Origin of the sequence: Paraburkholderia sp. MM6662-R1 (assembly GCF_050436245.1) — a bacterium.
GTDB classification, from domain to species: Bacteria; Pseudomonadota; Gammaproteobacteria; order Burkholderiales; family Burkholderiaceae; genus Paraburkholderia; species Paraburkholderia tuberum.
Window position 1 is genome coordinate 4,282,961 of the sequence record NZ_JBNDLV010000001.1, and the last position, 57,279, is coordinate 4,340,239.

A 57,279-nucleotide genomic window follows, 5' to 3' on the forward strand; every position below is an offset into this window, starting at 1 on the left:
GAGCGCGACGCGAACCGGCTTCTGTTGCGCTTTTTCAGGCGGCGGGGGAACGGCGGGCGTCGCGGTGATCGGCGCGCCATCGAGTTTGCCGGCGGTCGTGGTGCAGGCGGCAAGCACCGCGGATGCGGCCGCTAGCGAAAAGCTGCGGCGGCTCAAGTTCGGGGATGAGGGTTTCAACGAGTTCTCCAGCAACGGCGCGCGCGACGCGAGCGGCGTCGCGCGTACCGCGATCAGGCTGAGGTCAGACCGGGCGGATCGCCGACGGCGATTGCGCGCGCTTGCAGCGGTGTTCGCTCCGGATCGGATCGAGGTGCGGTAAGCCCGCATCGCAGCGCGCGCACATCTTAATGCAAACGATCGGCTCGCGCGGTCCGCTGTAATGAAACGTTGCAGAGGAAGTATTCGGAACTGACGCGGCGCTTTTTCAAGATGAGTTGGGCGAGCGCCGGGAAGGTGCGTACGCAGATGTCCGGACGCCGTTCGCCCATGCGCCATAGGCCGTTCGGACGAGGGCGGCAACCCGCGTGCGGAAGGTATAATTCGGCTCTTGCACTTATTCCCTCGTGGCCGTGCGCGACGTCGCGCGCAGCATGGGCACGCTTCGCTGCCGCGCTTCGCAGTCGTGTTCGCCTGAGCGCCGGCGCCTGTTTTCCGAGTAACCGCTAATGACCACCTCCGTTCGTACCCGTTTCGCACCGAGTCCCACCGGCTTCATCCACCTGGGCAACATCCGCTCCGCGCTGTATCCGTGGGCGTTCGCGCGCAAGATGAAAGGGACCTTCGTGCTGCGGGTCGAGGACACCGACCTCGAGCGCTCCACGACCGAATCCGTCGACGCGATTCTCGAAGGCATGGCGTGGCTCGGCCTCGATTTCGACGAAGGCCCGTTCTACCAGATGCAGCGCATGGACCGGTACGGCGAAGTGCTGAAGCAGATGCAGGAGGCGGGGCTCGTCTATCCGTGCTACATGTCGACCGAAGAGCTCGACGCGCTGCGCGAGCGCCAGCGCGAAGCAGGCGAAAAGCCGCGCTACGACGGCACGTGGCGCCCGGAGCCGGGCAAGGTGCTGCCGGAGCCGCCCGTGGGCGTGAAGCCGGTGCTAAGGTTTCGCAATCCGCTGACCGGCGTGGTCGCGTGGGACGACGCGGTGAAAGGCCGCATCGAAATCTCGAACGAAGAACTCGACGACCTCGTGATCGCGCGTCCGGACGGCACGCCGACGTATAACTTCTGCGTCGTCGTCGACGATCTCGACATGCGCATTACTCACGTGATTCGTGGCGACGACCACGTCAACAACACGCCGCGCCAGATCAACATACTGCGCGCGCTCGGTGGCGAGCCGCCGGTGTATGCACACCTGCCGACCGTGCTGAACGAGCAGGGCGAGAAGATGAGCAAGCGCCACGGCGCAATGAGCGTGATGGGTTATCGCGATGCGGGGTATCTGCCGGAAGCGGTCGTCAACTATCTGGCGCGCCTCGGCTGGTCGCATGGTGACGCGGAGATTTTCACGCGCGAGCAGTTCGTCGAGTGGTTCGATCTCGAGCACCTCGGCAAGTCGCCGGCGCAGTACGACCATGACAAGCTGAACTGGCTCAACGCGCACTACATCAAGGAAGCCGACAACGCACGCCTCGCCGAACTGGCGAAACCGTTCTTCGCGGAGCTCGGCATCGACGAAGCCACACTCGCCCAAGGTCCGGATCTGACGGGCGTGGTGGGCCTGATGAAGGATCGGGCGTCGACCGTGAAGGAGATCGCGCAGAACGCCGCGATGTTCTATCGCACCCCGGCACCCGACGCTGAGTCGCTTGCACAGCACGTCACCGACGCGGTTCGTCCGGCGCTCGCTGATCTGGCCGCTGCATTGAAGACGGTCGAATGGACCAAGGAGGCGATCGCTGCCGCGCTGAAAGCGACGCTCGGCACGCACAAGCTGAAGATGCCGCAGCTCGCGATGCCGGTGCGTCTGCTGGTGGCGGGTACGACGCATACACCGTCGATCGATAGCGTGCTGATGCTGTTCGGTCGCGACGTCGTCGTTAGCCGCATCGAAAAAGCGCTTGGCTAATCCGTTGGCGGCGTGCGTCAGAGGTTTCGCATGCCGCCGGAAAAATCCGCATGTAATCGCTCAAAGGGTATTTACAAAGCGCAGATCGCCCTCTAAAATCTCGTTTCTCTGATGTGCGCGGGGGTATAGCTCAGCTGGGAGAGCGCTTGCATGGCATGCAAGAGGTCAGCGGTTCGATCCCGCTTACCTCCACCAACAGAGCAAAGAGGTGAAAGTGGTTAAGAAGTCTGATAGTTGTAGAAAAAAGACTTCACAAATCGCTGAAATGTAGTAAAGTAGCGGTCTTCGCTGTTGACCTGAAAATAGCTTGGCGAATTAACTGAAAAGTTAGCGCGAGTTGATCAAGTCAAAAGCGAATTGAGACGGATCTGAAAAGATTTTGTCCCCTTCGTCTAGAGGCCTAGGACATCACCCTTTCACGGTGAGTACAGGGGTTCGAATCCCCTAGGGGACGCCAAACATCAGCGTCGCTTTAGTATTCGAGTAGTAGTAAAGCAGCGCAGCTTGCAGAGAATTAACCGACGCTCGCAAGCAGGGTGTAAAGACTGGAGTGGTAGTTCAGTCGGTTAGAATACCGGCCTGTCACGCCGGGGGTCGCGGGTTCGAGTCCCGTCCACTCCGCCAGACAAAGCCCGTTCACACATACTTGAACGGGCTTTTTCATTAAAGGTGTAAGCAGTACGTTGTCCCCTTCGTCTAGAGGCCTAGGACATCACCCTTTCACGGTGAGTACAGGGGTTCGAATCCCCTAGGGGACGCCAGAACATCGGCGTCGTTCGGTTGGAAGTTTGAACGGTGCAGCAAGCTGAGAGTATGGCTCGCAGGCTGCGATGCAAAATCTGGAGCGGTAGTTCAGTTGGTTAGAATACCGGCCTGTCACGCCGGGGGTCGCGGGTTCGAGTCCCGTCCGCTCCGCCAGATTTGAGAAAGCCCACTTCGCAAGAAGTGGGCTTTTTTTATTGTGCGCCCAGCATGGGCGCACTCCTGCGAGTGCAAGTCCCGCCATGAGCTGGTCACAGCGAATGAAGTGAAGCGCAACTGCATGACGGCGGCCGAATGTGGGAAGGAAGCGTGGAGCGTAAGTCGCGAGCCGATAAACAAGAACCGCATAGAAGGCGTTGCCAAGCAGGGCGGGCGGGTAATAATAGACCGCGAAGCTCTCGTGACCAGGACGAAGCGGCGTAAATGCGGCGGCTGTGCCATGAAGGAGTGCGCTCTTACCTGGGGAGATCTCGCCTCATGCCTGAAAGGGCGACGGCGTCGAGCCGGAGCGAGAAGTCAGCAGAGGCCGTAAGTAGTCACAGGACAGGTCGGTGACACTGGAGTTGGTGATGAAGGGCCGAACGGGAGGGAGTGTCCAGCGCCATGTCGATGCGACAGGAATTGCGTCAGATGCCCGCGCAAGCGGGGCGATCGGGAGGCACGCGCGGTGAAGCTGCGCCTATTTCCGTGAGCGACGAAGCCTGTTGTCCGCGCCATGATGATCCGCCGTTGCTGGCCAACGTGTTGCTCGACGTGGTGGACAAGGAACTGGAACGGCGCGGCCACTGCTTCGTGCGCTGTGCCGACGATGCGAACGTGTATATCCGCAGCCGTCGTGCTGGTGAGCGGGTGATGGCGCCTGCACATAGGACCGTAACCGCTCCGTTTCTACTGCCGTTGCCGGCCGCCTCCCGAAAGGCTCGGGACAAACAGCCATTGCCAGCGCGCGCGGCCTGTTTTACCGTTTATCCGACTCATCCTCGCGGTCCTGCCATGTTCGATCCCACCGAAGCTCCGTCACCGTTTCATCTGCGCTCGGCCAGCATGGACGATTTCGAGTTTGCCGAGGCGCTGACCCGCAACAACATGGGCGGCTACTATCGCCGGCATCATCTGGTGTGGCGCAGCGATCTGTTTCTCGGCAGTTGGCGCGAATCGGAGAATTTCATTCTCGAAGTGGATGGCGTGCCGATGGGCGTGCTGCGTATCACCGAAGAGGGTGATTCGCTGCATATCCGCGACGTGCAGATCGCCGAAGGATATCGTCGGCTTGGCGCCGGTACCTTCCTGCTCGACATCTCGCATCAATGGGCGCGCGAGCGCGGGCTGCGTGAGTTGCAGTTGCGCGTGTTCGTCGACAATCCGGCGGCGCGGCTCTATCTGCGCAAGGGCTATAAGCTCACCGGGCCGCGGCTCGCGCAGCTAGGCGCAATCCGTCATCTGGCGCGGCGGGTTTGAGGCGTGCCCCGCATCGATGGCCGACGCGCAGCGCTAGTTGTCGCCATTCACCGCTCGGCGACGTCCGTCGAACCGGCTTGATCCTGTGCCGTTTCATCATCCGCTTGCGCGTCATCATGCTCGCCGTTGCTCGCGCGATGCTCGGCGCCTCGTTCGATAAACGCGCGTGGACTCGCGCCGAACGCACGTCGGAACATCGCGGAGAAGGCGCTCTGGCTCTGATAGCCCAGTTCCTGCGCGACGTGCGACAGCGGCCGTCCCTGGCTCAACAATGGAATGGCGCGCGCGAGAATCGCCTGCTGACGCCACTGCGAAAAACTCACACCCAGCTCCTGGCGGAACAGCCGCGCGATCGTGCGCGTGCTCGCGCCCACCGTCGATGCCCACTGCTCGAGCGACTCGCCATGCATCGGGTCGGCGATCACGGCCTCGCACAGCGCGCGCAGGCGCTTTTCGCTGGGCATCGGCACGGACAGCGGCAACGGCTCGGAGCGCGTCAGTTCATCGAGCGCGAGCGCGCCGAGCAGATGCTCGCGCGCGGCGGACAGGCCAGGCGTATCGAGCGCGGCAATCACCTCGCGCAACAGGTTCGATACTTCGACGACGCGCGGCGTATCGAGCCCGGCCGGCGCCGTACTCTCGGTGATGTACAGCGTGCGCAGGAACGCATCCTCGACGGCGACCACTTCGTGCGTCACATGCGGCGGCAACCAGATTGCGCGCGATGGCGGCACCATCCATGTCGTGCCCGTCGTTGCGACCCGCAGCACGCCGCGCGACGCATACGCGACCTGCGCCCAGGCATGCGTATGACGCGCGATATGCCAGCCCGCCGGCATTGGCCGCGAGCGCACGCGGATCGGATGCATCTCGTTCGGCGCGAACTCGGGCGGTATGTCGGCGAAACGCACGCGGCTCAACAAGTCGGAGTCGGAGGACGAGGTCATGGCAAGGTCGGTTCGGATCACGGAGCTGGCAACGGCGAAGCGCGGTCGAGGCCATTCACCGCCGCGGGCATCAAGCATTGTAGGCCGTGCCCAGTTTCTGTTGCCGACGGGCCGCCGTTGCATAATGTCCCGATGGCCCCCGAGCCACCGACATCACCTCTGACCATGGAGACTCAACGACGATGCAGACCGTCTTTGTCTACGGCACGCTGCGTGCCGGTGAAACCAACGACATCAGCGAAGCCGCCGCGCGCAACGACATCCCCGCACCGAGCCTGCTCGGCAGTACCACCGTGCGCGGCCATCTGTTCGATTTTGGCGACTATCCGGGTCTCGTCGTCGACGAAGCGGGCATCGACGTGCTCGGCGACGTCTATGAAATCGACGATGCGCTCGTCGCGGTGCTCGACGAAATCGAAGCCATGTATCCGGGCGTCGAGTCCCGTTTTCTGGCACGTGAGGTGATGGTCAAAGTGGACGGCAACGTCGTGAATTGCCGCTTCTATCCGGTCGCGCCAAGCGCCGTAAAAGGGCTGCCCGAGATCCGTTCAGGAGATTGGGTCGAACATCGGCGCACGCGCTGAGCTGGTCCACGAAGGCGAGCAAAAAAAAACGGCGCGCCACGTATGTCCGCGGCGTGCCGTCGTTCAAGCCGATGGGGTCCCCTGGCTCGAGCAGGCCCAAGGCGCTCGAGCCCGCATCATCAACACCATCAAATCTCTTCGTAAAGCGGCAGCGTCAGAAAATCGGTGAACTGCTCCGCGGTCGACATCTGCTCGAAGAGCTGCGCGGCACGCTCATACGGCTTCGTATCTCCGCCCACCGTCTGTTTGACCTTGTCGAGCTCCTGCGCCGCGAGCTCGCGCACCAGTTCGACCGTCACCTTGCGACCGTCGTCGAGTTTGCCCTTCGGCGAGCGGATCCACTGCCACACCTGCGAGCGCGAAATCTCGGCGGTGGCCGCGTCTTCCATCAGGTTGTGAATCGGCACACAGCCATTGCCCGCGAGCCACGAACCGAGGTAGTGAATGCCGACGTTGATGTTGTTGCGCAAGCCCGCTTCGGTGATCGGCGTTTCCGGGCGGAAGTCGAGCAGGTCGGTCGCGCTCACGAGCACGTCGACGCGCTGCTTGCCGATCTGGTTCGGCCGATGGCCGAGCACCTTGACGAACTCTTCCATCGCGACCGGCACGAGGCCCGGATGCGCGACCCAGCCGCCGTCGTAGCCGTCGCCCGCGTCGCGCGCCTTGTCTGAACGCACGCCGGCCATCGCCTTGTCGTTCGCGGCCGCATCGTTCCTGATCGGAATGAGCGCGCTCATGCCGCCGATCGCCGGCGCGTTGCGGCGATGGCAGGTCTTCAGCAGCAGCAACGCGTACGCGCGCATGAACGGCGAGGTCATCGTGATCTGCGAGCGATCGGCGAGGCAGAAGTCGCGGTCGCTCTTGAACTTCTTGATCGCCGAGAAGATGTAGTCCCAGCGGCCCGCGTTCAGGCCCGAGCTATGTTCACGCAGCTCGTACAGGATCTCGTCCATTTCGAACGCGGCGACGACCGTCTCGATCAGCACCGTCGCGCGAATCGTGCCGCGCGGCACGCCGACCGCTTCCTGCGCGGCGACGAAGAGGTCGTTCCACAGCCGCGCTTCGAGATGGCTCTCCATCTTCGGCAGATAGAAGTACGGACCCGAGCCGCGCGCGATCAACTCCTTCGCGTTGTGCACCATGTACAGCGCGAAATCGAAGATGCCACCCGACACGCGCTGGCCGTCGACCTTCACGTGCTTCTCGTCGAGATGCCAGCCGCGTGGACGTACGATCAGCGTCGCGGTCCTGTCGTTGAGCCGGTACGACTTGCCGTTCTGTTCGAGCGAGATCGTGCGGCGCACCGCGTCCTTCAGATTGATATGACCGGTGATCTGATTGTCCCAGCTCGGCGCGTTCGAATCCTCGAAGTCGGTCATGTAGGAGTCGGCGCCCGAATTGAGCGCGTTGATGATCATCTTGCGCTCGACGGGGCCGGTGATCTCGACGCGCCGGCACTGCAGATCCTGCGGCAGCGGCGCGATCTTCCAGTCGCCCTCGCGCACGCTCTTCGTGGCGGCGAGGAAGTCGGGCCGCTCGCCAGCGTCGAGCCGCTTCGCGCGCTCGACGCGCGCCTGCAGCAACTGCTGACGGCGCGGCTCGAACGTACGGTGCAAGGCCGCGACGAGTTCCAGCGCTTCGCGGGTGAGGATCGCTTCAAAGCCGGGCTTGATGTCGCCGGTGATTTCCATGCCTTGCGGCAACGACAGCGGATTAGCCATGTTTTTTCCTTGGTCGGTCAGATTGCAAAAATGCGAAGGTTGAAAAGGGGAAGTGGATTGCCGAATGCGGGGGACGCCGTCATACGCGCGGGCCGGCGCGCTTGCGACTGCCACTGCCAGGAACATTCGTTCGACGGCCGCCGCTCGAGCGTGACGACGTCGCGAGTGTGCGCAGAAAGTCCAGCAGATCGTTCATGCCGCTACCGGTGCCATGCGGCGTCACGCCGAGCTCTTCGACGGGCAGGTTCTGCCGGTTCAGCCAGAATGTCATGAAGCCGAACCATGTCGCGCCCGCGACGTCCCAGCCGTTCGACGACACGAACACGATCTCGCGCGCGGCCACGCCGAACGCGTCGGGGCCGAGCGCATACGCGGCAGGCGAGGGTTTGTACGCGCGCACGGCGTCGACCGACAGCACGTGATCGAAGAGGGCATTCATGCCGGCGCTCTTGACCGCGATATCGAGCATTTGCGGATTGCCGTTTGACAGAATCGCGAGCCCCACGCGTGGCGCGGCGGCGGCCTCGCGCAACGCACGCAGCACGGGCACCGCGTCGGGAAATGCGGACAGGCACGCGTATTCGTCCATCAGCCGCTTTTCGGCCGCGGGGCCGAGTGTGAGCTGCAGTCTTTTCGCGGCGAAGCGCAGCGCGTCGAGCGTGATGTCCCAGAACGGGCGGTAGTGTTCGCCGGGGGCGTCGCTGCGCGCGGCGAGCGTGCGCAATTGCGTGTATTCGATCTGCTTCTGGCGCCAGAGCTGCGACAGCGCGTCGCCGTGGCCGGGGAACAGTTGCTCCGCGGCGGCGATCACCGAATGCACGTCGAACAACGTGCCGTAGGCGTCGAAAATCACTGCTCGCGGGGAAGGTGTCGTTGTGGCCGACATTGCCATGCGCTCCTGTCAGAGGTCGGGATCGATTGTATTGCTGACCTTAGGTGCTAAAAAATAGGCTAAAGATCACTTGATCTTTTACTTTTGCGTACCTAATCTGACGCGCACTGCTCACTTTTCCGCCTCGCCGCGGCGCGTATCGTTCATGGACCGTTTCAAGCAGATCGAGACCTTCGCCACTGTCGCGGCCAAAGGGAGCCTGTCCGCGGCGGCGCTCGCCGAGGGCGTCGCGCCCGCGATCATCGGCCGGCGCATCGACGCACTGGAGGAGCGCCTCGGCGTGAAGCTGCTCGTGCGCACGACGCGCAAGATCACGCTGACCTTCGAAGGCTCGGCCTTTCTCGAAGACTGCCAGCGCATTCTTCACGACATGCAGAACGCCGAGGCGAGCGTGTCGGCGGGCGGCGTGAAGGCGAGCGGCCATCTCCGGCTGTCGGCGCCGGCCGGCTTCGGGCGCCGGCACGTGGCGCCACTGGTGCCCGCGTTCACGGTCGCGCATCCGGACGTGTCGATCACGCTCGATCTGTCCGACCGCCTCGTCGACCTCGTCAACGAAGGCTTCGATTGCGCGGTGCGGCTCGGCGAGTTGCCCGATTCGTCGCTGGTGTCGCTGAAGCTCGCGGAGAACCGGCGCGTATGCGTCGCGTCGCCCGCGTATCTGAGCCGGCGCGGCGCGCCGCACAGCCTGGCCGATCTCGCGCGCCACAACTGCCTCGCGCTCGGCGCCAGCGCGAACCAGCAGCGCGGCTGGATGTTTCAGCACGACGGCAAGGTCGTGTCGATCAAGGTATCCGGCACGATGGAGTGCTCGGACGGCGCGGTGCTGCACGAATGGTGTCTCGCCGGACACGGGCTCGCGTGGCGCTCGTGGTGGGAGGTCGGCGCGGAGATCGCGGCGGGCCGCCTCGTCAGCGTGCTCGACGAATTCGCCGCGCCGCCGATCGGCATCCACGCGGTATTCCCGCAGCGCCGTCATCTGCCGCTGCGGGTGCGGCTGTTTCTGGACTTTCTCAAGCATACGTACGGCGAACCCGGTTACTGGGACTGATGCGCCAATCTCCAGACAGACGCGAATACCCGCATTCATACGCATTACAATCGTTTCGAGCTGCCTGCACCCTGGGCTTTGTTGGACGCTGACGCCGTGCTGCGGGCAGCCGGCGACGGAGGGGATCATGTTCAGGCACATCCTGGTTCCGACCGATGGTTCAGATCTGTCACGCAAGGCGATAGCGGGCGCGATCGACCTCGCGCAGGCCGTGGGCGCCCGCGTTACCGCATACGCCTGTCTGCCGCAATATCCGTACTCGCCGTTCTCCGATGTCGTGGTCGAACCGCCCGGCGAGTTCCTGCAACGCAGCGAGCGCGAGGCGCGCGTGCATCTGCGCGAAGTCGAGCATGCGGCGCACCGCGTCGGCGTCAGTGTCGAGAGCCGCACGAGCGTGCATCCGGCGCCGTATCTCGGCATCATCGAAGCGGCCGAGCAGGGGCGCTGCGACGTGATCTTCATGGCATCGCATGGGCGGCGCGGGCTCGGCAGCCTGCTGATCGGCAGTGAAACGCAGCGCGTGCTCACGCATACGAAAATTCCTGTGATCGTCTATCGCTGAATCGCTTGGCACTGCCGGCAGGGTGCCGGCATGCACCGCCTTCGAAAAAAAGCGCGCCGGCGGCGCTGCCGGCGCGTTCAGGTTCGCCGCACGCTTGCCGCGTGCTGGCTTCTTTGAGACTCTCCGGCCGTCGGCGTTCGCGCTGACGCTCCTGCCAATCCAGCACGGCACGGCCCTCCCTGCGTCGGCGGCACTCTGGTGGTGCCGCTCGACGTTTGCCGATCGTTCCTGCGGTCAGGCCACGGGACTGCATAACCCGACTGGCTGATCTCAGGCGACCTTCTTGTCGAAGAACTGCTCGTTTTCCGTCGAACCGTGCAGCGCGGTCGTCGATGCTTCGCGCTCGACCGTCTGCGTGACCGCGTCGAAGTAGCCGGTGCCGACTTCGCGCTGATGCTTGACCGCGGTGAAGCCCTTTTCGGCCGCCGCGAACTCCGCCTGCTGCATTTCGACGAACGCGGTCATCTGGTTGCGCGCATAGCCGTACGCGAGGTTGAACATCGAGTAGTTCAGCGCGTGGAAGCCGGCCAGCGTGATGAACTGGAACTTGTAGCCCATCGCGCCGAGTTCGCGCTGGAACTTCGCGATCGTCGCGTCGTCGAGGTTCTTCTTCCAGTTGAACGACGGCGAGCAGTTGTACGACAGCAGTTGGTCCGGGTACTCCTTGTGGATCGCGTCGGCGAATTTCTTGGCGAACTCGAGGTCCGGCTTGCCGGTTTCGCACCAGATCATGTCTGCGTAGGGCGCATAGGCGAGGCCGCGCGAGATTGCCTGCTCGAGACCGGGCTTCGTGCGGTAGAAGCCTTCGACGGTACGCTCGCCGGTCAGGAACGGGCGGTCGTTCTCGTCGATGTCCGAGGTCACGAGGTCGGCGGCTTCCGCGTCGGTGCGGGCGAGCAGCACGGTCGGCACGCCCGACACATCGGCGGCCAGACGCGCGGCTGTCAGCTTCGCGACGGCTTCGCGGGTCGGCACGAGCACCTTGCCACCCATGTGACCGCACTTCTTGACCGATGCGAGCTGGTCTTCGAAGTGCACGCCGGAGGCGCCCGCTTCGATCATCGCCTTCATCAGTTCGAACGCGTTCAGCACGCCGCCGAAACCGGCTTCCGCGTCGGCCACGATCGGCGCGAAGTAATCGACGTAGCCTTCATCGCCCGGGTTCTTGCCTTCCGACCATTGGATCTGGTCGGCGCGCGTCAGCGTGTTGTTGATGCGCTTGACGACGAGGGGCACCGAGTTGGCCGGATACAGCGACTGGTCCGGATACATTTCACCGGCGACGTTGGCATCGCCCGCGACCTGCCAGCCCGACAGATAGATTGCCTTCAGACCAGCCTTCACCTGCTGCATCGCCTGGTTGCCGGTCAGCGCGCCGAGCGAGTTGACGAACGGCTCGTTGTTGACGGCGGCCCACAGCTTTTCCGCGCCGCGCTTCGCGAGCGTGTGCTCAGGTTGCACCGAGCCGCGCAGACGCACCACGTCTTCGGCCGAGTAGGTGCGCTTGACACCTTTCCAACGCGGGTCCGATTCCCATTGCTGCTTGAGTTGCTGCACTTGCTGTTCGCGGGTCATGGTCATGATGTGCTCCTTCGATGCCAGTTATGGAGGATGGGTGACTCTGTCTTCTCGAAGCGTGGGGCCCGGAGAGGCGTTCTGTTTCGTGAAGTCTTATATAAGAGTCTAGGCAAATCGAAGGACGCGCAGTAGGTGCCGCAAAGCGTTTTCCCAATATTTATTTTTCTATAAAATCAATGACTTGATGCCTTCGTTTCGCGATAAGAAACGATATTTTCCCTGTTGCAATAGTCCTTCTTGTGCTTTGCAGCATGATTTTTTACGACGCAAAAAAATTTTTTACATCGTGAAATTTGGGGCGGGCAGTCGATAGACGAAAAAAAACCGGCGCCCGAGCGCCGGTTTTCTTCTGTGTCACGGACGGTGCGAAGCCATCCGGTCGGTCAGGTGGGTCGCTATTAGCTGCCGCGACGTGCCGAACGGGGACCGTCGTTGCGGCGCGCGCCGTAGCCGTCACGCGAGCCACCGCCGAAGCCTTCGCGCGAACCGCCGTGGCTTTCGCGCGAGCCGAAGCCTTCGCGCGAACCGCCGGCCGACTTGTTGCCCCAGCCGCCGCCGTTGCTGTTGCTGTTGCCAGTGCCGTTACCGTTGCGCGAGCCGCCGTAGCCGCCCGGCTTGCCCGAGCCGCTGCCGAAGCGACGGCCATTACCACCGCCAGGACGGCCGCGGCCGCCGAAGCCAGGACGGCCATTGCCCGAGGGCGCCGCCTTGCGCGGCTCGAAGCCTTCGACGACGTTGACCGGCAGCGGCGTGCGCACGAAGCGCTCGATGCGTTTCAACGCGCCCTGCTCGGCGTGATGCACGAGGCTCACGGCGATACCCGAGCGGCCCGCACGGCCGGTACGGCCGATACGGTGCACGTAGTCTTCGGCGAACTTCGGCAGGTCGTAGTTGAACACGTGCGTGATGCCCGGGATGTCGATACCGCGAGCGGCGACGTCGGTCGCAACCAGCACGCGCACGCGGCGCTCGCGCAGTGCGCGGATCGTGCGGTTACGCGCGCCTTGCGGCAGGTCGCCGTGCAGCGCGGCCGATTCGAAGCCGGCGTCGGCCAGACGGCCCGCCAACTGGTCGGCGTCCATCTTGGTGGCCGTGAAGACGATGGCCTGGTCGAGGCCGTCGTCACGCAGCAGATGGTCGAGCAGACGGTCCTTGTGATCGCGGTCGTCGACGTAGTGGACGGTTTGCGCGATGTTGGTGCGCTGTTCCAAGCGCTGGACGATCTCGATCCGCTCCGGGTCCTTCAACAGACGGCCGGTCAGCGAGCCGATTTTGCCGTCGAGCGTGGCGGAGAACAGCATGGTCTGACGCGTAGCCGGCGTTTGGGCGACGATCGTGTCGATGTCGTCGATGAAGCCCATGTCGAGCATGCGGTCGGCTTCGTCGAGCACGAGGATCTGCAGTTGCGACAGATCGATGCGGCCGCGCTCGAGGTGGTCGATCAGACGGCCCGGCGTCGCGACGAGGATTTCAGGGTTCTTCGCGAGCAGCATCAGCTGCTGGCCATAAGCGACGCCGCCGAGAATGCTGACGGTGCGCAGGCGCTTCAGGTGCTTGCCGTAGGTCGCGGCGGCGGTCGTGACCTGCATCGCCAGTTCGCGGGTCGGGGTCAGCACCAGCATGGTAGGACGCGCGACCGGCTGCGGACGGCGGCCGCGGCCACCGTCGGCCGGGCGCGGCTCGCGCGGCTGGCTCGCCTGCGTCTTTTGCAGCTGCGAGAAACGCTCGATGGCGGGCAGCATGAACGCGGCGGTCTTGCCCGAGCCGGTCGGGCTCGAAACCAGCAGATCGCGGCCGGCGATCGCTGCCGGCACCGCGCGTTGCTGCACCGGCGTCGGGTGCTCGTAGCCGGCGGCGGTCAGCGCGGAGACGACGTCCGCGGACAGGCCGAGCGACGCGAAGGTCGGCTTGGCGTCAGCCTGCGCGGCGGCTTCGGGAGCGGCGGGCGAAAGACCGAGTGTTTCGTCGGCGATGGCGTTCAACGGGCTGCTGAGGGTGTTGCTCAAAGTCATGTGAATCCTTGAAAACGATCCTGGGTGGTTCATCGGATGAAAACGTCAACGCCAATCGGCATACCCAAGTCGTCGGATTCAGCGAGCAAAACAGCAGCGAGCAAATCGAAAAACGGGGGCAACTCGCGACAATGAAGGCGAGTTTTTCGTTAGAAGCTGTATCGGATGCGACGTGCCAACATGGCGAGTCGCCAGCCTGGGACTTGAGCCCGGAGTGGGCTAGGCAGAAGGGGACAGGTTCTAAACTGGATTGGAGCAAACGCTATGGACGCTGCGCCGCGAGGACCGCTGGAAAAAACGGACAAAGCAGTGAAGCGCAGGCGGCATTGTAGCGACATTTGCTGCACTGCGCCACCATTCGGGCAATTCCGACAGAAGAAAGTGTCGGCATGAAGTAGGCGAGTGAGGGCGGCCGCCCGGAGCTTCGTGGCCGAAACCGCCGCGAGGCGGTCGCAGCGTTGCCAGACGGCCATTTCGGCAGATGATTGGCGCGCCGGAAACTCAGGCCGCGGTGCCGCTCTTCAGCGATTCGACGAGTTCGACGTATTGCTGCTTCGCGGCGTCCTGCGCGGTGCCCTTGAGCGCCGCCCACGCATCGTACTTGTATTTGCCGACGATGTCGGTGAAGCCCGGCTTGTCGCCGTGCACGTCGCCTTCGCTCGCCTGCTTGAAGAGCGCGTAGAGACGCAGCAGCGTCAGGTTGCCCGGACGCTCGGGCAGTTGCTTGACGTCTTGCTGGGCTTGCTCGAACTGGGAATTGATGTCGGTCATGGTCGTTTGGCCCGCGTGGCGGGATAGATGAGATCGGCCGAAAATCATAGCAATTGCCCGCCGCCCCGGGACCGAGGGCTTATTCCAAACGATGACGGCCGCGAAGCCGGGCGGCGCGGCCGCGCAAACCACCATTCACGCGCACCGCGCCGATTACAATACGGTCCATGACTCAAACAGTGCTCCTTGCCCTCGATACATCGACCGAGTTCTGCTCGGCGGCGCTCGTGTCCGCGTCCGTCGATGCCGCCGGTCAGCCCAGCGCCGAACCGCGCGTCTGGGTTCGTCATGAACAAACCGGCGCGGTGTCCAGTACCCGCCTGCTGCCGGCGATCCGCGAACTGTTCGACGAAGCCGGCCTCACGCTGGCGGATTGCGACGCGATCGCGTTCGGCTCGGGTCCGGGTTCGTTCACCGGACTGCGTACGGCGACCGGCGTCGCCCAAGGCCTCGCGTTCGGCCTGAACCTGCCGGTCGTACCGATCGGCACGCTGCTCGCGTGCGCGGAGAGCGCCCGCCTGCGCGATCCGTCGACGACGCGCGTGCTCGCCGCGCTCGACGCGCGCATGGACGAAATCTACTGGGCCGACTACGCGTGGGACGACACGCAACACGAATGGCGCACCGTGCAGGCGGCGACGCTCGATGCACCCGAGCGGCTCGTGCTGCCCGACGTGCCATTCACACTCGCCGGCAACGCGGCCGCCGCGTTCGGCGAGCGCTTGCCGGCGGTCGCGGCCGCGCGGAGCGTCGATGGCCAAGCGTTGCCGCATGCGTTGCCGCTCGCGTACGCGGCGCTGCGCGCGTTTCATGCGGGCCGCACGGTGCGCGCCGATCAGGCCGCACCCGAGTACGTGCGCGACAAGGTCGCGCAGACGACCGCAGAGCGCATGGCCGACAAAGCGGCGAAATCAGCCAAAGCGGCTCATAGCGCCGAGCAGTCCGCGCAGCACGCGCCCGATGGCGGCTCCGGCCAACCGTCCCACGACGAGGCGCGCCCATGAGCGGCGTGCTGCTCACGGACCGCTACATGTCGCCGATGACCGAAAGCGACCTGGACGAAGTCGCCGCGATCGAGAAACTTGCGTATGAGTTTCCGTGGAGCCGCGGCAACTTCGGCGACTCGCTGCGCAATGGCTATTTCGGCGTCTGTCTGCGTCACGTGACGGGGACGTTGATCGGCTACTGCGTGCTGATGCCAGTTGTCGATGAAATGCATCTGCTGAATCTGTGCGTCACGCCGCAAGCACAAGGCGCCGGCGCAGGCCTCGCGCTGCTGCGCGAGGCGGTGCGCATCACGCACGCGGAGAGGCTCGAGGGGCTGCTGCTCGAAGTGCGGCCGTCGAATCATCGGGCGATCCGGTTGTACGAGCGCTTCGGCTTCGCGTCGATCGGCCGGCGCAAAAATTATTATCCGGCGCGGCATCGCGGCCGGGAGGACGCGATCGTGATGCGTCTGTCGTTAGCCACGGAGGGCGCAGATGGCGCTGCATGAATCGGTGCTCGAAGAATTCGGACTCGCGCCGTTGTGGGTGCGTCGCGGACTCGCGGCGCGAGAGGAGGCCGGGCAGAGCGATGCGCTGCAGTCGCCGCGGGAACACGCGGCAGACTTGCGTCGCGCGGAGCCTGCGACGCAGACCTCGCGCGAACCGCTGCGCGCGTCCGCCGAGGTGCAGCCGCCGCAAGTGCAGCGCGAATCCACGCCGCGCTTCGACGAAACTGCAGCGCGGCGCGAAACATCAGAACCGCAAACTGACTTTTCAGCCCCGCCGACTTTCGACGCCCCTTCCGAGGACGACTTCGCGTGGTTCGACGATCCGACCGCATCGGCCGCCGCGCCCGCCGAAGCGCGCCGCGACGCGCCCGCGCTGCCGTCTATCCACACACTCGACTGGGACGCGCTCGCGGAGCGCGTCGCCGGATGCGAGGCGTGCCGGCTGTGCGAGAAGCGCGTGAACACGGTGTTCGGCGTCGGCGATCGCGAGGCCGACTGGATGCTGATCGGCGAAGCGCCCGGCGAGAACGAGGACCGTCAAGGCGAACCGTTCGTTGGCCAGGCCGGCAAGCTGCTCGACAACATGCTGCACTCGCTCGCGCTCGCGCGCGGCACCGACGTGTATATCGCGAACGTGATCAAGTGCCGGCCGCCTGGCAATCGCAATCCGCAGCCGGACGAAGTCGCGCGTTGTGAACCTTATCTACAGCGTCAGGTGTCGCTCGTGAAGCCGAAGCTGATCGTCGCGCTCGGCCGTTTCGCCGCGCAAAGTCTGCTCAAGACCGACGCGAGCATTTCGTCGTTGCGCGGCCGCGTCCACACGTACGAGGGCGTGCCGGTGATCGTCACCTATCACCCGGCCTATCTGCTGCGTAGCCTGCCCGACAAGGCCAAGGCCTGGGCGGATCTGTGCCTCGCGCGTGCCACGTGGCTCGCGAACGGCGGCGTGCCGTCGAACGAATCAAAGTGACGATGCCCGAGGGACCGGCGGCGCGCATGCCCGCCGCGTCTGTCAGCCGCGCGGCGCTTCTCGATACCTTGCTGGGTTTGCGTGGCGATGCTTCAGTCGATGCGCTGCGCGATCCCGCTGTCCGCGATCTCGCGTGGCTGCTGCTCAGTCCCGATCTGTTGCGCCCTCAGCTTCCCACAGGCGCGCTCGCCGATCCTTTCGGCACACCGCAGGAATTGCAGGCCACGCTCGACTGGCTGCGCGCGCTCGACGCCGCGCCGGCACTTCTGCGTCAGGATCTCGCGGCCACGCGTATCACGCGCCTTGGCCGCTACGCCGAACGCCTGCTGGGCTTTTTTCTTCGTCATGGACCGGCGACGCAACTGATCGCAGCGGGTGTGCCGCTACGACATGCGGGCCTCACGCTCGGTGAATGCGATTTCCTCGTGCGCACGCGCCAGGGCGCGCGACTGCATTGGGAACTCGCGGTGAAGTGCTATCTGCATGCGGGCGATACGAATGGGGCAGAGGCGGCGCGTCTCGCCGATTATGTCGGCCCCAATCTGAAAGACCGCCTCGATCTGAAGCTCGCGCATTTGCTCGACCATCAGTTACCGCTCAGCGCGCGCGAGGAATTTGCCTCGACGGGCTATGCGGGCGCGTGGACGCCGCAGATGTTCGTCAAAGGCTGGCTGTTTTACCGGCATGGCGAGATGCCCACCGATCCTGCCGAACTCGATCCCGCGCACGGTCGCGGCTGGTGGGTCACGCATCGCGACTGGCCGGCTTTCGCGTGCGCGCATGCGCACAGGTGGGGGGTGTTGCCGCGGCTCGAATGGCTCGCGCCGCAATATCGAACGCAAGCGGGTGCGGACGACACGTGGTACGTCGACGCAAACACGCTCGCCGCGCAGATCTCACCGCAACACGGCCCGACGATGCTCGCCGGATTCATCGCAGACAACACGGGGCGTGTACTTGAACGCTCGCGCGGTTTTATCGTGCCCGACGACTGGCCCGAGCACGCGCGGCGTTACGCGAAGCATGACGTCGCTCACCACCACCGATGAAAGTGATGCACCGGCCCCACGCCGTGGCCGACGTCGAGCCGCTCGCTCGCCTGCAACGCACCCGTCAGATAAACCTTCGCATCGGCGACCGCGCTAGCGAGATCGTCGCGCTGCGCAATCAAGGCCGCGATCGCCGACGACAACGTGCAGCCCGTTCCGTGCGTGTTCTTCACCGGCACGCGCGGACCGCCGAGACGCAGCGTGCCGCTTTCCTGCACGAGCCAGTCGGGGCTATCGGTCGCGCTCAGATGGCCGCCCTTCATCAGCACCGAGCGCGCGCCGAGCGCGCGCAACGCTTCGCCTTGCTCGACCATGCCGGCTTCGTCGGCGGCGGGTTGCATGCCCAGCAATGCGGCCGCTTCCGGCAGATTCGGCGTCAGCAGATCGGCGAGCGGCAGCAGTTCGTCGCGTACCACCGCGACCGCATCGGGTAGTAATAGCGCGTGATTGCTCTTCGAGATCATCACCGTATCGAGCACGATGTGTTTGGGCTGGTGACGGCGCAGCGCGTCGGCGACCGCACGCGCGATCGGCGCATTCGCGAGCATGCCGATCTTCACCGCGTCGATGCGGATGTCGTCGAACACCGCGTCGAGCTGCGCGGTGACGAAGCCCGGGTCCGGCGCGTGAATCGCGGTCACGCCGCGCGTGTTCTGCGCGGTCAGCGCGGTGATCACGCTCGCGCCATAGGCGCCGAGCGCGGAGAAGGTCTTCAGATCGGCCTGAATGCCGGCGCCGCCGCCGGAGTCGGAACCGGCGATCGTCAGCACATTGGGAATCGATTGAGTCATGGTCGAGCGAGGAAGAAGGGGGGCGCGCTCGTGTGTGCCGCGGCCGGCCCGGCGCAGCCGATCAGTGCTTGGCTTCGCCGATCAGCGCGACCGAATCGAAGGCGCGCTGGTTCGCCTGATGGCGTCGCATCACGAGCCACATCATCAGGCAGACGAAGGTGCCGAACAGAACGATCACGATGGTGACCGGCACGTCGAGCCACACGAGCACCGCGTACAGGCACAGCATCACGAGCACGGACAGATTCTCGTTGAAGTTCTGCACGGCGATCGAATGGCCCGCCGACAGCAGCACGTGCCCGCGATGCTGCAGCAGCGCATTCATCGGCACGACGAAAAAGCCCGACAGGCCGCCCACGAACATCAGGAAGATATACGCGAAAATCAGATAGCCCGACACGTGCATGCGGCCAAAATACACGCCCCAATGCGGGGGAAACAGATCGCGCGTGTAGAACGCCATCAGCATCACGGAGATACCCATCATGATGCCGACCGGCAAGACCGACAGCGACTTCTTCAACGGCACACGCGAAGCCGCGAAAATCGCGCCGAACGCGACGCCAACCGCGACCACCGCCTGCAGGATCGCCGCCTCGGACAGAGACATGCCCAGCGACACTTCGGCCCACTTCAGCACGATGAATTGCAGCGTCGCGCCCGCACCCCAGAACAGCGTCGTCACGGCGAGTGAAATCTGTCCGAGCTTGTCACGCCACAGCACGAGAAAGCAGTCGGCGAAATCGGTGATCAGGCGGATCGGCCCGTGCTCCTGTCGCGGATAGCGCGCGCCGGTGTCGGGAATGCGCAGATTGAACAGCGCGGCGATCACGTAAATGGCCATGATCACGACCATCGCGGCTTCCGCGGGCGTGTTCACGGTGGGGATGTGCCATTTGAGAATCGGCGCGGCGATATGCGGGCTGATCAGCGCGCCGCCGAGCACCGTGCCGAGAATGATCGAGCCGACCGTGGTGCCTTCGATCCAGCCGTTCGCGGCAACGAGCCGGTCAGGCGGCAACAGTTCGGTGAGAATGCCGTATTTGGCGGGCGAGTAGGCCGCCGCGCCGAAGCCGACGATGCCGTACGCAATCAGCGGATGCGCGCCGACCAGCATCGTTATGCAGCCAACCACCTTGATCGTATTGGTGATGAACATCACGCGTCCTTTCGGACGGGAGTCGGCGAATGCGCCCACGAAGGCGGCAAGAACGACGTACGACAGCACAAAAAACAGCTTGAGCAGCGGCGTCATCCAGTTCGGAGCGTGAAGATCTTTCAGCAGAGCGATAGCAGCGATCAGAAGCGCATTGTCGGCCAGCGACGAAAAAAACTGCGCGGCCATGATGGTGTAAAAACCTTTTTTCATCTGATGCGATGCTGTCCTCGCTGCGGTCTGTCCGCCCCGGCCGTTTGTCATGTGTCCGGGCTTATGCCGATCGAAATGGGTTGTGCGCACGGCTTTATATCATGAAAATAGCTGAATTCGGACTAGCAGAATTCTTGATCGCACCGCCCAGCGGGCCGCCGAGCGCTGAAAACGCCCTGTAAGCCGCTGATTCGCAAGTGTCTTTACGAAAAAATCCCATGCCGCGCCCCCTTTCCGCCACGATTCATACCGCTGCTCTCGCCAATAACCTCGCTGTCGCGCGGCGCTATGCGCCGAAATCGAAAATCTGGGCCGTCGTCAAGGCTAATGCCTACGGGCATGGCCTCGCGCGCGTGTTCCCCGGTTTGCGCGCTACGGACGGCTTTGGGCTGCTGGACCTCGAAGAAGCGGTGAAGTTGCGTGAATTGGGCTGGGCGGGTCCAATTCTTCTGCTGGAAGGCTTTTTTCGGCCGACCGACATCGACGTAATCGACCGCTACAGTTTGACCACGGCGCTGCATTCGGACGAGCAGCTGCGCATGCTCGAAATGGCGCGTCTGTCGAAACCGGTCAATATTCAGTTGAAGATGAACACCGGCATGAACCGGCTCGGCTACACGGTCGAAAAATTCCGTGCCGCGTGGGAACGTGCGCGCGCCTGTCAGGGCGTCGGCCAGATCACGTTGATGACGCATTTTTCCGATGCCGATGCCGAGCGCGGCATCGCGCATCAGATGGAGGCGTTCGAGCGCGGCGCGCAGGGCATCGCCGGTGCCCGCAGTCTGTCGAATTCGGCCGCGACGCTGTGGCATCCGGAAGCGCATTTCGACTGGGTGCGTCCGGGCATCATCCTGTACGGCGCGTCGCCGTCCGGCGTGACGGCCGCGATCGACGGCACGGGCCTGCAGCCCGCGATGACGCTCGCGTCGGAACTGATCGCCGTGCAGACGCTCGGCGAAGGCAGCTCGGTCGGCTATGGGTCGAGGTTCACTGCGCGCGGACCGATGCGTATCGGCGTGGTCGCGTGCGGTTACGCGGACGGCTATCCGCGCGTCGCGCCGGAAGGCACGCCGGTGATCGTCGATGGCGTGCGCACACGGGTCGTTGGACGTGTGTCGATGGACATGCTGACCGTCGACCTGACCCCGGTGCCGACCGCCAACGTCGGCTCGCGCGTGGAATTGTGGGGCACCGGGCTGCCCATCGACGACGTCGCGCAGGCCTGCGGCACGATCGGCTACGAGCTGATGTGCGCGGTCGCGCCGCGTGTGCCGGTTCGGGCGGAGTAACGCGTGGCGAAAGCGAAGACGTTGTACATCTGCGGGGAATGCGGCGGACAGTCGCCGAAGTGGTCCGGTCAATGCCCGTCCTGCCAGACGTGGAACACGCTCGTCGAATCGGTCGCGGAGGCGCCGTCCGGTCACCGTTTCCAGTCGTTCGCGAAGAGCACGCCGGTACGGCGCCTCGCCGACATCGACGCGTCGGACGTGCCGCGCTTTTCCACCGGCGTCAGCGAATTCGACCGCGTGCTCGGCGGCGGCCTCGTGCCGGGCGGCGTGGTGTTGATCGGCGGCGATCCGGGCATCGGTAAATCGACGCTGTTGTTGCAATCGCTCGCGGAAATCGCGGCGGACAAACGCGCGCTCTATATCAGCGGCGAAGAATCTGGCGCGCAGATCGCGTTGCGCGCGCAACGGCTGGCGTTGCTCGAACCTGGCTCGAAGGCAAGCGAGTTGCAATTGCTCGCGGAAATCCAGCTCGAAAAAATTCAGGCGACGATCACGGAGCAACGGCCTGAAGTCGCCGTGATCGATTCGATCCAGACCGTCTATTCGGATGCTTTGACATCGGCGCCGGGCTCGGTCGCGCAGGTGCGCGAGTGCGCGGCGCAACTCACGCGCATCGCCAAGCAGTCGGGCACGACGATCATCATGGTCGGGCACGTGACGAAAGAGGGCGCGCTCGCGGGTCCGCGCGTGCTCGAACATATCGTCGATACGGTGCTGTATTTCGAGGGGGATACGCACTCGTCGTACCGTCTCGTGCGCGCGATCAAGAACCGTTTCGGCGCGGTCAACGAACTCGGCGTGTTCGCGATGACCGAGCGTGGTTTGCGCGGCGTCGCGAATCCGTCGGCATTGTTTTTATCGCAGCACGAGCAGTCGGTGCCGGGCTCATGTGTGCTCGTCACGCAGGAAGGCACGCGGCCGTTGCTCGTCGAAGTGCAGGCGCTCGTCGATGCGGCCAACGCGCCAAATCCGCGACGCCTTGCGGTCGGCCTCGAACAGAACCGGCTCGCGATGCTGCTCGCGGTGCTGCATCGGCACGCGGGCATCGCCTGTTTCGATCAGGACGTGTTCCTGAACGCGGTGGGCGGGGTGAAGATCTCCGAGCCCGCCGCCGACCTCGCGGTATTGCTCGCGATCCATTCGTCGATGCGCAACAAGCCGCTGCCGAAGGGGCTCGTCGTATTCGGCGAAGTGGGCCTCGCCGGCGAAATCCGGCCGTCGCCGCGCGGTCAGGAGCGCCTGAAGGAAGCAGCCAAGCTCGGCTTCTCGGTGGCGGTGATTCCGAAGGCCAATGCGCCGAAACAGCCAATCGAAGGCTTACAGGTCGTTGCGGTCGAACGGATCGAACAGGCCATCGACCGCGTCCGCACGCTCGAATAGACGGGGGCCGGGACGGCTCGCCAGTACTTTGTACGCTTGCGGTACCGTAATGCCCGGTAAATATCTTCATATTGGCTGTAACCTGGTCGCCATACCTTTTTTCTAAGCTGTAAGGATATGCATCCCGTCTGATGCTCGAAAAAGGATCGCGCCTTGAAACAGTCTCGTGAAACCGCTGCCCACCATAACATCCAGGTGCGCGGCTGCCGGGTCTCCGCCCCGATTCATCAGCCGTGGGGCGGCGCTTGCCGGATCGTCGAGTGGATCGACACCGCGGGCCAGATCTCGCGGCGGGTGGTGGCCGAAGACGTAACGGCCGCCGAAGTGCGTGCCACGATCAGCCGCCATGTGGGAGGCCGCAAGCACCTGCTGTACGACGACGAAAAGTCGCCTCGGCAAACGCTGCCGAGGCAGACGCCGACGCGGCGTTGACGGCGGCGGGTTTTTCGATTGACCGGGCCTTGATCTTCATTGCGCCCGCGTCGCGGCTTCGCCACGCGCATTAGGCCTCGTCGTCGTGTGAGTCGGCGGCGCTCGCGGCCACCGCCGCATACGCGTGCGGATTGAACAGCGGATGCTGCGCCGCTTCAGCGGGCGTCAGCACCGGCGACACGCAGCAATCGAGCGATTCCAGCGATTCCACCCATTCGCCGAGCGTGCGCGTCGCAATCAGATTGGCGACTTCCTGAATGAGTGCCACGGCATCGGGACCGCCGATCGCCTGACCCAGGCTCCAGTGACGCGTCGCCCATTCCGGCCGATCGAGCGCCATGCACAGCGTTTCCCAGAACTTCAATTCGAGCGCGCCGACCGCGAGCCAGCGTTCATCGCTGGTGCGGTAGAGGTTGTAGCAGGGCACGCCGCCGTTCAACAGACCACTGCCCGCGGCGGGCGCCGCACCTTCGTTGACGAGCGACACCTGCGCGACGAAGTTGTGCGCATAGCTCGTGTGCGTCATCGATACATCGACGAAGCGGCCCGCGCCGCCTCGCGCGACATGCCAGAGCGCCGCGAGAATTTGCGTGACCGCGCTCAATGCGCCGCCGAGCAGATCGGCGATCTGGAAGTTCGGCAGGATCGGCGCACCGTCGCGGTTCGCCAGTTGATCGAGCACGCCTGCATAGCCGATGTAATTCAGATCGTGGCCGGCATGGTCCGCGAACGGACCGCTCGCGCCATATCCGCTGATCGCGCAAAAGACGAGCCGCGGATTGGCTGCGCTGAGCGTCGCGTAGCCGAGGCCGAGCCGCTCCATCACGCCGGGCCGGAAGCTCTCGATCAGCACGTCGGCTTCAGCCGCGAGTGCGCGCAGCACCTGGCGTCCTGCTTCGGACTTGAGGTCGAGGCGCGTCTCGCGCTTGCCGCGATTGACCATCCGGTAAAACGCGCCGGGTCGGCCCGCGACACGATCGCTCGACGACTGCATCATCGTGCGAGTCGGGTCGCCCGCGCCGGGCGCCTCGATCTTCAGCACATCGGCGCCGAGCTCGGCGAGGCGCAGCGCGGCCACCGGACCCGGCAGCAGACGCGTGAGGTCGAGCACGCGCAGTCCTTGCAACGGCGGCGCATCGGCTGCCGATGCAGCTACGGATTCTGGGGCCGATAAGCCGGACGATGAATTCGCAAATGACAAGGCCAAGCTCCCGTGGATGCCGGCGCGGTGCCGCTAGCCGATCTGTTCGAGTTCCTCGTGCGTCTCGAGCCATTCGGCTTCGAGCGTGTCGAGGCGCGCGTTCACGTCTGCCTGACGGCGGATCGCCTCCGTCAGCTTGCTCTTCTGCTCCGGTTCGTAACTCGCGGGATCGGCGACGAATGTATCGAGCGTCGCTTTCTCCGCGTTGAGTGCGTCCATTTCCCTTTCGATCTTCGCGATGCGGCTTTGCAGCGGCTTCTTCAGATGCGCGAGCTTCTGCCGCGTTTCCGCTTCGAGGCGGCGCTGTTCCTTGCGATTGACGTTGCTGTCGCCACTTGCCGCGCCGTTGGACGCTGCGTCCGACGCACCGGAAGCATTGGCCTTCAGCGCGGCGCGCTGCTCGGCCGCATGCTGCAGCAGCCAGTCGCGGTAGTCGTCGAGATCGCCGTCGAATTCCTGCAGACGATGCTTCGCGACCAGCATGAACTGATCGGTCGTCGCGCGCAGCAGATGCCGGTCGTGCGAGACCAGGATCAGCGTGCCTTCGAATTGCGCGAGCGCCATCGTTAGCGCGTGGCGCGTTTCGAGGTCGAGGTGGTTGGTCGGCTCGTCGAGCAGCAGCAGGTTCGGCTTTTGCCAGATGATCAGCGCGAGCGCGAGGCGTGCCTTCTCGCCGCCCGAGAACGGCGCGATCTTCGCGGTCGCCATGTCGCCGGAAAAGTTGAAGCTGCCGAGGAAGTCGCGCAGCTCCTGCTCGCGCGTATCGGGCGCGAGACGCGCGAGGTGCTGCAACGGGGTGTCGTCCGGACGCAGCGTTTCGAGCTGATGCTGCGCGAAGTAGCCGATGCGCAGACCCTTGCCTTCGCGTACGTGGCCGCTCAACGGTTCGAGCGTGCCCGCGAGCGTCTTGATCAGCGTCGACTTGCCCTGGCCGTTCGCGCCGAGCAGGCCGATGCGCTGACCATTCTGGATCGACAGCATCACGCGCTCGACGATCGGAATCTCGCTGCCGTCTTCGGCATGGTAGCCGCAGCGCACGTCTTCCATCACCATCATCGGATTCGGCGCGGAGTCGGGAGTGCGGAACTCGAACGTGAACGGCGACCCGACGTGCGCGGGCGCGATCAGCTCCATCTTCTCGAGCGCTTTCACCCGGCTTTGCGCTTGACGCGCCTTGGTGGCCTGCGCCTTGAAGCGGTTGATGTAGCTCTGCAGATGCGCGACCGTGCGCTGCTGCTTTTCGTACGCGCTCTGTTGCAGCGCGATCTGCTGCGCGCGCAGCACTTCGAATTGCGAGTAGTTGCCGCCGTAGCGTTTGATCTGCTGGTTCTCGAGATGCAGCGTGACGTTGCAGACGGAATCGAGAAACTCGCGGTCGTGCGAGATCACGATCAGCGTGCCCGCATAGCGATTCAGCCAATCTTCCAGCCAGACGATCGCGTCGAGGTCGAGGTGGTTGGTCGGTTCGTCGAGCAGCAGCAGATCGGAGCGGCACATCAGCGCCTGCGCCAGATTCAGGCGCATGCGCCAGCCGCCCGAGAAGCTGCTGACCGGCTCGCGGGTCTGGTCGAGCGTGAAGCCGAGGCCGAGCAGCAACGCTTCGGCGCGAGCCGGCGCGGTGTAGCCGTCGGCGTCGGCGAACGCGGCGTGCGCTTCGGCTTTCTGCCGCGCCGTCGTGCGCCGCGGAGGCCGAAGCGATGCGCGCTTCGATGTCGCGCAGCGCGGCGTCGCCGTCTAGCGTGTAGGCGAGGGCGGTTTTGTCGACCGCGGGCGTTTCCTGCGCGACGTGCGCGATGCGCCAGGTCGGCGGGATCGAGAAATCGCCGCCGTCCGCGTGCAGCTCGCCGAGCAGCACGGCGAACAGCGTCGACTTGCCCGCGCCGTTCGCTCCGACGAGGCCGGCTTTTTCACCGGGGTTCAAGGTGAATGTGGTGTTGTCGAAAAGCGGCTTGGTGCCGCGCGCGAGGCTGAACTGATTGAAGCGGATCACGACGTGGCCGGCTGAAGAAAACCGCTATTTTAGACTGCCCGGCGCGTTGCCGGGCGCGCGGCGCCGATTGCCGGTCTGTCACTTCGCGCGCAGCGCTCATCGGCCATCCGGCCGACTGTATCGGCAGCGCTTTTGGCATAGACTGACGGCTTTCACGGGAGGGCACATGACATCGATCTTTTCGTTTTCGGCACGCACGCTCGGCGGCGAGGAAGCGAGTCTCGCGCAGTACGAAGGCAAAGTGATGCTGATCGTCAATACCGCGAGCGAATGCGGGTTCACGCCGCAATACGCGGGCTTGCAGAAACTGTATGACGCGTACGCGGCGCGCGGGCTCGCGGTGCTCGGTTTTCCGTGCAACCAGTTCGGCAAGCAGGAGCCGGGCGACGCCGCGCAGATCGGCAGCTTCTGCGAGAAGAACTACGGCGTGACGTTTCCGATGTTCGACAAGATCGACGTGAACGGCCCGAACGCGCACCCGCTGTTCCGCTATCTGACGATCGAGGCGCCGGGACTGCTCGGTCTCGAGGCGATCAAGTGGAATTTCACGAAGTTTCTGATCGGCCGCGACGGCAACGTCGTCAAGCGCTATGCGCCGCTGACCAAGCCCGAGGCGATCACCGGGGATATCGAAGCGCTGCTGTAAGCGGGCACGCCTACAGGATCGGCGAAAAGAGCCGCGCGACGTGCATCAGCATGCGTCGCAGCGCGCTCGACTTGCGGTACTCGTCGCCGTCGATTTCGCGCGACTCGGCAAAGTCGTCGAGCAGCATCGTCTCGACTTCGAGCGCGAAGCCGCGGTCGACGGTCAGCACCATGATCTCGAAGTTCAGGCGAAACGAGCGGTTGTCGAGATTGGCGCTGCCGATCGCGGCCGCGCTGCTGTCGATCAGCACGACCTTCTGATGCAGGAAGCCCGGCTGATAGCGGAAGATGCGAATGCCCGCGCGCAGCGAGTCGTACGCATAGAGCTTCGACGCCGCGAACACCACGAGGTGATCGCGCCGGCTCGGAATCAGGATGCGCACGTCGACGCCGCGCAGCGCAGCGAGGCGCAACGCAGCGAATACGGCTTCGTCGGGGACGAGGTAGGGCGTCGTGATCCAGATGCGTTCACGTGCCGCGTTGATTGCTTCAACGAAAAACAGCGAGCAGGTCTCCTGCTTGTCGGCCGGGCCGCTCGGCAGCACGAGGCAGTGCATGTTATTCGCGGCGCGCTCGTTGGCGCCGTGGTCGCCGGGCTGGTCGAAGGATGGGGTCACGGAATCCGCGGCCGGCGCGTCGAACTTGGGCAACTGCTGCGTGGCCCAGTACCAGTCCTCGATGAAGACGAACTGGATGCTTGCGACCGCCGGACCACGCACTTCGATGTGCGTATCGCGCCACGGCGACAGCGGCGGCTTCGCGCCCAGATATTCGACCCCGACGTTATGACCGCCGACAAACGCGCGCTCGCCGTCGACCGCCACGATCTTGCGGTGATTGCGGAAATTCAGTTGCAGACGGTTGACGAAGAGGCGGTTCGTGGCGAACGGCTGCATCTCGATGCCGGCGGCGCGCAGCGCCGCGACGTAGCGGTGCGGCAGATCGAAGCTGCCGATACTGTCGTACAGGAAGTAGACCCGCACGCCCTGTTTGGCTTTGGCGATCAGCGCGTCCTTCAGCATGTCGCCGAGCGCGTCGTCGCGCACGATGAAGAATTGCACGATCACATAGCGGCGCGCGTTCTCGATCGCCTCGAAGATCGCCTCGAAAGTCGCCGTGCCGTTGACCAGCGTGCGCACGGTATTGCCGGGCAGGAACGGCATGCCGCCGAGGCGCGTCAGCGACTGCACGAGCCGCGAGCCGAGCTGCTGCGTCGGCACCCCGGCCGACGACGCCTGCGTGTCCCACACCTGCGGATGCGCGCGCGTGCGCAGCAGCTCGTTCTCGACGCGGCGCGCGTCCGCGTAGCCGGCGAACTTGCTGCGGCCAAGGAACAGGTAGGGTATGAGCGTCAGATAAGGCATCGCGACCAGCGACACGGCCCACGCGATCGCCCCTTGCGAGGTGCGGGTATGGAGAATCGCGTGAGCGGCCGCGATGATGCCGAGAATGTGGGCAACAGCAACCAGCGTGCCGACGTGAAGCAGGTCGAATGACATAAGCTCGCGAACAGTTGGCGAAGCGCCGTGGTTCAGGAAACGGAGGCGGGCACGGGCTCGCTCCGTGGTCTGCGGCGAACGCGTCGGGCAACGGGCTCAGGCTGCAGTGGCGGGCAAGGCCACGCGCTGCCGCGGCGATTGCTCGTGACCCTGCCTGAGAAACGCGCTTGAAACGACGATCAAACGGTCAGCATGCCGGACTCAGACCGGCAAGTCGCTGGCCTGGATCAGAAACACGTTGTCGTCGCCGGCGCTGGTCGACAGCCACACGAGGTCGAGACCGCCGAACGCGGCCTCGACGTGCTCGCGTTCGTTGCCGATCTCGATGACGAGCACGCCGTCTTCGGTCAGCCAGTTGCGCGCGTCGGCAATGATCCGGCGCACGATGTCCATGCCGTCGGCGCCACCGGCGAGCGCCATCTCCGGCTCGTGCTTGTATTCGGCCGGCAGCTCCCGCATCGACGTGGCGTTCACGTACGGCGGATTGCTGATGATCACATCGTAGCGGCGCTCGGCGAGCGGCGCATACAGATCGCCTTCGAACAGCGCGATGCGCTCGTCGAGGTGGTAGTCCAGCACATTGCGCGTCGCGACTTCGAGCGCGGGCGCGGACAGATCGACCGCGTCGACGTCGGCGTTCGGGAACGCGTGCGCGGCGAGGATCGCGAGGCACCCGGAGCCGGTGCACAGTTCGAGCACCGCGCCGACCTGCTCGGGGTCCTCGACGTACGGCTGCAGGCCGTCCTGCAGCAGCTCGCCGATGAACGAGCGCGGCACGATCACGCGCTCGTCGACGTAAAAGCGATAGCCGTGCATCCACGCTTCCTGCGTGATGTACGCGGCCGGCACGCGTTCGGCGGCGCGTCGCTCGATCACTTTCAGCACCGCCTCGATTTCGGCCGTGGTCAGGCGCGCGTCGAGAAACGGTTCGAGCAGGTCGAGCGGCAAATGCAGCGTGTGCAGGATCAGATAGGCGGCTTCGTCGTAGGCATTGGCCGAGCCGTGGCCGAACGACAGTTTGGCCTCGCTAAAACGCGACACTGCATAACGCAGCAGGTCGCGGACGGTGCAAAAAGGAAGCGTCATCGCAAAGTTCCAGGTTACGCGATCAGTTGTTCGAGCACGCGGCGATACACGTTCTTCAGCGGCTCGATATGGGCGACTTCGATATGTTCGTCGATCTTGTGGATGCTCGCGTTCAGCGGACCGAACTCGATCACCTGCTTGCAGATGCGCGCGATGAAGCGGCCGTCCGACGTGCCGCCGGTGGTCGACAGTTCGGTGTCCACGCCGGTTTCGTCCTTGATCGCCTGCGCGAGCGCGCTCGACAGCTCGCCGCTCGGGGTGAGAAATGGCAGGCCGCTCACGGTCCATTGCAGTTCGTATTCGAGGCCGTGTTTGTCGAGAATCGCATGCACGCGCTTTTGCAGTCCTTCGACGGTGCTCGCGGTCGAGAAGCGGAAGTTGAACATCACGTCCGCGTGGCCGGGGATCACGTTGGTCGCGCCGGCGCCGCTGTGGAGGTTCGACACCTGCCAGGTGGTCGGCGGGAAATATTCGTTGCCTTCGTCCCAGCGCTCGGCGACGAGTTCGGCGAGCGCTGGCGCCAGCAGGTGCACCGGATTCTTCGCCAGATGCGGGTAGGCGATATGGCCCTGCACGCCCTTGACGATCAGCTTGCCCGACATAGAGCCGCGCCGGCCGTTCTTGACCATGTCGCCGAAACGCTCGCTCGAGGTCGGCTCGCCGACGATGCAGTAGTCCATGCGCTCACCGCGCTGCTGCAATGCTTCGACGACCTTGACGGTGCCGTCGGTGGCGGGGCCTTCCTCGTCGCTCGTGATCAGGAATGCGATCGAGCCGCGGTGCGCGGGGTGCGCGGCGACGAACTCCTCGCTCGCGACGACGAAGCCGGCGATCGACGCCTTCATGTCCGCCGCGCCGCGGCCGTACAGCTTGCCGTCGCGGTGGGTCGGCTCGAACGGCGCCGAGCGCCACTGTTCGAGCGGGCCGGTCGGTACCACGTCGGTGTGGCCGGCGAACGCGAGGAGCTTGCCTTGCGTGCCGTCGACGCCGCGTTTGACGGCCCACAGGTTGGTCACGCCGTTGGATTCGATCGTCTCGTGCTCGAAGCCGAGCGCGGCGAGGCGCTCGATCAGGAGACGTTGGCAATGCTGATCGTCGGGCGTGACGGACGCGCGCGCGATCAGTTGTTCGGTAAGGGCGAGGGTGCCGGACATGGATTCAGTACAAGCCACTTTTGAAATGAAAAAATGCCGGCTCGCGGTGAGGCACCGCAGCCGGCAACAGCCTTTGAACGACGCGGCGCGAGGCCGCGCGTTCGACTACCTCGTGCTCGAGCCTGGCGCTTCAGCGCCGCGCTCAGACAAACAGCGCCGCGTACTCGTCCGCCGAAAAGCCGAGCGACTTCACCCGCCCGTTCACGACCAGCACCGGCCGCTTGATCACCGACGGCTTGTGGATCATCAGCGCGATCGCGCCCGGCTGCGTTTCCGCGGCCGCCTTCATGTTGTCGGACAGAGCGCGCCACGTCGTGCCGCGGCGGTTCAGCAGCGCCTCGAGCTTGACGTCCTTGAGCCAGTCCTGCACGAGCGGCTCGGTCACGCCGGCCTTCTTGAAGTCGTGGAACTCGAACTCGACGCCGTGCTCTTCGAGCCACACACGGGCCTTCTTCACGGTGTCGCAGTTCGGAATGCCGTAGACGACGGTTTTGGTGCCGCGCGCCATCAATCGCCTCGCAGCAACTCGTTCAGGCCGACCTTCGCGCGCGTCTTCGCGTCGACCTTCTTGACGATGACCGCGCAGTACAGGCTGTGCGTGCCGTCCTTCGACGGCAGGTTGCCCGCCACCACTACCGATCCCGCCGGAATGCGGCCGTACGTGACCGCGCCGGTTTCGCGGTCGTAAATCCTGGTGCTCTGGCCGAGGTACACGCCCATCGAGATCACCGAGTTTTCCTCGACGATCACGCCTTCGACGACTTCCGAGCGCGCGCCGATGAAGCAGTTGTCTTCGATGATGACCGGGTTGGCCTGCAGCGGCTCCAGCACGCCGCCGATGCCGACGCCGCCCGACAGGTGCACGTTCTTGCCGATCTGTGCGCACGAGCCGACGGTGGCCCACGTGTCGACCATCGTGCCTTCGTCGACGTACGCGCCGATGTTGGTGTACGACGGCATCAGCACGACGTTCTTCGCGATGAACGAGCCGCGGCGCGCGATCGCGGGCGGCACCACGCGGAAGCCGCCGGCGGCGAAGTCTTCAGCGGTGTAGTTCGCGAACTTCGACGGCACCTTGTCGTAGAACTGGCTGTAGCCGCCGGCCGGCATCGGCGCGTTGTCTTCCAGACGGAACGACAGCAGCACGGCCTTCTTCAGCCACTGGTTGACGACCCAGTCGCCGTCCTTCTTTTCGGCGACGCGCAGCGCGCCCTTATCGAGTTGCTCGATCGCGTGGGCGACGGCTTCGCGCACTTCTGCCGGCGCGGCCTTCGGCGACAGTTCGGCGCGGTTGTCCCAGGCGGTATCGATGATGCTCTGAAGTTGTTGCGACATATGCGTGATTATCTGAAGGGTTGAAGTCTGAAGAAGGGGATGCCGTGTAGCTCGAGCGAGGCTCAGGCTGCACTCAGTTGACACTGAGCGAGCGGCAGAATTCGACGATCCGCTGCGCGCCCGCCGTGCATTCGTCGACGTCGGCGACGAGCGCGAGGCGCACGAAATTGCGGCCGGGGTTCACGCCGTGCGCGGTGCGCGCGAGGAACGAGCCCGGCAGAACCGTCACATTATAGTCGGCGTAGAGGCGCTGGGCGAACTCGGTGTCCGTGAGGCCGGTGCGCTCGACGTTGGCCCACAGGTAGAACGCGGCGTCGGGCAGCCGCACGTCGAGCACGTCGGCGAGCATCGGCGTGACGGTCGTGAACTTCCGCAGGTACTTCGCGCGGTTCTCGCGCACGTGTGTCTCGTCGCTCCATGCGACGACGCTCGCGCTCTGGAATACCGTCGAGAGCGCCGTGCCGTGGTACGTGCGGTACAGCAGGAACGCCTTGAGAATCGCGGCGTCGCCGGCGACGAAGCCCGAGCGCATGCCCGGCACGTTCGAGCGCTTCGACAGGCTCGACAGCATCACGAGGCGCTCGAAACCGCGTCCGAGCTTGTGCGCCGCTTCCAGTCCGCCGAGCGGCGGCTTCGACTCGTCGAAATAGATTTCCGAGTAGCACTCGTCCGACGCGATCACGAAGCCGTAGCGGTCCGATAGCGCGAACAGCTCGCGCCAGTCGTCGAGCGTGAGCACGGCGCCGGTCGGGTTGCCCGGCGAGCAGACGTACAGCAGTTGCGTGCGGGCCCAGACGTCGGCGGGCACCCCCGAGTAGTCGCACGCGAAGTTGCGCGCCGGGTCGCTGTTGACGAAGTACGGCTGCGCGCCGCCGAGCAGCGCCGCGCCTTCGTAGATTTGGTAGAACGGGTTCGGACAGAGTACGATCGCAGGCTCGCCGTCAGCATCGCGGCGCGGATTGAGCACCGTCTGCGCGAGCGCGAACAGCGCCTCGCGCGAGCCCGCCACCGGCAGCACCTCGGTCAGCGGATCGAGCGGCGGCAGGTCGTAGCGTTGCGCGATCCATTTCGCGATCGACTCGCGCAGCGGCGCCGAGCCGAGCGTGGCCGGGTACGCGGCGAGGGCGCCGAGCGAATCGATGACGGCGTCGCGGATCAGCGGCGGGGTTGGATGTTTCGGCTCGCCGATGCCGAAGCTGATGTGCGCAAGGCCGGCCGGCGGCGTGACGTCCTTGAAAAGCAGGCGCAGCTTTTCGAACGGATAGGGCTGAAGGGAGTCGAGTAGCGGATTCACGGACGAAATGGCCTGATCGGGATGGACGCGGACGAATGGCGGGACAACCGGGCACGCGCGCCGGCGGGCGGCGGCGAACGGACGATTATAGCGTGGCGCGCCCGCGGACCAGGCGGGAGCCTGGCGCGCGGCGCGGGAGCAATCCGCGAGGCGGCGCACCGGGGCGCCGCGGCGGGAACGGCGCGAAATCCGCCACGGTTCGCGTAAAAGAATACGCAGGAGCAGCAATGTACGCAGCAGTTCAGGAGACGGCCGGCCGGACCCTCATACGACCCGCCCACGACGCCCGTCGGAGTCCCGCCCCATGACCAACTGGCTTCGCAACGGCTGGCCGACGCTCGCGATCATGCTGGGCGCGTCGGTCTGGGGGATGGTCTGGTATCCGCTGCGGATGCTGGCCGCGCTCGGGGTGACCGGCACCGCCGCGAGCGCGCTCACGAGCGGCACCGGCTGCCTGTTCGTGCTGCTCGTGCGGAATGGCGCGCTGAAGACCGTGCGGTGGCACTGGCTGCTGCCGGCGCTCGCTCTCGCCGCGGGCGTCACGAATCTCGGCTTCGTGTGGGGCGCGATCCACGGTCAGGTGATGCGCGTGCTGCTGCTGTTCTATCTGACGCCCGCGTGGACCGCGCTGTTCGCGCATTTCATCCTGCACGAGCGGCTCACGTGGTCGGGCGCGGCGCTGGCCGCGCTGTCGCTCGCGGGCGCGATGACGATGCTATGGTCGCCGCGTCTCGGCATTCCGGTACCCGGCAATCCCGCCGAATGGGCCGGGCTCGCCGGCGGCATGGGCTTCGCGATGAGCAACGTGCTGATCCTGAAGACGAGCCGCGTGCTGCCGGACATGAAGCCCGAAATGCGCACCGCGGTGATCTTCGGCGGCGCGGCGCTGTTCGGCGCGCTCGCGTCGCTGTTCGAGCCGATGCCCGCGCCGCCCGTCGGCGCGCATCTGGGCACGGCGGCGCTGCTGGTGCTCGGTCTCGGTCTGCTGCTCGCGTCGAACAACATGCTCGTGCAATACGGGCTCGCGCGCGTGCGGGCCAATCGCGCGTCGATCATCATGCTGTTCGAACTCGTCGTGACGGCGCTGTCGGCGTGGCTGTTCGCCGGCGAAGTACCGGGCCCGCGCGAATGGGCCGGCGGCGCGTGCATCGTGCTCGCGTCGGCCTTGTCGAGCTGGGTGCATCGGACGAAATTGGCGCCGCCCGATCCCGCCATCGGGGACACGGAGGGGCCCGGCGGCGACGATGGACGCGGTGGTCAATGCGGTAGCAAACGCGGCGACCATCGCGGTGACGAACACGGCCCTGACGGCGACAGTGACGACCGCCGAAAGGGCGGTAAGAATCGTCCACGCGCGATGGTATGATTCCCCCTCATTAGCCGGCGCATGCGTACCTGTGCGTGCCTCAGATATGCATGAGCGCATGCAGCCGGCAACCAAATTGCGAAGGCTCGCGAGGTTGCGCGGGGCCGTCCCGCTACGGCGGTGAACGACTGGCGCAACCTCGCGAGCCACCTATCACTCTCTCTTTTCAAACAGCGAAATCGCCGTGCGGCTCACCTCGATCAAACTCGCTGGTTTCAAATCCTTCGTCGATCCCACGCATTTCCAGGTCCCAGGCCAGTTGGTTGGCGTGGTCGGTCCGAACGGGTGCGGCAAATCCAACATCATCGACGCCGTGCGCTGGGTGCTCGGCGAATCGCGCGCCTCTGAATTGCGCGGCGAGTCGATGCAGGACGTGATCTTCAACGGCTCGACCGCCCGCAAGCCCGGCAGCCGCGCGAGCGTCGAACTCGTGTTCGACAACGCGGACGGCCGCGCCGCCGGCCAGTGGGGCCAGTATGCGGAGATCGCCGTGAAGCGCGTGCTGACGCGCGACGGCACGTCGAGCTACTACATCAACAATCTGCCGGCGCGGCGCCGCGACATCCAGGACATCTTCCTCGGCACCGGCCTCGGGCCGCGTGCGTACGCGATCATCGGGCAGGGCATGATCGCGCGGCTGATCGAGGCGAAGCCCGAAGAGCTGCGCGTGTTCCTCGAAGAAGCCGCCGGCGTGTCGAAGTACAAGGAGCGCCGCCGCGAGACCGAAAACCGTCTGCACGACACGCGCGAGAACCTGACGCGCGTCGAGGACATCGTCCGCGAGCTCGGCACGAATCTCGAGAAGCTCGAGGGGCAGGCGGTCGTCGCGACCCGTTATCGCGAGCTGCAAAGCGACGGCGAGGAAAAGCAGCGTCTGCTGTGGTTGCTGCGCAAGAACGAGGCGGCCGGCGAGCAGCAGCGCCAGCAACGCGCGATCGAGCAGGCGCAGATCGACCTCGAGGCGCAAACCGCGAAGCTGCGCGAAGTCGAGGCGGAACTCGAAACGCTGCGCGTCGCGCACTATTCGGCGAGCGACGCGATGCAAGGCGCGCAGGGCGCGCTGTACGAGGCGAACGCGGAAGTGAGCCGGCTGGAAGCCGAGATCCGCTTCATCGTCGAATCGCGCAACCGCGTGCAGGCGCAGATCGCCGCGCTGACCGCGCAGCGCGGGCAGTGGCAATCGCAGGCCGACAAGGCGCAGGACGATATCGCCGACGCTGAAGAGCAACTGGCCGTCGCTGAAGAAAAAGCCGTGCTCGCCGAAGAGGACGCCGCCGCGAAGCACGATGCGCTGCCCGCCCTCGAAGCGCGCTGGCGCGACGCTCAGGCGGAGCTGAACACCGAGCGCGGCGGCATCGCGCAGATCGAGCAGGCGCTGAAGCTCGAAGCCGCGCATCAGCGCAATGCCGATCAGCAGTTGCAGCAGCTGCAGCAGCGCCATGAGCGGCTGAAATCGGAAGAGGGTGGCCTCGACGCGCCCGACGAGGCGCAACTCGAAGAATTGCGCATGCAGCTCGCCGAGCACGAGGAAATCCTTCACGACGCGCAGGGCCGCCTCGCCGACGCGCAGGAAACACTGCCGCGGCTTGACGGTGAACGCCGCGCCGCGCAGGAGCGCGTGCAGGCCGAAAGCGCGCAGATCCATCAGCTCGACGCGCGCCTTGCCGCGCTCAGGCAGTTGCAGGAAAACGTTCAGACCGAAGGCAAGATCCAGCCGTGGCTCGACAAGCACGAGCTGGGCAGCCTGCCGCGTTTGTGGAAGAAACTGCATGTCGAGGCCGGTTGGGAAACCGCGCTCGAAGCGGTGCTGCGCGAGCGCCTCGCCGCGCTCGAAGTGTCGAATCTCGACTGGGTCAAGGCGTTCGCAACCGACGCGCCACCGGCCAAGCTCGCGTTCTACGCGCCGCCCGCGGCTGGTCAGCCTGCCCCGGCGGCGGGCGCGCTGCGCTCGCTGCTGTCGCTCGTGCGCATCGAGGACGCGGGTATCCGCGCGGTGCTGACCGACTGGCTCGGCCTCGCGTTCGTCGCCGACGATCTGCAGCAGGCGCTTTCGATGCGCGCGCAGCTGCCCGAGGGCGGCGCGTTCGTCGTCAAGGCGGGGCACGTGGTCACGCGCGTCGGCGTACAGCTGTATGCGGCCGATTCCGAACAGGCCGGCATGCTCGCGCGTCAGCAGGAAATCGAAAACCTCGGCCGCCAGGTGCGCGCACAGGCATTGCTCGCCGACGAGGCGAAGGCCGCCGCGATCCGCGCCGAAGCCGCGCACACGCAAGCCGCGCAGGCGCTCGCCGAGCTGCGCCAGCAGGCCGAACGCGCGACGCAGCGGGTGCACGCGTTGCAGATGGACGTGCTGAGGCTCACCCAGGCACACGAACGCTACACGCAGCGCAGCACGCAGATTCGCGAGGAACTCGAAGAGATCGCCACGCAGATCGACGAGCAGCGGGCGCTGCGCGCCGAGTCGGAAGCGAACTTCGAGCGTCACGACGGCGAGCTCGCCGAACTGCAGGCGCGCTTCGAAGATCACCAGCTCGCGTTCGAAGCACTCGACGAAGAACTGACGACCGCCCGCGGCGAAGCACGCGAGCTCGACCGCGCCGCCACCGACGCGCGCTTCGCCGCGCGCAACATGGCGAACCGCATCGACGAATTGAAGCGCAGCATCCAGGTCGCGCACGAGCAGAGCGAGCGCGTCGCGGGCGCGCTCGAAGACGCGCGCGCCGAACTGGAAACGATCAACGAACAGACCGCGCACACCGGGCTGCAGGACGCGCTCGACATCCGCGCCGTGAAAGAAGAGGCGCTGCGCGCCGCGCGCGTCGAGCTCGACGACCTGACCGCGAAGCTGCGCTCGGCCGACGAAACGCGCCTCACCGCCGAGCGCGCCCTGCAGCCGCTGCGCGACCGCATCAACGAATTGCAGTTGAAGGAGCAGGCCGCGCGCATCAGCGGCGAGCAGTTCGTCGAGCAGCTGGCCGCGGCCGGTGTCGATGAAGCCGAACTGCAAGCCAAGCTGACGGCGGACATGAAGCCGTCGTACCTGCAGGGCGAAGTCACGCGCATCAACAACGCGATCACCGCGCTCGGGCCAGTCAACATGGCCGCGCTCGACGAGCTGAAGGCCGCGACCGAGCGTAAGAGCTTCCTCGATTCGCAGTCGGCCGACCTGACGAGCGCGATCGAAACGCTCGAAGACGCGATCCGCAAGATCGACGCCGAAACGCGCACGCTGCTGCAAAGCACGTTCGACGAAGTGAACCGCCATTTCGGCGAGCTGTTCCCGCGTCTCTTTGGCGGCGGCCAGGCGAAGCTGATCATGACCGGCGACGAAATTCTCGACGCCGGCGTGCAGGTGATGGCGCAACCGCCGGGCAAGAAGAATTCGACGATTCACCTGCTGTCGGGCGGCGAGAAAGCGCTGACCGCGACCGCGCTCGTGTTCGCGATGTTCCAGCTCAATCCCGCGCCGTTCTGTCTGCTCGACGAAGTGGACGCACCGCTCGACGACGCCAACACCGAGCGTTTCGCGAATCTGGTACGGGCGATGTCCGACAAAACCCAGTTCCTGTTCATTTCGCACAACAAGATCGCGATGGAGATGGCGCAGCAGCTGATCGGCGTGACGATGCAGGAGCAGGGCGTCTCGCGGATCGTCGCGGTCGACATGGAAACGGCGGCGGGTTTCGCCCAGAATATCGTTTGAGTTAACGCCTTCGCGGGCATCCGCATCCAGCGCAGCGGCCTCGATGAGCGCCGCGCGGTACGTGGAGCGGACGACAGGCCCGCGCGGATAGAAGAATTGCTGATGGAGCATGCATGGACGAGTTGACACTCGGTTTGATCGGCGCGGGTGCCGTGGTGGTGGGGGGCGTGGTCGTGTACAACGCGTGGCAGGGCGCGAAGATGCGCCGCAAGTTGCCGCGGCCGATGCCGGCCGACACCGCCGAGAGCTTTGCGCGGGACGAGCATGAGGAGCAGAGCCCGTTCATCGAGCCGGCCCGGCCGACCATGCGTCGCGAGCCGAGCGTGAGCGCCGAGGCGGCCGCGGACCCGACCGCGGCGCGCGTCGAGCCGACGTTCGGCGCGGGCGCCGCACCGCTCGATACACCGGCCGATATCCAGGCCGAGATGACGTCGCCGAACGGTTATCCAGCGGCGGACGCCGATACCGTGGGCGAAGGCGAACCTGCGGCGGCGCCGGGCGCGCACGCGAAGCGGCCCACGGCCGAAGCGCCCGCGGCCCAGCCCGCGTCCGCCGGGCACGAGCGGGTCGAACCGATCCTGCCGGCCGCCACGACGATTTCGTCGGCGCCGCCCGCGATCGTCGATCGACGCATCGACTGTATCGTGCCGATCCGGCTGAACGGCCCCGTGGCCGGCGACAAGGTGCTTCCGCTCGCGCAGCGCTTGCGTCGGGCGGGCAGCAAGCCCGTGCACATCGAAGGCAAACCCGAAGGCGGCGGCTCGTGGGAGCTGCTGCAGAACGGCACGCGCTATGAAGAGCTGCGCGCGGCCGCGCAGCTCGCGAACCGTAGCGGCGCGCTGAACGAGCTCGAATTTTCCGAGTTCGTGACCGGCGTACAGCAGTTCGCCGATGCGCTCGACGCGGCGCCGGAATTCCCCGACATGCTCGAAACCGTCGCGATGGCGCGCGAGCTCGACGGCTTTGCCGCCCAGTGCGACGCGCAGTTGTCGATCAACGTGCTGTCGGACGGCGCGCCGTGGTCGGCCAACTACGTGCAGGCGGTCGCATCGCAGGACGGTCTGCTGCTGTCGCGCGACGGCACCCGCTTCGTCAAGCTCGACTCGCGGCAAAGCCCGGTGTTCATGCTGCAGTTCGGCGACACCAACTTCCTGCGCGACGACCTCACGTACAAAGGCGGCGAGATGATCACGCTGGTGCTCGACGTGCCGGTCGCCGACGAAGACATCCTGCCGTTCCGGCTGATGTGCGATTACGCGAAGTCGCTGGCCGAGCGCATCGGCGGACGCGTGGTCGACGACGGTCGCCGGCCGCTGCCGGAAAGCGCGCTGCTCGCGATCGAAAAACAGTTGATGACGCTGTACGCGAAGCTCGAACAGGCGGGTATTCCGGCGGGTTCTCCGGCCACGCGGCGCCTGTTCAGCCAGTAAGCCTGTTGCAGCGTTCTACGCGTTTTGACGACGGCCGCACGATGTGCGGCCGTCGTCGTTTCCGGCTTGCGTCGCAGCGCGGGCCGCCCCGATTCAGCGATGTAAAGGGGCACGCTTCCTGCGATAATCCGATGTCCGACTTTCTTCTCGAGAAGCTTCCGACAGCATGGCCCGATCCTCCGTCCCTCCTTCCGCAACCAGCGCTCCGGCCGAGCGGGCCGTGTGGTTGCGCGCGGAACTCGAACGCGCGAACTACGCGTATTACGTGCTCGATCAACCGGACCTGCCGGACGCCGAGTACGACAAGCTGTTCAAGGAGCTGGAGCGCATCGAGGCCGAGCATCCCGATCTGATCGTGCCGGATTCGCCGACGCAGCGCGTCGGCGGCGAGGCCGCGAGCGGTTTCGAGCCGGTCGTGCACGATCTGCCGATGCTGTCGTTGAACAACGGTTTCGCCGACGAAGACATCGTCGCGTTCGACAAGCGCATCGGCGACGCGCTCGGCAACAACGCGAGCGAGCCGCCGGTTCCCGTCGACTACGCGGCCGAGCTGAAATTCGACGGCCTCGCGATCTCGCTGCGCTACGTCGACGGCGTGTTCGTGCAGGCCTCCACGCGCGGTGACGGCACAACCGGCGAGAACGTCACCGAAAACGTCCGCACGATCCGCTCGATTCCGTTGAAGCTGAAGGGTAAGCGCGTGCCGCGCGTGCTCGACGTGCGCGGCGAAGTGCTGATGTTCAAGCGCGATTTCGAGCGCCTGAACGAACGCCAGCGCACCGCCGAACAACGCGAATTCGCGAACCCGCGCAACGCGGCGGCGGGCAGCTTGCGGCAGCTCGATTCGAAGATCACCGCGCAGCGGCCGCTGTCGTTTTTCGCGTATGGCATCGGCGTGCTCGAAGGCATCGAGATGCCGGCCACCCATAGCGAACTGCTCGACTGGTACAAGGAGATGGGCTTGCCGGTCAATGGCGAGCGCGCGGTCGTGCAGGGCGCCGAAGGCCTGCTCGGCTTCTTCCACGCGGTCGGCGAGAAGCGCGACAGGCTCCCCTACGACATCGACGGCGTGGTCTACAAGGTCAACCGGCGCGACGAGCAGGATGCGCTCGGTTTCGTGTCGCGCGCGCCGCGCTTCGCGCTCGCGCACAAATTCCCCGCGCAGGAAGCGCTGACGAAGCTCGTCGCGATCGACGTGCAGGTCGGCCGCACCGGCGCGATCACGCCGGTCGCGCGGCTGGAACCGGTGTTCGTCGGCGGGGCGACGGTCACGAACGCGACCTTGCACAACGAGGATGAAGTGCGCCGCAAGGACATCCGCATCGGCGACACGGTGATCGTGCGGCGCGCCGGCGACGTGATTCCGGAGGTGGTCAGCGCGCTGCTCGAGCGTCGTCCGGCCGACGCGCGCGAGTTCGTGATGCCGACGCAGTGCCCGGTGTGCGGTTCGGCGATCGAGCGGCTGCCCGACGAGGCGATCGCGCGCTGCACGGGCGGGCTCTTCTGTCCGGCGCAGCGCAAGCAGGCGCTGTGGCACTTCGCGCAGCGGCGCGCGCTCGATATCGACGGCCTCGGCGAGAAGATCATCGATCAACTGGTCGAACAGAACCTGGTGCGCACGCCGGCCGATCTGTTCAATCTCGGCTTCACGACGCTCGCGGAACTCGACCGCTTCGCCGAAAAGTCCGCGCAGAACCTGCTCGACTCGCTCGACAAGGCCAGGCACACGTCGCTCGCGCGCTTTATCTACGCATTGGGGATTCGCCATGTCGGCGAATCGACCGCGAAGGATCTCGCGAAGCACTTCGGCTCGCTCGATCCGATCATGGATGCGTCGCTGGAGGAGCTGCTCGAAGTCAACGACGTGGGGCCGGTCGTCGCCGAATCGATCCACCAGTTCTTCGTCGAGGACCACAACCGCACGGTGATCGAACAGCTGCGCGCGCCGGGCAAGGTCACGTGGCCCGAGGGGCCGCCAGCGCCGAAGGCGCCGCAGGGCGTGCTGGCCGGGCAGACGGTCGTGCTGACCGGTACGCTGCCAAACCTGTCGCGCGAGGACGCGAAGGAAATGCTCGAGGCGGCCGGCGCGAAGGTGGCGGGGTCGGTATCGAAGAAAACCAGTTACGTGGTGGCGGGGGCCGACGCGGGCAGCAAACTTTCGAAGGCCGAGGAACTCGGCATCCCCGTACTCGACGAAGATGGTATGCGCAAGCTCCTGGAGGGGCACTGATGATTCACGACATTCTGAAGATGGGCGATCCGCGCCTGCTGCGAATCGCCGAGCCGGTCGATCACTTCGACACGCCCGAGCTGCACCGGCTCGTGGAAGACATGTTCGAGACCATGCACGCGGCGAACGGCGCGGGTCTCGCCGCGCCGCAGATCGGCGTCGATCTGCAGGTGGTGATCTTCGGCTTCGGTTCGAACGAGCGCTATCCGGACGCGCCGCCGGTGCCCGAAACGGTGCTGATCAACCCGACCGTCACGCCGGTCTCGCAGGACATGGAAGAAAGCTGGGAAGGTTGCCTGTCGGTGCCGGGGCTGCGCGGCGTGGTGAGCCGGTTTTCGATGATCCGTTATCACGGCTTCGACCAGTTCGGCAATCCGATCGACCGGGTCGCCGAGGGTTTTCACGCGCGGGTTGTGCAGCACGAATGCGATCATCTGATCGGCAAGCTGTATCCGATGCGGATTACCGATTTCTCGAAGTTCGGCTTTACGGAGGTCCTGTTCCCGGATCTCGATACGAATAGCGACGACTGACACGGCTGCCGCCAACAAAAAACCCACGCCAAAGTGCGTGGGTTTTTTGTTGTGCCGATGCGCCCGCTCTCAGCAAGGAGGCGCATTGGACGGACCTCAGAACGACTCGTCTTCCGACAGATAGCGCCACTGTCCCGGCGGCAGCGCGCCGAGCATCACCTGGCCCATGCGCACGCGCTTCAGGCCCACCACCTCGAGACCGACCAGTTCGCACATGCGGCGAATCTGACGCTTCTTGCCTTCGCGCAGCACGAAACGCAGCTGCTCGCCGTTCTGCCAGCTGACCTGCGCGGGCTTCAGCGCGACGTCGTCGAGCGACAGGCCGTGGCGCAGCAGCGCGAGTTTTTCGGCCGGGAAATGGCTTTCGACGTCGACCGTGTGATCGCCGTAGGCGACGCGCACCAGATACTCCTTGTCCACGTCCGAGTGACCGCCGATCAGTTGCTTCGCGATGCGGCCGTCCTGCGTCAGCACGAGCAGGCCCGTCGAATCGATGTCGAGACGCCCGGCCGGCGCGAGCTGGCGCAGATGCGACGCCGAGAAGGGGATCCCCGAACGGTCGCCTTCCCAGCGATTCTCCGGCGTGACGAGCGTGATGGCCGGCTGATAGCCGTCCTCCGCCTGGCCCGACACGAGCCCGACCGGCTTGTGAACGATCACGGTCACCTGGCTCGACTGAAAGGCTTCGGCGGCCGGGTCGATGTCGATGCGCTGATCCGGGAACACCTTCGTGCCGAGCGTATCGATGCGCTCGCCGTCGACCATGACCCAGCCTTTCTCGATCCATTCGTCGGCCTCGCGACGCGAGCACAGGCCGAGCTTGGACATCAGCTTCGACAGACGCAGCATGCCCGGCGCGTCTTCGCGATCGCGGCGGGGCGGGTGCGGGGTGTCGATGGTGGTGTCGACGGGGCGGGCGGTTGCTGATGCCGAGGCTCGCGGCTTGGCGGCGCGGGCTGGTCGGTCGTCGCCGAAGCGGCGGTTCGCGGCCGGCAACGTGTCGTCGAAGCCGCGCGCAGGGCGCTCGCGACGCTCGGTGCGTTCGCCGTAGCCGCCTTTCGCCGGCTTCGCGAAGCTGCGCTCGCCACGCTCGCTTTCGAAGCGGCGCGAGGTGCTGTCGCTGCGCGCGCCTCGATCGCCACTGCGACGCTCCTGCGGCTCACCGCGATCGCTACCGAAGCGCGGACGGTCGGCGGCCTCGCGCTCCCGGCGCACCGGACGATCGCCACGCGCGCCGCCTTCCGACGGCCTGCCTGTGCCTGGACGCGGACCGCTGAACGGACGGCGTTCGCCGGCGTCGCGGCCCGGTGCGCGCTCACCAAAACTGCGCGGTGCGCGCTCGCCGCGCTCCGCATTGCCCTCGAAACGACGGGGTGCGCGTTCTGCACGCTCGCCGAATTCGCGCCGAGGAGCGCGTTCGCCACGCTCAGCGCTGCCTTCGAAACGACGCGGCGCGCGTTCAGTCCGTTCGCCGAATTCGCGCCGAGGAGCGCGTTCGCCACGCTCAGCGCTGCCTTCGAAACGACGCGGCGCGCGTTCAGTCCGTTCGCCGAAATCGCGCCGAGGCCCGCGTTCACCACGCTCAGCGCTGCCTTCGAGACGACGCGGCGCGCGTTCAGTCCGTTCGCCGAATTCGCGTCGAGGCCCGCGTTCACCACGCTCAGCGCTGCCTTCGAAACGACGCGGCGCGCGTTCAGTCCGTTCGCCGAATTCGCGCCGAGGCGCCCGTTCACCACGCTCAGCGTTGCCTTCGAAACGACGCGGCGCGCGTTCAGTCCGTTCGCCGAATTCGCGCCGAGGCGCCCCTTCGCCACGCTCGGCGCCGCCCTCAAAACGACGCGGCGCGCGTTCTCCGCGCTCGCCTCGCTGAGCCGCACCTTCGAAGCGGCGCGGTGCGCCCGCGGCAGCCGCGCCCCGTTCGCGCACGCCCGACCCTTCGGCACGCGGCGCGCGTGCACCGGCGCCCGCCGGCTTCGCGCCGACAGGCCGCTTCGCGCCACCACCCGTCGATGCCGCGCCTTCACGCTTCGCGCCGGCCTCGGCCTCGAATGGCTTCGGCCGCGCTGGACGGGTCGGCTTACGCGCCGACGCGCTGCCGGGGCGGACAGGGGCGCGTTCGGACGCCGCCGGCCGCGGATGCTTCGCTGTTAATTTGATTCGCATGAAATCTCACATTGCGATCGCGCGCAGTAGTTCGGTCTCGACCTGAATTTGCAGGCGGTTGTCCGACAGGCTGTGTCCTTCGAGCAGAAACACGTCCTCGACGCGTTCGCCGAGCGTATTGATCCGCGCCGAGGCGACGCCGACCCGGTGCTCAGCCAGCACGCGCGCGATCGAATAAAGAAGGCCCGGCCGGTCGTTCGCCGACACGGACAGGATGTAGTATTGGCCGCGCTCATCGGCCCGCAGGTCGACGCGCGGCGTAATGGGGAAGGTGCGCGATAGCCGTGACAGCCGGCCTTTCGACGGTCCCGGCAGCAAGGTGCCGTGGCCCCCGAGGCGCGCGGTCAGCTCCTGCTCGACCAGATTGGCGATGTCGCGATAGTGCACGTCCTCTTCGGTGTGCGCGACGAGGAAGTTGTCGAGCGCGTAGCCGTGGCGCGTCGTGCTGACACGCGCATCGAGCACCGACAGGCCGTTGCGGTCGAAATACGCGCAGATGCCCGCGAACAGATCGGGCTGGTCCTTCACGTAGACGAGCACCTGCAGCGCCTCGCCGATCGGCGACGGCCGCGCGCGTACGAGCGGCGTCGGCGTTTCTACGTGGCGGTACAGCACGCGCGTCTGCCACGCGATGTCCGCCGCGTCGTGACGCAGGAAATAGCCGACGTCCAGCTTGTCCCACAGCGCCCGTTGCGCGCCTTCCGGCACGGTTTCGAGACGCAGCAGCGCGAGCGCCTCTTCCTTGCGCGACTTCAGCTCGGAATGCTCGTCCGGCTGGGCACCGCCAAGCACGGCGAGCGTGGTGCGGTAGAGGTCTTCGAGCAGCTTGCCTTTCCACGTGTTCCAGACCTTCGGGCTGGTGCCGCGGATGTCGGCGACGGTCAGCAGATAGAGCGCGGTCAGGCGGCGCTCGGTGCCGACCAGCTCGGCGAAGCGCTTGATCACTTCAGGGTCGCTCGTGTCCTGCTTCTGCGCGACCTGGCTCATCGTCAGATGCTGCTGCACGAGCCACACGACCAGCTCGCCATCCTCGCCTTCGATGCCGTGCTGGCGGCAGAAGCGCCGTGCGTCGGCCATGCCCAGCGTGGAATGATCGCCGCCGCGACCCTTCGCGATGTCATGAAACAGCGCGGCCACGTACAGCACCCACGGCCGGTCGAAGTTGACGATCAACTGGCTGCAGAACGGGTATTCGTGCGCATGCTCGGCGACCGCGAAGCGGCGCAGATTGCGCAGCACCATCAGGATGTGCTGATCGACCGTGAACACGTGGTACAGGTCGTGCTGCATCTGCCCGACGATGCGCCGGAAATTCAGCAGATAACGCCCGAGCACGCTCGTCTGGTTCATCAACCGGAACGCATGCGTGATACCGGCCGGCTGCTTCAGGATTTCCATGAAGAGCCGGCGATTTTCCGGATCGCGCCGCCAGTGCTGGTCCATCACGTCGCGGGCGTTGTAGATCGCGCGCAGCGTGCGCGCCGACAGTCCCTTCACGCCGGGGGTGCGCTGGTATAGCAGGAACGCCTCGAGGATCGCATTCGGCTCGCGCTGGAACACGTCGTCGGAGGCGATTTCGAGCATGCCCTGCTTTTCGACGAAGCGATCCGACAGCACGCGCGTGATGCCGCTCGTGCTCGGAAACAGCTGCGCCTCGATGTTCTGGATCAGGATCGTCGCGAGTTGCGTGACCGCTTTCGCGGCCCAGTAGTAGCGGCGCATCAGCTGCTCGCTCGCGCGCTTGGTCGCGGTCGGCTTGAGGCCGAAGCTTTCCGCGACCGGCGTCTGCAGGTCGAACACCAGGATGTCCTGGCGGCGCCCGGCGATCACGTGCAGCCGCGCACGCAGCGACTTCAGGAAGCCTTCGTTGTGGCGCAGCTCGCGCGCCTCGCGCTCGGTGATGAGTCCGCGTGCTTCGAGTTCGCGCCAGCTGCTGCCGAAGCCGGCCGCCTGTGTGATCCACAGGATCAGCTGCAGGTCGCGCAGCCCGCCCGGGCTTTCCTTGATGTTCGGCTCGAGCGCGTAGGGCGTGTCCTGAAACTTCGCGTGACGCTGGCGCATTTCGAGCACCTTCGCCTGGAAGAACGCCTTCGGGTCGAGCGCCGCACGGTAGCGCCGGGCAAAATCGTCGAACAGTGCGGTGCTGCCGGTGATGCGGCGCGCTTCCAGCAGCGAGGTACGCACCGTGACGTCGTTGGCCGCTTCCTCGATGCATTGCGACACGCTGCGCACGCTGCTGCCGAGTTCCAGCCCGAGATCCCACGCGAGACTGATGAAGCGCTCGATGCGCGCGTCCAGATGCTCGAGCCGCGCGTCGGGCAACAGCACCAGGATGTCGATGTCGGAGTGCGGCGCGAGTTCGCCGCGCCCATAGCCGCCAACCGCGACCAGCGCGAGGTCGTCGGGCAGCTCGCAGGTGTCCCAGGCGGCGCGCAGCGAATGGTCCGTGGCGCGCGCGAGGGCGGCCATCAACGCGTCGACGTTGGTGGCCGTTCGGAAGCGTTCCAGCAACTGGGCTTTGGCCACTTTGTAATCCGCCTTGAGCGACGAGGCATGGGAGGGGGCGACGGCTGGAACGCTACTCATTGGCAGGAAGGCGGTGTGGTCGGAATCGGTCAGGCCGTGGCCGCGACCACGGGCGGACGCGCCGGCGTGCCGGCCGACACGGTCAGCACGTCGTGGCCGGTCTCGGTGACGAGCACCGTGTGTTCCCACTGCGCGGACAGGCTGCGATCCTTGGTCTTGACGGTCCACTGGTCGGGCATCGTGCGGATGTCACGGCGGCCCGCGTTGATCATCGGCTCGATCGTGAAGATCATGCCGGCCTGCAGTTCGAACCCGGTGCCGGGGCGACCGTAGTGCAGGATCTGCGGATCTTCGTGGAATACGGTGCCGATGCCGTGTCCGCAATATTCGCGCACCACGCTGTAGCCGAGGCCTTCGGCGTGCTTCTGGATCGCATAGCCGATGTCGCCGAGATGCGCGCCGGGTCGCACCTGGTCGATGCCGAGCCACATGCATTCGAAAGTAGCTTGCACGAGGCGCTTTGCCATGATCGACCCTTCGCCGACGATGAACATGCGGCTCGTGTCGCCGAAATAGCCGTCCTTGATCACGGTGATGTCGATGTTCAGCGCGTCGCCGGTTTTGAGCGCCTTGTCGCCCGGTATGCCGTGGCAGATCACGTCGTTGACGGAAATGCAGGTGGCTTTCGGGTAGGGCGGGTAGCCGGGCGGGGCTGGTAATTCAGCGGCGCGGGGACCGTGCCCTGGTCCTTCAGCATGTATTCGTGACACAGACGGTCGAGCTCGCCAGTGGTGACGCCGGCCTTGACGAACGGCGTGATGTAGTCGAGCACTTCGCTCGCGAGCCGGCAGGCGACGCGCATCTTCGCGATATCGTCTTCGTTTTTGATGGTGATAGCCATGGTTTCCTCGGAAGCCTTGCTGGATAAGGCTTGCTGGGTGTTGCGGTGGCCGGGCGGAGGGGCGTCTGCCGGGCACGGAATGCCGGTCGATCCTTAACGCCCCCCGCGCGTGGCGGAATCGAGCCATTTTACAGCAGTGGGGGCCGGGTCGTTGCGCTGGATCGGGCGGCAATGGGCTAAAAGCGACCAGAATCGGCAAATTGGCGGCCCAAAGGACGCCAGGCCGGGCTTCGGGCCCGGCGGCGCGGTCCCGTGCGTAGGACCATCGGCCGGTGGTCGGGCCGGTTGAGTCAGTCGGTCGACGCATGCTATACTCTTTGGCTAAGTCGGTCCTAGTCCGCTTTTATTCGCGAGTCCGCAAATTCGCGCATGGCAGCTGGGCGGAGCGGCTTCTCGCGGCACCCCGGTTGTTGGGTGTCGTGAGTGGAGAGAAAGTCGTGTCAGGCAACCAATTCGCAAGCCGGCGCACCCAGGGTGTCGTCGCGTTCCAGCCAAGGTAGAGGCGGGCGCGGCCGATACGGCAGCCGGTTTAAGACCCAACCCTCGTGGAGAATTTCATGGCAGTTACGATGCGTCAAATGCTGGAAGCAGGTGTCCACTTCGGTCACCAGACCCGCTTCTGGAACCCGAAGATGGCCCCGTTCATTTTCGGTCATCGCAACAAGATTCACATCATCAACCTCGAAAAGACGCTGCCGATGTACAACGACGCGCTGATGTACGCGCGTCAGCTGGCATCGAACCGCGGCACGATCCTGTTCGTCGGTACGAAGCGTCAATCGCGTGACACGATCGCCCAGGAAGCGCAGCGCGCTGGCATGCCGTTCGTGAACGCGCGCTGGCTCGGCGGCATGCTGACCAACTTCAAGACGCTGAAGGTTTCGATCAAGCGCCTGAAGGACATGGAAGCGGCGCTGGAAGCCGGTGAAACCGAGCGCATGAGCAAGAAGGAAGCGCTTCTGTTCGAACGTGAAATGGCCAAGCTGCAGAAGTCGATCGGCGGCGTGAAGGACATGGGCGGCATTCCGGACGCGATCTTCGTGGTTGACGTCGGCTACCACAAGATTGCCGTGACCGAAGCAAACAAGCTCGGCATTCCGGTCATCGCCGTGGTCGATACGAACCACTCGCCGGAAGGTGTGGACTACGTGATCCCGGGTAACGACGACGCCAGCAAGGCCGTCGCCCTGTACGCGGCTGGCGTGGCCGATGCGATCCTCGAAGGCCGTGCCAACGCGGTCAACGAAGTGGTCCAGGCTGCGCGTGGCGGCGACGGCGACGAGTTCGTCGAGGTCAACCCGGAAGCGTAAGGCTGCCCAGTGTCCGGCATAAAAGGGGGCTTTCTACAGGCCCCCTTTTTTTAAGTCGCGACGTCTATGACAGTTGTTGTAACGGGCATCTGGCAGAGTGCTCGAGGCGACGCGAGGTGCGTCGCTCGCAAAAAATGCGCGAAAACGCTGAAACGAATTCCTGCCGCCGGCATCGAAATGCGGGCGGCGTGTGACAGACAGAACTCAAGGAGCAAATGATGGCGGCAATTACCGCAAGCATGGTTGCAGAACTGCGCGCGAAGACCGACGCGCCGATGATGGAATGCAAGAAGGCGCTGACGGAAGCCGACGGCGATCTGGCGCGCGCTGAAGAACTGCTGCGCGTGAAGCTCGGCAACAAGGCGAGCAAGGCGGCATCGCGCGTGACGGCCGAGGGCGTCGTCGCATCGTTCATCAACGGCAACGCAGGTTCGCTCGTCGAGCTGAACTGCGAAACCGACTTCGTCTCGAAGAACGACGACTTCCTCGCGTTCTCGAAGAAGATCGCCGAACTCGTCGCGACGCAAAACCCGGCTGACGTCGCGGCGCTGTCAGCCCTGCCGCTCGACGGCCAAACCGTCGACGCAGTGCGCCTCGCGCTGGTCGGCAAGATCGGCGAAAACCTGTCGATCCGCCGTTTCGTGCGCTTCGACACCGCGAACAAGCTGGCGGCGTACCTGCACGGCACGCGCATCGGCGTGCTGGTCGAGTACACCGGCGCGGACGAACAGGTCGGCAAGGACGTGGCGATGCACATCGCCGCGATGAAGCCGGTCTCACTGTCGTCGGACGACGTGCCGGCGGACCTGATCGCCAAGGAACGCAGCATCGCTGAACAGAAGGCCGCCGAATCGGGCAAGCCGGCTGAAATCGTCGCGAAGATGGTCGACGGCACCGTGCAGAAGTACCTGAAGGAAGTGTCGCTGCTGAACCAGACGTTCGTGAAGAACGACAAGCAGACGATCGAGCAGATGCTGAAGGCGGGCAACTCGAGCGTGCAGAAGTTCGCGCTGTTCGTGGTCGGCGAAGGCATCGAGAAGAAGCAGGACGACTTCGCAGCGGAAGTGGCCGCCCAGGTCGCTGCTGCAAAGCAACAATAAGCGTTATCCAAGCTTCACCGCCGTACCGTTTGGACCCGCGGCGAGGCAAGACCTCGCCGCGGTCGGCAGCGCCGCAAGGCCGCGCACGAGTTGACCCTCGCCGCGCGGCCGCCGCTGGCGAACCTGAGGGTTCGCCAATTTGGCGGTGCTTGCCCGAATCAGCATTTCACCCCTACATTAGTCCCTTGTTGTTGCCCTGTTCTGCGCGATCTGGATACCCCTATGCCCACTGCCTATAAACGCGTCCTGCTCAAACTCTCCGGTGAAGCTCTGATGGGCGACGATGCCTTCGGCATCAATCGCGGAACCATCGAACGAATGGTGGCGGACGTGGCCGAAGTGGTCCGTCTCGGAACGCAACTGGCCGTGGTGATCGGCGGCGGCAATATTTTTCGCGGCGTCGCGGGCGGTGCGGCGGGTATGGACCGCGCAACGGCCGACTACATGGGTATGCTCGCCACGATGATGAACGCGCTGGCGCTGCAGGACGCGATGCGTCACGCCGGCATCGAGGCGCGCGTGCAATCGGCGCTGCGCATGGACCAGGTCGTCGAGCCGTACATCCGGCCCCGCGCGATCCGCCAGCTCGAGGAAGGCAAGGTCGTGATCTTCGCGGCCGGCACCGGCAATCCGTTCTTCACGACCGACACGGCCGCTGCATTGCGCGGCGCGGAAATCGGCGCGGAAGTGGTGCTGAAGGCGACCAAGGTGGACGGCGTCTATTCGGCCGATCCGAAGAAGGATTCGAGCGCGACCCGCTACAGCACGATCAGCTTCGATGAGGCAATCGGCCGCAATCTGCAGGTGATGGACGCGACGGCTTTCGCTCTGTGCCGCGACCAGAAGCTGCCGATCCGCGTGTTTTCGATCGTCAAACCCGGTGCGCTCAAGCGCATCGTGCTAGGGGAGGACGAGGGCACCCTCGTCCACGTGTAAACTTCGTTTACATTACGTGGGCTTTGACGCGAGCCCGGGCCGCCGCATCCCGCGTGCCGGGCGGCTCGCACCGTTTTGAAGGTTCGGAGGTTTAAAAATGTCTGTGGCTGATATCAGGAAGGGCGCTGAACAGAAGATGCAGCGCTCCATCGACGCGTTCAGGAACGACCTGTCGAAGATCCGCACGGGCCGTGCGCACACGGGCCTGCTCGATCATATCCAGTGCGACTACTATGGCTCGCCGGTGCCGATTTCGCAGGTCGCGAACCTGACGCTGATCGACGCGCGCACGATCGGGGTGCAGCCGTGGGAAAAGAAGATGGTCCAGGTCGTCGAAAAGGCGATCCGCGAGTCGGATCTCGGTCTGAACCCAGCTACCCATGGCGATGTGATCCGCGTACCGATGCCCGCGTTGACCGAAGAGCGTCGCCGCGAGCTGACCAAGGTCGTTCGCAGCGAAGCCGAAACGGCCAAGGTGGCCGTGCGCAACCTGCGCCGCGACGCCAACGAGCAACTGAAGAAGCTCGTCAAGGACAAGGAAATCTCGGAAGACGACGAGCGTCGTGCCGGTGACGACGTCCAGAAGCTGACGGACAAGTTCGTCGCCGAAATCGACAAGCTCGTCACAACGAAAGAAGCCGAGATCATGACGGTCTGACGCCGTTCGGCTCAGCACCTTCTGATTTCCACTTCTTTACTGGCATTACTGTCCCGACGGCCATGACCTATACCAGCTCAACCGTGCGCGTGCCTGAAGTCGCCGCGGTGCCGCGACATATCGCGATCATCATGGATGGCAACGGCCGTTGGGCCACGCAGCGGCGTCTGCCCCGCGTGGCGGGCCATACGCGCGGCGTCGACGCGGTGCGGGCGGCCGTCGAGGCGTGCGCGCGGCGGGGTGTCGAATATCTGACGCTATTCGCGTTCAGCTCGGAGAACTGGCGCCGTCCGAACGAGGAGGTATCGTTCCTGATGCGCCTGTTCGTCACCGCGCTCGAGCGCGAGATCGGCAAGCTGCACGCGAACGGTATCCGTTTGCGCGTGGTCGGCGATCTCGAGCGTTTCGACGACAAGATCCGCGATCTGATCAAGCGCGCGGAAACCAAGACCGCGCGCAACACCCGTCTCACGCTGACCATCGCCGCGAACTACGGCGGGCGCTGGGACATCATGCAGGCCGCCCGCAAGCTCGTCGAGCAAGCGGCGGCGGGCAAGCCGGTCGAGGTCAACGAGGACGCGTTCGCCGAGCACCTGTCGATGGCCTACGCACCCGAGCCGGACCTGTTCATCCGCACCGGCGGCGAGCGCCGCGTCAGCAACTTCCTGCTGTGGCAGCTTGCCTACACCGAGTTCTATTTCACCGACACGTTCTGGCCGGATTTCGACGCCGACGCGCTCGGTCACGCCATCGCTTCGTACACTGAGCGGGAACGCCGCTTCGGCCGCACCAGTGCTCAGCTCGAGCCGCAATCGCAGAACGTCGATTCGCTTCCATGCTAAAGACCCGTGTCATCACGGCGATCGTGTTGCTGGCAGTGTTCCTGCCTGTCACGCTGTTCGCGCCTATCGGCGCATTCGGCGCGCTGATCGCTTTCGTCGTCGTGTTCGCCGCGTGGGAGTGGGCGCGCCTGCTGAAGCTCGGTGGCGCGGGTCCGGTGCTGTACGCGCTCGTCGCGGCGCTCGGACTCGTCACCAGTACGCGGGTGGGCATCGGCACCGAGCCTGCCCGGCCGTTCTTCCAGGCGGCGGCGATTTTCTGGGTGATCGCCGGTCCATTCGCGCTGCTGCGTAAGCCCGTGCTCGCGCAGGGCGCGTGGCGCGCGTTTCTGTTTCTTGCCGGAATCGTCGGTTTCATCGCGTGCTGGCATGCTCTCGTCGCCGCGCGCATGCAGGGTGTGCCGTTCGTGCTGTCGCTGCTGCTATTGGTATGGCTCGCCGATATCGGCGCATACTTCTCCGGGAAGGCATTTGGCAAGCACAAGCTGGCGCCAGCGATCAGTCCGGGTAAAACCTGGGAGGGGGCGATCGGCGGCTGGCTGCTGGTCATGATCGTCGCCGCCGCGGCGATCTTTTTGCACGCGTTCGAGCCGACCCTGTATTCTGCGCTGCTGGCGCAACTGGGTGCGCTGCGCACGGTGCTCGCGCTGACCCTGCTGGTGGTTTTTAGCGTGGTCGGTGATCTGTTCGAATCGATGATGAAACGTCAGGCCGGCGTCAAAGACTCGAGCGGCCTGTTGCCGGGGCACGGCGGCGTGCTCGATCGCATCGACGCGTTGTTGCCGGTGCTGCCGCTCGCCATGCTGCTGCTCGGCTAGAGAAAGAGATATGCAAAAACGTCTGACATTGCTCGGTTCCACGGGCTCGATTGGAGACAGTACGCTCGACGTGGTCGCGCGTCATCCCGAGCGGTTTTCGATTTACGCGCTGAGCGCGCATCGCAACGGCGACAAGCTCGTCGGGCAATGCCTGCGCTTCGCGCCCGAAGTGGCGGTGGTCGGCGACGCCGACACGGCCGCGAAGGTCGCCGCGAAGCTGCGCGAAGCGGGCAGCAAGACCGAGGTCACGTACGGGCCGCAGGCGCTCGTCGACGTCGCGAAGAGCGAGGGCTGCGACACGGTGGTCGCGGCGATCGTCGGCGCGGCCGGTCTCGCGCCGAGCCTTGCCGCGGCGCGCGCCGGCAAGCGTATCCTGCTCGCGAACAAGGAAGCGCTGGTGATGTCCGGCGCGATCTTCATGGACGCGGTGCGCGACCACGGCGCGGTGCTGCTGCCGGTCGACAGCGAACACAACGCGATTTTCCAATGCCTGCCGCGTGAAGCGTCGCTGCATGGCGGCGTTTCAAAGATCATCCTGACCGCATCGGGCGGCCCGTTCCGCACGCGCGAACCGGCCACGCTCGTCGACGTGACGCCTGACGAAGCCTGCAAGCATCCGAACTGGGTGATGGGCCGCAAGATCTCGGTCGACTCGGCCACGATGATGAACAAGGGCCTCGAAGTGATCGAGGCGCACTGGCTATTCAACCTGCCCGGCGAGCGCATCGAGGTGCTGATCCATCCGCAGAGCGTGATTCATTCGCTGGTGTCGTACGCGGACGGTTCGGTGCTCGCGCAGCTCGGCAACCCCGACATGCGCACGCCGATCGCGCACGCGCTCGCGTTTCCGGATCGCGTCGATTCCGGAGTCGCGCAGCTCGATCTCGCGGAGATCGCGTCGCTGTCGTTCGAAAAACCCGACTACGCGCGCTTCCCGTGCCTCGCGCTCGCCATGAAGGCGCTTGCGGAAGGCGGCGTCGCGAGCGCGGCGTTGAACGCCGCGAACGAGATCGCGGTGGAGGCATTTCTCGCGCGCCGCATCGGCTTCATGGCGATTGCCGAGGCGGTCGACTCGGTGCTGAACGCGTTGCCGAACCGCAGCGCGCACGCGCTCGACGACGTCATCGAAGCGGACGCCGCCGCGCGCCGAGCTGCTACCGAATTCATCGCGCGTCTGCCTGACGGTGCCCGTCGCACGGAACGCGCCGTCCAGTGAGGCGTTTATGAATCTGCTGATCGAACTGCTCGCTTTCGCGGTTGCGATTGGCGTACTCGTGGTAGTCCACGAGTACGGGCACTACAGCGTCGCGCGTCTGTGCGGCGTGAAGGTGCTGCGCTTCTCGATCGGCTTCGGCAAGCCGCTCGTTCAGTGGGTCAGTCCGAAGACGGGCACCGAGTGGACGATTGCCGCGCTGCCGCTCGGCGGCTACGTGAAGATGCTTGACGAGCGCGAGACCGGCCCCGGTTCGATTCCCGAAGCGGATCTGCCGCATGCGTTCAACCGCCAGTCGGTGTGGCGGCGCTTCGCGATCGTCGCGGCCGGTCCGGTCGCGAATTTCCTGCTCGCGATCGTGCTGTTCGCGCTCGTGTTCGCAACTGGCGTGACCGAACCGGCCGCCGTGATCGCGACACCCGCGCCGAACACGCCGGCCGCGCTGGCGGGCTTCGAGGGCGGCGAGACCATCGTCGGTGTGCGCACCGGCCATAGCGATGAGACCGAGCCGGTGCGGTCGTGGTCGGATCTGCGCTGGAAGCTGCTCGGCGCCGCGTTCGATCAGCAGCGCATCGTGCTCAGTGCAAAAGACGCGCACGGCACGTCCGATTTTCCGATGGACCTGCGCGGCCTCGGCGAGAAAGACGTCGATGACGATCTGATGTCGCGCCTCGGCTTCGAGCCCGGCGGCGGCAAGCTGACGGTGGCGGGCGTGCAGGCGGGCAGCGCCGCGCAAAAGGCGGGGCTCGTCGCCGGCGACCGGCTGCGCGCGATCAACGGCACGCCGACCGATAATGCCTCGGCCTTCATCGCTTTTGTAAAATCGCACGCCGGCGTGCCGGTCACGCTGCGGGTGGAGCGCGGGGGCCGTGGCGGTCATGCGGCGGGCGCGCTCGAAGAAATCACCATCGTGCCGCAGCTGCAGCGCGATGCGGCGAGCGGGCAGCAGATCGGCCGCATCGGCGCGGAGCTGGCGACCCAGGTGCCGTCGATCGACGTGCGCTACGGGCCGCTCGAGAGCCTCCACCTCGGCGCGCGCCGTACCTGGGATCTCGCGGTGTACTCGGTCAGGATGTTCGGCCGGATGATCGTCGGCGAGGCGTCGCTGAAGAATCTGTCCGGTCCGGTGACGATCGCCGACTACGCGGGAAAGAGCGCACGTCTGGGTCCTGCCGCGTTTCTGTCGTTCCTGGCCCTTGTCAGCATTAGCCTCGGCGTGCTGAACCTGCTACCAATTCCGGTATTGGATGGGGGTCATCTGTTATATTATTTGGTTGAAGCTGTGACCGGTAAAGTTGTCTCCGATCGCTGGCAACTCGTTTTTCAGAGGGCGGGGCTTGCCTGCATCGTCGCGTTGTCGGCGATTGCGCTGTTCAACGATCTGGCTCGTTTAATCCATTTTTAAAGTGTCCGGCGGCGTTCACGAGGGCGGCCGCCAGGCCTGATGCAGCTATACATACTGGGGAAGCACGTTGTTCAAACCTCATCGCTTTGGTCCAAAGACGGTTGTAGCCGCGGCGTTCGCCGCGCATGGGCTGGTTGCTCACGCAACGACGCCCTTCGTGGTGCAAGACATTCGCATTGAGGGATTGCAACGCGTCGAACCGGGCACGGTGTTCGCGTACCTGCCCATCAAGCAAGGCGATACCTTTACCGACGACAAGGCGTCCGAAGCGATTCGCGCGCTGTACGCGACGGGCTTCTTCAACGACGTCAAGATCGCGACCGAAGGCAACGTGGTGATCGTGCAGGTGCAAGAGCGCCCGGCCATCGGCACGATCGACTTCGCCGGTATCCACGAGTTCGACAAGGACAATCTGATCAAGGCGCTGCGCGCGGTCGGGCTGTCGCAAGGCCGCTACTACGACAAGGCCCTCGTCGACAAGGCCGAGCAGGAGCTGAAGCGCCAGTATCTGACGCGCGGTTTTTACGCGGCTGAAGTCACCACGACGATCACGCCGATCGACCGCAACCGCGTCGGCATCCTGTTCTCGGTGGCCGAAGGTCCGAGCGCGAAGATCCGTCAGATCAACTTCATCGGCAACAAGACATTCAGCACCGGCACGTTGCGTGACGAAATGCAGCTGTCCACGCCGAACTGGTTCTCGTGGTACACGAAGAACGACCTGTACTCGAAAGACAAGCTCACCGGCGACCTCGAGAA

At 65.3% G+C, this 57,279-nt stretch carries 46 protein-coding genes, 5 tRNA genes and 3 pseudogenes (2 of these 54 only partly in view); 34 read left to right on the plus strand and 20 right to left on the minus strand.

Going from position 1 to position 57,279, the window contains the following annotated elements; genetic code table 11:
• A protein-coding gene (locus OKW39_RS20270) for a patatin-like phospholipase family protein (protein WP_429360763.1) crosses the window boundary here: on the minus strand, positions 1-177 show its beginning. The gene continues 771 nt to the left of window position 1, outside the view; only the first 177 of its 948 coding nucleotides appear in the window; the start codon lies at positions 175-177; its stop codon lies off the left edge, out of view.
• Positions 178-665: 488 nt separating this feature from the next.
• Between OKW39_RS20270 and gltX the strand changes: the two genes are divergently transcribed.
• The 8 genes and pseudogenes from gltX to OKW39_RS20310 all read left to right on the plus strand — a co-directional run bounded on the left by gltX (position 666) and on the right by OKW39_RS20310 (position 4,295).
• Positions 666-2,075, plus strand: coding sequence for a glutamate--tRNA ligase (gltX, locus tag OKW39_RS20275; protein ID WP_429563363.1), 1,410 nt, complete (start codon positions 666-668; stop codon positions 2,073-2,075).
• Between the two features lie 119 nt (positions 2,076-2,194).
• Positions 2,195-2,270, plus strand: a tRNA-Ala gene (locus OKW39_RS20280).
• A 186-nt stretch (positions 2,271-2,456) separates the two neighbouring features.
• A tRNA-Glu gene (locus OKW39_RS20285) sits at positions 2,457-2,532 on the plus strand.
• A gap of 90 nt (positions 2,533-2,622) precedes the next feature.
• Positions 2,623-2,699, plus strand: a tRNA-Asp gene (locus tag OKW39_RS20290).
• Between the two features lie 61 nt (positions 2,700-2,760).
• A tRNA-Glu gene (locus OKW39_RS20295) sits at positions 2,761-2,836 on the plus strand.
• Positions 2,837-2,916: 80 nt separating this feature from the next.
• Positions 2,917-2,993 (plus strand) — tRNA-Asp (locus OKW39_RS20300).
• A gap of 570 nt (positions 2,994-3,563) precedes the next feature.
• Positions 3,564-3,707: pseudogene (locus tag OKW39_RS20305) on the plus strand (group II intron reverse transcriptase/maturase); the annotation flags it as partial.
• A 123-nt stretch (positions 3,708-3,830) separates the two neighbouring features.
• A complete protein-coding gene (locus tag OKW39_RS20310) occupies positions 3,831-4,295 on the plus strand; it encodes a GNAT family N-acetyltransferase (RefSeq protein WP_090800638.1) in 465 nt (154 codons plus the stop codon).
• A gap of 47 nt (positions 4,296-4,342) precedes the next feature.
• Here the strand turns inward: OKW39_RS20310 and OKW39_RS20315 are convergent, their stop codons facing one another.
• A complete protein-coding gene (locus OKW39_RS20315) occupies positions 4,343-5,242 on the minus strand; it encodes an AraC family transcriptional regulator (RefSeq protein ID WP_429563364.1) in 900 nt (299 codons plus the stop codon).
• A gap of 182 nt (positions 5,243-5,424) precedes the next feature.
• Between OKW39_RS20315 and OKW39_RS20320 the strand changes: the two genes are divergently transcribed.
• Entirely contained in the window at positions 5,425-5,826 is a 402-nt protein-coding gene (locus tag OKW39_RS20320; RefSeq protein ID WP_429563365.1) for a gamma-glutamylcyclotransferase family protein, read from the plus strand.
• A gap of 128 nt (positions 5,827-5,954) precedes the next feature.
• Here the strand turns inward: OKW39_RS20320 and aceB are convergent, their stop codons facing one another.
• Together aceB and OKW39_RS20330 are read right to left on the minus strand one after the other, a co-directional pair.
• Positions 5,955-7,547 carry a malate synthase A gene (aceB, locus tag OKW39_RS20325; protein ID WP_429563366.1) on the minus strand — a complete coding sequence of 531 codons (1,593 nt, stop codon included), beginning with the start codon at positions 7,545-7,547 and terminating at the stop codon, positions 5,955-5,957.
• 79 nt (positions 7,548-7,626) lie between these two features.
• On the minus strand, positions 7,627-8,433 hold the full coding sequence (locus OKW39_RS20330) for a haloacid dehalogenase type II (RefSeq protein WP_429563367.1): 807 nt from the start codon (positions 8,431-8,433) through the stop codon (positions 7,627-7,629).
• Between the two features lie 151 nt (positions 8,434-8,584).
• Here OKW39_RS20330 and OKW39_RS20335 point away from each other — a divergent pair, with 151 nt between their 5' ends.
• Positions 8,585-9,487, plus strand: coding sequence for a LysR family transcriptional regulator (locus OKW39_RS20335; protein ID WP_429334782.1), 903 nt, complete (start codon positions 8,585-8,587; stop codon positions 9,485-9,487).
• A 127-nt stretch (positions 9,488-9,614) separates the two neighbouring features.
• Positions 9,615-10,049 (plus strand): universal stress protein, encoded by a 435-nt coding sequence (locus OKW39_RS20340; protein ID WP_090800630.1) that lies wholly within the window; start codon positions 9,615-9,617, stop codon positions 10,047-10,049.
• Between the two features lie 270 nt (positions 10,050-10,319).
• Here the strand turns inward: OKW39_RS20340 and aceA are convergent, their stop codons facing one another.
• Complete coding sequence (gene aceA, locus OKW39_RS20345) at positions 10,320-11,624, minus strand: isocitrate lyase (RefSeq protein WP_090805352.1); 1,305 nt, start codon at positions 11,622-11,624, stop codon at positions 10,320-10,322.
• A gap of 401 nt (positions 11,625-12,025) precedes the next feature.
• Positions 12,026-13,639 (minus strand): DEAD/DEAH box helicase, encoded by a 1,614-nt coding sequence (locus OKW39_RS20350; protein WP_429563368.1) that lies wholly within the window; start codon positions 13,637-13,639, stop codon positions 12,026-12,028.
• An 8-nt stretch (positions 13,640-13,647) separates the two neighbouring features.
• On the opposite strand from OKW39_RS20350, the gene OKW39_RS20355 reads away from it, so the two are divergent.
• Entirely contained in the window at positions 13,648-13,971 is a 324-nt protein-coding gene (locus tag OKW39_RS20355; RefSeq protein ID WP_184056947.1) for a hypothetical protein, read from the plus strand.
• 169 nt (positions 13,972-14,140) lie between these two features.
• On the opposite strand, the gene OKW39_RS20360 is transcribed toward OKW39_RS20355, so the two are convergent.
• A complete protein-coding gene (locus OKW39_RS20360) occupies positions 14,141-14,410 on the minus strand; it encodes an acyl-CoA-binding protein (protein ID WP_184056944.1) in 270 nt (89 codons plus the stop codon).
• Positions 14,411-14,577: 167 nt separating this feature from the next.
• On the opposite strand from OKW39_RS20360, the gene tsaB reads away from it, so the two are divergent.
• From tsaB to OKW39_RS20380, 4 genes are read left to right on the plus strand one after another with little or no spacing between them, the layout of a single operon-like run.
• Positions 14,578-15,414 (plus strand): tRNA (adenosine(37)-N6)-threonylcarbamoyltransferase complex dimerization subunit type 1 TsaB, encoded by an 837-nt coding sequence (gene tsaB / locus OKW39_RS20365; protein ID WP_429293275.1) that lies wholly within the window; start codon positions 14,578-14,580, stop codon positions 15,412-15,414.
• A complete protein-coding gene (gene rimI / locus OKW39_RS20370; RefSeq protein WP_018417621.1) occupies positions 15,411-15,905 on the plus strand; it encodes a ribosomal protein S18-alanine N-acetyltransferase in 495 nt (164 codons plus the stop codon). The genes tsaB and rimI overlap by 4 nt, the downstream gene beginning before the upstream one ends.
• Entirely contained in the window at positions 15,892-16,875 is a 984-nt protein-coding gene (locus OKW39_RS20375) for a uracil-DNA glycosylase (protein WP_429334779.1), read from the plus strand. Before rimI ends, OKW39_RS20375 begins: the two co-directional genes overlap by 14 nt.
• Complete coding sequence (locus OKW39_RS20380; protein ID WP_429563369.1) at positions 16,872-17,924, plus strand: DUF1853 family protein; 1,053 nt, start codon at positions 16,872-16,874, stop codon at positions 17,922-17,924. Before OKW39_RS20375 ends, OKW39_RS20380 begins: the two co-directional genes overlap by 4 nt.
• On the opposite strand, the gene thiD is transcribed toward OKW39_RS20380, so the two are convergent.
• Together thiD and lplT are read right to left on the minus strand one after the other, a co-directional pair.
• Positions 17,909-18,715 (minus strand): bifunctional hydroxymethylpyrimidine kinase/phosphomethylpyrimidine kinase, encoded by an 807-nt coding sequence (gene thiD / locus OKW39_RS20385; RefSeq protein ID WP_429563370.1) that lies wholly within the window; start codon positions 18,713-18,715, stop codon positions 17,909-17,911. The genes OKW39_RS20380 and thiD overlap by 16 nt on opposite strands.
• A 61-nt stretch (positions 18,716-18,776) precedes the next feature.
• Positions 18,777-20,084 carry a lysophospholipid transporter LplT gene (lplT, locus tag OKW39_RS20390; RefSeq protein WP_184056931.1) on the minus strand — a complete coding sequence of 436 codons (1,308 nt, stop codon included), beginning with the start codon at positions 20,082-20,084 and terminating at the stop codon, positions 18,777-18,779.
• A gap of 218 nt (positions 20,085-20,302) precedes the next feature.
• Between lplT and alr the strand changes: the two genes are divergently transcribed.
• The 3 genes from alr (at position 20,303) to OKW39_RS20405 (ending at position 23,185) form a co-directional block, all read left to right on the plus strand.
• The gene (alr, locus tag OKW39_RS20395; RefSeq protein ID WP_090800619.1) at positions 20,303-21,373 is read left to right on the plus strand and encodes an alanine racemase; all 1,071 of its coding nucleotides are present in this window, start codon (positions 20,303-20,305) and stop codon (positions 21,371-21,373) included.
• A 3-nt stretch (positions 21,374-21,376) separates the two neighbouring features.
• A complete protein-coding gene (gene radA, locus OKW39_RS20400; protein ID WP_429563371.1) occupies positions 21,377-22,753 on the plus strand; it encodes a DNA repair protein RadA in 1,377 nt (458 codons plus the stop codon).
• Between the two features lie 153 nt (positions 22,754-22,906).
• Positions 22,907-23,185: a DUF2866 domain-containing protein gene (locus tag OKW39_RS20405; RefSeq protein ID WP_429563372.1), complete on the plus strand. Its 279-nt coding sequence runs from the start codon at positions 22,907-22,909 to the stop codon at positions 23,183-23,185.
• Between the two features lie 70 nt (positions 23,186-23,255).
• Here OKW39_RS20405 and OKW39_RS20410 read toward each other — a convergent pair whose 3' ends face one another.
• Both OKW39_RS20410 and OKW39_RS20415 read right to left on the minus strand, forming a co-directional pair.
• Positions 23,256-24,311 carry a CaiB/BaiF CoA transferase family protein gene (locus OKW39_RS20410; RefSeq protein WP_090800614.1) on the minus strand — a complete coding sequence of 352 codons (1,056 nt, stop codon included), beginning with the start codon at positions 24,309-24,311 and terminating at the stop codon, positions 23,256-23,258.
• A 108-nt stretch (positions 24,312-24,419) separates the two neighbouring features.
• A pseudogene (locus tag OKW39_RS20415) lies at positions 24,420-26,376 on the minus strand (ATP-binding cassette domain-containing protein).
• 166 nt (positions 26,377-26,542) lie between these two features.
• On the opposite strand from OKW39_RS20415, the gene OKW39_RS20420 reads away from it, so the two are divergent.
• Complete coding sequence (locus OKW39_RS20420) at positions 26,543-27,022, plus strand: glutathione peroxidase (protein ID WP_090800611.1); 480 nt, start codon at positions 26,543-26,545, stop codon at positions 27,020-27,022.
• A 10-nt stretch (positions 27,023-27,032) separates the two neighbouring features.
• Here the strand turns inward: OKW39_RS20420 and cls are convergent, their stop codons facing one another.
• From cls to dapC, 6 genes are all read right to left on the minus strand, one after another.
• Positions 27,033-28,520, minus strand: coding sequence for a cardiolipin synthase (gene cls / locus OKW39_RS20425; RefSeq protein WP_429360773.1), 1,488 nt, complete (start codon positions 28,518-28,520; stop codon positions 27,033-27,035).
• Between the two features lie 201 nt (positions 28,521-28,721).
• A complete protein-coding gene (prmB, locus tag OKW39_RS20430; RefSeq protein WP_429360775.1) occupies positions 28,722-29,606 on the minus strand; it encodes a 50S ribosomal protein L3 N(5)-glutamine methyltransferase in 885 nt (294 codons plus the stop codon).
• Positions 29,607-29,620: 14 nt separating this feature from the next.
• Positions 29,621-30,760, minus strand: a complete 1,140-nt coding sequence (dapE, locus tag OKW39_RS20435) for a succinyl-diaminopimelate desuccinylase (RefSeq protein ID WP_090800606.1) — start codon at positions 30,758-30,760, stop codon at positions 29,621-29,623.
• Between the two features lie 142 nt (positions 30,761-30,902).
• On the minus strand, positions 30,903-31,268 hold the full coding sequence (locus OKW39_RS20440; protein WP_429360776.1) for an ArsC family reductase: 366 nt from the start codon (positions 31,266-31,268) through the stop codon (positions 30,903-30,905).
• Positions 31,268-32,095 (minus strand): 2,3,4,5-tetrahydropyridine-2,6-dicarboxylate N-succinyltransferase, encoded by an 828-nt coding sequence (dapD, locus tag OKW39_RS20445; RefSeq protein ID WP_184066209.1) that lies wholly within the window; start codon positions 32,093-32,095, stop codon positions 31,268-31,270. The genes OKW39_RS20440 and dapD overlap by 1 nt, the downstream gene beginning before the upstream one ends.
• A 73-nt stretch (positions 32,096-32,168) precedes the next feature.
• Positions 32,169-33,389 carry a succinyldiaminopimelate transaminase gene (gene dapC, locus OKW39_RS20450; protein WP_429563373.1) on the minus strand — a complete coding sequence of 407 codons (1,221 nt, stop codon included), beginning with the start codon at positions 33,387-33,389 and terminating at the stop codon, positions 32,169-32,171.
• A 304-nt stretch (positions 33,390-33,693) separates the two neighbouring features.
• Between dapC and OKW39_RS20455 the strand changes: the two genes are divergently transcribed.
• The 5 genes from OKW39_RS20455 to def all read left to right on the plus strand — a co-directional run bounded on the left by OKW39_RS20455 (position 33,694) and on the right by def (position 42,651).
• Positions 33,694-34,755, plus strand: coding sequence for a DMT family transporter (locus tag OKW39_RS20455; protein ID WP_429334773.1), 1,062 nt, complete (start codon positions 33,694-33,696; stop codon positions 34,753-34,755).
• A gap of 184 nt (positions 34,756-34,939) precedes the next feature.
• Positions 34,940-38,458 carry a chromosome segregation protein SMC gene (smc, locus tag OKW39_RS20460; RefSeq protein ID WP_429563374.1) on the plus strand — a complete coding sequence of 1,173 codons (3,519 nt, stop codon included), beginning with the start codon at positions 34,940-34,942 and terminating at the stop codon, positions 38,456-38,458.
• A gap of 113 nt (positions 38,459-38,571) precedes the next feature.
• A complete protein-coding gene (locus tag OKW39_RS20465; RefSeq protein ID WP_429563375.1) occupies positions 38,572-39,888 on the plus strand; it encodes a cell division protein ZipA C-terminal FtsZ-binding domain-containing protein in 1,317 nt (438 codons plus the stop codon).
• Between the two features lie 166 nt (positions 39,889-40,054).
• Positions 40,055-42,118 (plus strand): NAD-dependent DNA ligase LigA, encoded by a 2,064-nt coding sequence (ligA, locus tag OKW39_RS20470; RefSeq protein WP_429563376.1) that lies wholly within the window; start codon positions 40,055-40,057, stop codon positions 42,116-42,118.
• Positions 42,118-42,651 (plus strand): peptide deformylase, encoded by a 534-nt coding sequence (gene def, locus OKW39_RS20475; protein WP_090800596.1) that lies wholly within the window; start codon positions 42,118-42,120, stop codon positions 42,649-42,651. The genes ligA and def overlap by 1 nt, the downstream gene beginning before the upstream one ends.
• Positions 42,652-42,747: 96 nt before the next feature.
• On the opposite strand, the gene OKW39_RS20480 is transcribed toward def, so the two are convergent.
• The 3 genes and pseudogenes from OKW39_RS20480 to map form a co-directional block, all read right to left on the minus strand.
• A complete protein-coding gene (locus tag OKW39_RS20480; protein WP_429563377.1) occupies positions 42,748-44,814 on the minus strand; it encodes a pseudouridine synthase in 2,067 nt (688 codons plus the stop codon).
• Between the two features lie 6 nt (positions 44,815-44,820).
• On the minus strand, positions 44,821-47,400 hold the full coding sequence (locus tag OKW39_RS20485; RefSeq protein ID WP_429334769.1) for a [protein-PII] uridylyltransferase: 2,580 nt from the start codon (positions 47,398-47,400) through the stop codon (positions 44,821-44,823).
• A gap of 29 nt (positions 47,401-47,429) precedes the next feature.
• Positions 47,430-48,241: pseudogene (gene map / locus OKW39_RS20490) on the minus strand (type I methionyl aminopeptidase).
• A gap of 557 nt (positions 48,242-48,798) precedes the next feature.
• Between map and rpsB the strand changes: the two are divergent.
• From rpsB to bamA, 9 genes are all read left to right on the plus strand, one after another.
• Positions 48,799-49,551: a 30S ribosomal protein S2 gene (gene rpsB / locus OKW39_RS20495; RefSeq protein ID WP_429563378.1), complete on the plus strand. Its 753-nt coding sequence runs from the start codon at positions 48,799-48,801 to the stop codon at positions 49,549-49,551.
• Between the two features lie 218 nt (positions 49,552-49,769).
• Positions 49,770-50,651 (plus strand): translation elongation factor Ts, encoded by an 882-nt coding sequence (gene tsf, locus OKW39_RS20500; protein ID WP_090800589.1) that lies wholly within the window; start codon positions 49,770-49,772, stop codon positions 50,649-50,651.
• A 222-nt stretch (positions 50,652-50,873) separates the two neighbouring features.
• On the plus strand, positions 50,874-51,587 hold the full coding sequence (gene pyrH / locus OKW39_RS20505; protein ID WP_090800588.1) for a UMP kinase: 714 nt from the start codon (positions 50,874-50,876) through the stop codon (positions 51,585-51,587).
• Positions 51,588-51,684: 97 nt separating this feature from the next.
• Positions 51,685-52,245 carry a ribosome recycling factor gene (frr, locus tag OKW39_RS20510; RefSeq protein WP_090800586.1) on the plus strand — a complete coding sequence of 187 codons (561 nt, stop codon included), beginning with the start codon at positions 51,685-51,687 and terminating at the stop codon, positions 52,243-52,245.
• 62 nt (positions 52,246-52,307) lie between these two features.
• Complete coding sequence (uppS, locus tag OKW39_RS20515; RefSeq protein WP_090800585.1) at positions 52,308-53,087, plus strand: polyprenyl diphosphate synthase; 780 nt, start codon at positions 52,308-52,310, stop codon at positions 53,085-53,087.
• Positions 53,081-53,902, plus strand: a complete 822-nt coding sequence (locus tag OKW39_RS20520) for a phosphatidate cytidylyltransferase (RefSeq protein WP_090800583.1) — start codon at positions 53,081-53,083, stop codon at positions 53,900-53,902. The genes uppS and OKW39_RS20520 overlap by 7 nt, the downstream gene beginning before the upstream one ends.
• Positions 53,903-53,912: 10 nt before the next feature.
• Positions 53,913-55,118 carry a 1-deoxy-D-xylulose-5-phosphate reductoisomerase gene (locus tag OKW39_RS20525; protein ID WP_184056899.1) on the plus strand — a complete coding sequence of 402 codons (1,206 nt, stop codon included), beginning with the start codon at positions 53,913-53,915 and terminating at the stop codon, positions 55,116-55,118.
• A 7-nt stretch (positions 55,119-55,125) separates the two neighbouring features.
• Positions 55,126-56,520, plus strand: coding sequence for an RIP metalloprotease RseP (rseP, locus tag OKW39_RS20530; protein WP_018417653.1), 1,395 nt, complete (start codon positions 55,126-55,128; stop codon positions 56,518-56,520).
• A gap of 67 nt (positions 56,521-56,587) precedes the next feature.
• Positions 56,588-57,279, plus strand: partial view of an outer membrane protein assembly factor BamA gene (gene bamA, locus OKW39_RS20535; protein ID WP_090800580.1) — the beginning only. Its footprint extends 1,612 nt past the window's final position; 692 of the gene's 2,304 nt are visible here — the first part of the coding sequence; its start codon is at positions 56,588-56,590; its stop codon lies beyond the right edge, outside the window.

Excerpts from the sequence above, each read along its gene's own strand:
- gltX (WP_429563363.1), top strand. The coding sequence starts at position 666 with ATGACCACCTCCGTTCGTACCCGTTTCGCACCGAGTCCCACCGGCTTC.
- OKW39_RS20310 (WP_090800638.1), top strand. The coding sequence starts at position 3,831 with ATGTTCGATCCCACCGAAGCTCCGTCACCGTTTCATCTGCGCTCGGCC.
- OKW39_RS20315 (WP_429563364.1), bottom strand. The coding sequence starts at position 5,242 with ATGACCTCGTCCTCCGACTCCGACTTGTTGAGCCGCGTGCGTTTCGCC.
- OKW39_RS20320 (WP_429563365.1), top strand. The coding sequence starts at position 5,425 with ATGCAGACCGTCTTTGTCTACGGCACGCTGCGTGCCGGTGAAACCAAC.
- aceB (WP_429563366.1), bottom strand. The coding sequence starts at position 7,547 with ATGGCTAATCCGCTGTCGTTGCCGCAAGGCATGGAAATCACCGGCGAC.
- OKW39_RS20330 (WP_429563367.1), bottom strand. The coding sequence starts at position 8,433 with ATGTCGGCCACAACGACACCTTCCCCGCGAGCAGTGATTTTCGACGCC.
- OKW39_RS20335 (WP_429334782.1), top strand. The coding sequence starts at position 8,585 with ATGGACCGTTTCAAGCAGATCGAGACCTTCGCCACTGTCGCGGCCAAA.
- OKW39_RS20340 (WP_090800630.1), top strand. The coding sequence starts at position 9,615 with ATGTTCAGGCACATCCTGGTTCCGACCGATGGTTCAGATCTGTCACGC.
- aceA (WP_090805352.1), bottom strand. The coding sequence starts at position 11,624 with ATGACCCGCGAACAGCAAGTGCAGCAACTCAAGCAGCAATGGGAATCG.
- OKW39_RS20350 (WP_429563368.1), bottom strand. The coding sequence starts at position 13,639 with ATGACTTTGAGCAACACCCTCAGCAGCCCGTTGAACGCCATCGCCGAC.
- OKW39_RS20360 (WP_184056944.1), bottom strand. The coding sequence starts at position 14,410 with ATGACCGACATCAATTCCCAGTTCGAGCAAGCCCAGCAAGACGTCAAG.
- tsaB (WP_429293275.1), top strand. The coding sequence starts at position 14,578 with ATGACTCAAACAGTGCTCCTTGCCCTCGATACATCGACCGAGTTCTGC.
- rimI (WP_018417621.1), top strand. The coding sequence starts at position 15,411 with ATGAGCGGCGTGCTGCTCACGGACCGCTACATGTCGCCGATGACCGAA.
- OKW39_RS20375 (WP_429334779.1), top strand. The coding sequence starts at position 15,892 with ATGGCGCTGCATGAATCGGTGCTCGAAGAATTCGGACTCGCGCCGTTG.
- thiD (WP_429563370.1), bottom strand. The coding sequence starts at position 18,715 with ATGACTCAATCGATTCCCAATGTGCTGACGATCGCCGGTTCCGACTCC.
- lplT (WP_184056931.1), bottom strand. The coding sequence starts at position 20,084 with ATGAAAAAAGGTTTTTACACCATCATGGCCGCGCAGTTTTTTTCGTCG.
- alr (WP_090800619.1), top strand. The coding sequence starts at position 20,303 with ATGCCGCGCCCCCTTTCCGCCACGATTCATACCGCTGCTCTCGCCAAT.
- OKW39_RS20420 (WP_090800611.1), top strand. The coding sequence starts at position 26,543 with ATGACATCGATCTTTTCGTTTTCGGCACGCACGCTCGGCGGCGAGGAA.
- cls (WP_429360773.1), bottom strand. The coding sequence starts at position 28,520 with ATGTCATTCGACCTGCTTCACGTCGGCACGCTGGTTGCTGTTGCCCAC.
- prmB (WP_429360775.1), bottom strand. The coding sequence starts at position 29,606 with ATGACGCTTCCTTTTTGCACCGTCCGCGACCTGCTGCGTTATGCAGTG.
- dapE (WP_090800606.1), bottom strand. The coding sequence starts at position 30,760 with ATGTCCGGCACCCTCGCCCTTACCGAACAACTGATCGCGCGCGCGTCC.
- OKW39_RS20440 (WP_429360776.1), bottom strand. The coding sequence starts at position 31,268 with ATGGCGCGCGGCACCAAAACCGTCGTCTACGGCATTCCGAACTGCGAC.
- dapD (WP_184066209.1), bottom strand. The coding sequence starts at position 32,095 with ATGTCGCAACAACTTCAGAGCATCATCGATACCGCCTGGGACAACCGC.
- OKW39_RS20455 (WP_429334773.1), top strand. The coding sequence starts at position 33,694 with ATGACCAACTGGCTTCGCAACGGCTGGCCGACGCTCGCGATCATGCTG.
- OKW39_RS20465 (WP_429563375.1), top strand. The coding sequence starts at position 38,572 with ATGGACGAGTTGACACTCGGTTTGATCGGCGCGGGTGCCGTGGTGGTG.
- ligA (WP_429563376.1), top strand. The coding sequence starts at position 40,055 with ATGGCCCGATCCTCCGTCCCTCCTTCCGCAACCAGCGCTCCGGCCGAG.
- def (WP_090800596.1), top strand. The coding sequence starts at position 42,118 with ATGATTCACGACATTCTGAAGATGGGCGATCCGCGCCTGCTGCGAATC.
- OKW39_RS20480 (WP_429563377.1), bottom strand. The coding sequence starts at position 44,814 with ATGCGAATCAAATTAACAGCGAAGCATCCGCGGCCGGCGGCGTCCGAA.
- OKW39_RS20485 (WP_429334769.1), bottom strand. The coding sequence starts at position 47,400 with ATGAGTAGCGTTCCAGCCGTCGCCCCCTCCCATGCCTCGTCGCTCAAG.
- rpsB (WP_429563378.1), top strand. The coding sequence starts at position 48,799 with ATGGCAGTTACGATGCGTCAAATGCTGGAAGCAGGTGTCCACTTCGGT.
- tsf (WP_090800589.1), top strand. The coding sequence starts at position 49,770 with ATGGCGGCAATTACCGCAAGCATGGTTGCAGAACTGCGCGCGAAGACC.
- pyrH (WP_090800588.1), top strand. The coding sequence starts at position 50,874 with ATGCCCACTGCCTATAAACGCGTCCTGCTCAAACTCTCCGGTGAAGCT.
- frr (WP_090800586.1), top strand. The coding sequence starts at position 51,685 with ATGTCTGTGGCTGATATCAGGAAGGGCGCTGAACAGAAGATGCAGCGC.
- uppS (WP_090800585.1), top strand. The coding sequence starts at position 52,308 with ATGACCTATACCAGCTCAACCGTGCGCGTGCCTGAAGTCGCCGCGGTG.
- OKW39_RS20520 (WP_090800583.1), top strand. The coding sequence starts at position 53,081 with ATGCTAAAGACCCGTGTCATCACGGCGATCGTGTTGCTGGCAGTGTTC.
- OKW39_RS20525 (WP_184056899.1), top strand. The coding sequence starts at position 53,913 with ATGCAAAAACGTCTGACATTGCTCGGTTCCACGGGCTCGATTGGAGAC.
- rseP (WP_018417653.1), top strand. The coding sequence starts at position 55,126 with ATGAATCTGCTGATCGAACTGCTCGCTTTCGCGGTTGCGATTGGCGTA.